52 protein-coding genes, 1 tRNA gene and 7 pseudogenes (1 of these 60 only partly in view) are annotated in these 56001 nt (G+C 60.4%); 34 read left to right on the forward strand and 26 right to left on the reverse strand.

What is annotated here, in order from left to right:
• Positions 1-524, reverse strand: a 524-nt coding sequence (locus BLT75_RS24595) for a hypothetical protein (RefSeq protein WP_218128898.1), incomplete at its 3' end; no start/stop codon positions are given.
• 171 nt (positions 525-695) lie between these two features.
• Between BLT75_RS24595 and BLT75_RS12210 the strand changes: the two are divergent.
• Positions 696-965, forward strand: a pseudogene (locus tag BLT75_RS12210) (IS6 family transposase); the annotation flags it as partial.
• A 56-nt stretch (positions 966-1021) separates the two neighbouring features.
• Positions 1022-1876 (forward strand): annotated as a pseudogene (locus BLT75_RS12215) (IS3 family transposase); the annotation flags it as partial.
• Between the two features lie 117 nt (positions 1877-1993).
• Here the strand turns inward: BLT75_RS12215 and terL are convergent.
• The 3 genes from terL to BLT75_RS12230 are packed head-to-tail and all read right to left on the reverse strand — an operon-like array spanning position 1994 to position 5131.
• Positions 1994-3409 carry a phage terminase large subunit gene (terL, locus tag BLT75_RS12220; RefSeq protein WP_093032231.1) on the reverse strand — a complete coding sequence of 472 codons (1416 nt, stop codon included), beginning with the start codon at positions 3407-3409 and terminating at the stop codon, positions 1994-1996.
• The gene (locus BLT75_RS12225; protein ID WP_093031781.1) at positions 3399-3821 is read right to left on the reverse strand and encodes a DUF5681 domain-containing protein; all 423 of its coding nucleotides are present in this window, start codon (positions 3819-3821) and stop codon (positions 3399-3401) included. Before BLT75_RS12225 ends, terL begins: the two co-directional genes overlap by 11 nt.
• Positions 3818-5131 carry a site-specific DNA-methyltransferase gene (locus tag BLT75_RS12230; protein WP_245706506.1) on the reverse strand — a complete coding sequence of 438 codons (1314 nt, stop codon included), beginning with the start codon at positions 5129-5131 and terminating at the stop codon, positions 3818-3820. The genes BLT75_RS12225 and BLT75_RS12230 overlap by 4 nt, the downstream gene beginning before the upstream one ends.
• A gap of 577 nt (positions 5132-5708) precedes the next feature.
• Here BLT75_RS12230 and BLT75_RS12235 point away from each other — a divergent pair.
• The 3 genes from BLT75_RS12235 to BLT75_RS12245 are packed head-to-tail and all read left to right on the forward strand — an operon-like array spanning position 5709 to position 8025.
• On the forward strand, positions 5709-5936 hold the full coding sequence (locus tag BLT75_RS12235; protein WP_093031787.1) for a DUF3489 domain-containing protein: 228 nt from the start codon (positions 5709-5711) through the stop codon (positions 5934-5936).
• Positions 5936-6352: a DUF2924 domain-containing protein gene (locus tag BLT75_RS12240; protein ID WP_093031790.1), complete on the forward strand. Its 417-nt coding sequence runs from the start codon at positions 5936-5938 to the stop codon at positions 6350-6352. Before BLT75_RS12235 ends, BLT75_RS12240 begins: the two co-directional genes overlap by 1 nt.
• Positions 6349-8025 (forward strand): recombinase family protein, encoded by a 1677-nt coding sequence (locus BLT75_RS12245; protein WP_093031793.1) that lies wholly within the window; start codon positions 6349-6351, stop codon positions 8023-8025. The genes BLT75_RS12240 and BLT75_RS12245 overlap by 4 nt, the downstream gene beginning before the upstream one ends.
• 374 nt (positions 8026-8399) lie before the next feature.
• Here the strand turns inward: BLT75_RS12245 and BLT75_RS12250 are convergent.
• A tRNA-Ser gene (locus tag BLT75_RS12250) sits at positions 8400-8489 on the reverse strand.
• 243 nt (positions 8490-8732) lie between these two features.
• On the opposite strand from BLT75_RS12250, the gene BLT75_RS12255 reads away from it, so the two are divergent.
• The 8 genes from BLT75_RS12255 to BLT75_RS12290 all read left to right on the forward strand — a co-directional run bounded on the left by BLT75_RS12255 (position 8733) and on the right by BLT75_RS12290 (position 15868).
• Entirely contained in the window at positions 8733-9566 is an 834-nt protein-coding gene (locus BLT75_RS12255) for an SPOR domain-containing protein (RefSeq protein ID WP_425441137.1), read from the forward strand.
• A gap of 18 nt (positions 9567-9584) precedes the next feature.
• A complete protein-coding gene (locus BLT75_RS12260) occupies positions 9585-10751 on the forward strand; it encodes a D-alanyl-D-alanine carboxypeptidase family protein (RefSeq protein ID WP_093031796.1) in 1167 nt (388 codons plus the stop codon).
• Positions 10748-11383: a dTMP kinase gene (gene tmk, locus BLT75_RS12265; RefSeq protein WP_093031799.1), complete on the forward strand. Its 636-nt coding sequence runs from the start codon at positions 10748-10750 to the stop codon at positions 11381-11383. Before BLT75_RS12260 ends, tmk begins: the two co-directional genes overlap by 4 nt.
• Positions 11380-12501, forward strand: a complete 1122-nt coding sequence (locus BLT75_RS12270; RefSeq protein WP_093031802.1) for a DNA polymerase III subunit delta' — start codon at positions 11380-11382, stop codon at positions 12499-12501. Before tmk ends, BLT75_RS12270 begins: the two co-directional genes overlap by 4 nt.
• Positions 12498-13313, forward strand: a complete 816-nt coding sequence (locus BLT75_RS12275) for a TatD family hydrolase (RefSeq protein ID WP_093031806.1) — start codon at positions 12498-12500, stop codon at positions 13311-13313. The genes BLT75_RS12270 and BLT75_RS12275 overlap by 4 nt, the downstream gene beginning before the upstream one ends.
• Positions 13310-14110, forward strand: coding sequence for an MBL fold metallo-hydrolase (locus BLT75_RS12280; protein WP_093031809.1), 801 nt, complete (start codon positions 13310-13312; stop codon positions 14108-14110). The genes BLT75_RS12275 and BLT75_RS12280 overlap by 4 nt, the downstream gene beginning before the upstream one ends.
• Before the next feature lie 71 nt (positions 14111-14181).
• Positions 14182-15117 (forward strand): AEC family transporter, encoded by a 936-nt coding sequence (locus BLT75_RS12285; protein ID WP_093031812.1) that lies wholly within the window; start codon positions 14182-14184, stop codon positions 15115-15117.
• Between the two features lie 40 nt (positions 15118-15157).
• Positions 15158-15868: a sirohydrochlorin chelatase gene (locus BLT75_RS12290; protein WP_093031815.1), complete on the forward strand. Its 711-nt coding sequence runs from the start codon at positions 15158-15160 to the stop codon at positions 15866-15868.
• Between the two features lie 20 nt (positions 15869-15888).
• On the opposite strand, the gene BLT75_RS12295 is transcribed toward BLT75_RS12290, so the two are convergent.
• From BLT75_RS12295 to BLT75_RS12325, 7 genes are all read right to left on the reverse strand, one after another.
• A complete protein-coding gene (locus BLT75_RS12295; protein ID WP_093031818.1) occupies positions 15889-17169 on the reverse strand; it encodes a peptidoglycan-binding domain-containing protein in 1281 nt (426 codons plus the stop codon).
• A gap of 272 nt (positions 17170-17441) precedes the next feature.
• Positions 17442-18539 (reverse strand): GGDEF domain-containing protein, encoded by a 1098-nt coding sequence (locus BLT75_RS12300; protein WP_093031821.1) that lies wholly within the window; start codon positions 18537-18539, stop codon positions 17442-17444.
• Complete coding sequence (locus BLT75_RS12305; RefSeq protein ID WP_093031824.1) at positions 18536-19123, reverse strand: heme NO-binding domain-containing protein; 588 nt, start codon at positions 19121-19123, stop codon at positions 18536-18538. The genes BLT75_RS12300 and BLT75_RS12305 overlap by 4 nt, the downstream gene beginning before the upstream one ends.
• Before the next feature lie 88 nt (positions 19124-19211).
• On the reverse strand, positions 19212-20990 hold the full coding sequence (locus BLT75_RS12310) for a DUF4153 domain-containing protein (protein WP_093031827.1): 1779 nt from the start codon (positions 20988-20990) through the stop codon (positions 19212-19214).
• A gap of 90 nt (positions 20991-21080) precedes the next feature.
• Positions 21081-22640: a trimethylamine methyltransferase family protein gene (locus BLT75_RS12315; protein WP_093031830.1), complete on the reverse strand. Its 1560-nt coding sequence runs from the start codon at positions 22638-22640 to the stop codon at positions 21081-21083.
• A 118-nt stretch (positions 22641-22758) separates the two neighbouring features.
• Positions 22759-23448, reverse strand: a complete 690-nt coding sequence (locus BLT75_RS12320) for an HAD family hydrolase (protein ID WP_093031833.1) — start codon at positions 23446-23448, stop codon at positions 22759-22761.
• A 23-nt stretch (positions 23449-23471) separates the two neighbouring features.
• Positions 23472-23756: a DUF3572 domain-containing protein gene (locus BLT75_RS12325; protein WP_093031836.1), complete on the reverse strand. Its 285-nt coding sequence runs from the start codon at positions 23754-23756 to the stop codon at positions 23472-23474.
• A 92-nt stretch (positions 23757-23848) separates the two neighbouring features.
• Here BLT75_RS12325 and BLT75_RS12330 point away from each other — a divergent pair, with 92 nt between their 5' ends.
• Positions 23849-25240: a diguanylate cyclase gene (locus BLT75_RS12330; protein WP_093031839.1), complete on the forward strand. Its 1392-nt coding sequence runs from the start codon at positions 23849-23851 to the stop codon at positions 25238-25240.
• A gap of 10 nt (positions 25241-25250) precedes the next feature.
• Here the strand turns inward: BLT75_RS12330 and BLT75_RS12335 are convergent, their stop codons facing one another.
• Both BLT75_RS12335 and BLT75_RS12340 read right to left on the reverse strand, forming a co-directional pair.
• Entirely contained in the window at positions 25251-25685 is a 435-nt protein-coding gene (locus tag BLT75_RS12335; RefSeq protein ID WP_093031842.1) for a periplasmic heavy metal sensor, read from the reverse strand.
• A 33-nt stretch (positions 25686-25718) separates the two neighbouring features.
• Entirely contained in the window at positions 25719-25916 is a 198-nt protein-coding gene (locus BLT75_RS12340; protein ID WP_093031845.1) for a hypothetical protein, read from the reverse strand.
• Positions 25917-26018: 102 nt separating this feature from the next.
• On the opposite strand from BLT75_RS12340, the gene BLT75_RS12345 reads away from it, so the two are divergent.
• Entirely contained in the window at positions 26019-27605 is a 1587-nt protein-coding gene (locus tag BLT75_RS12345) for a GMC family oxidoreductase (RefSeq protein ID WP_093031848.1), read from the forward strand.
• A gap of 44 nt (positions 27606-27649) precedes the next feature.
• Here the strand turns inward: BLT75_RS12345 and BLT75_RS12350 are convergent, their stop codons facing one another.
• Positions 27650-29038 (reverse strand): amidase family protein, encoded by a 1389-nt coding sequence (locus BLT75_RS12350; RefSeq protein ID WP_093031851.1) that lies wholly within the window; start codon positions 29036-29038, stop codon positions 27650-27652.
• Between the two features lie 232 nt (positions 29039-29270).
• Here BLT75_RS12350 and BLT75_RS12355 point away from each other — a divergent pair, with 232 nt between their 5' ends.
• Both BLT75_RS12355 and BLT75_RS12360 read left to right on the forward strand, forming a co-directional pair.
• Complete coding sequence (locus BLT75_RS12355) at positions 29271-30917, forward strand: tetratricopeptide repeat protein (protein WP_093031854.1); 1647 nt, start codon at positions 29271-29273, stop codon at positions 30915-30917.
• A 284-nt stretch (positions 30918-31201) separates the two neighbouring features.
• Positions 31202-31741, forward strand: coding sequence for a hypothetical protein (locus BLT75_RS12360; RefSeq protein WP_093031857.1), 540 nt, complete (start codon positions 31202-31204; stop codon positions 31739-31741).
• Between the two features lie 409 nt (positions 31742-32150).
• On the opposite strand, the gene BLT75_RS12365 is transcribed toward BLT75_RS12360, so the two are convergent.
• The 3 genes and pseudogenes from BLT75_RS12365 to BLT75_RS25280 form a co-directional block, all read right to left on the reverse strand.
• Entirely contained in the window at positions 32151-32552 is a 402-nt protein-coding gene (locus BLT75_RS12365) for a nuclear transport factor 2 family protein (protein ID WP_093031860.1), read from the reverse strand.
• 174 nt (positions 32553-32726) lie between these two features.
• Positions 32727-32885, reverse strand: coding sequence for a hypothetical protein (locus tag BLT75_RS25275; RefSeq protein ID WP_218128909.1), 159 nt, complete (start codon positions 32883-32885; stop codon positions 32727-32729).
• Positions 32871-33080 (reverse strand): annotated as a pseudogene (locus tag BLT75_RS25280) (DDE-type integrase/transposase/recombinase); the annotation flags it as partial. The pseudogene BLT75_RS25280 and the gene BLT75_RS25275, both read right to left, overlap by 15 nt.
• A 206-nt stretch (positions 33081-33286) precedes the next feature.
• Here BLT75_RS25280 and BLT75_RS12375 point away from each other — a divergent pair.
• Positions 33287-35041 carry an adenylate/guanylate cyclase domain-containing protein gene (locus tag BLT75_RS12375; protein ID WP_093031862.1) on the forward strand — a complete coding sequence of 585 codons (1755 nt, stop codon included), beginning with the start codon at positions 33287-33289 and terminating at the stop codon, positions 35039-35041.
• Positions 35042-35168: 127 nt separating this feature from the next.
• Here BLT75_RS12375 and BLT75_RS24370 read toward each other — a convergent pair whose 3' ends face one another.
• Complete coding sequence (locus BLT75_RS24370) at positions 35169-35396, reverse strand: hypothetical protein (RefSeq protein WP_093031865.1); 228 nt, start codon at positions 35394-35396, stop codon at positions 35169-35171.
• Here BLT75_RS24370 and BLT75_RS12385 point away from each other — a divergent pair.
• The 3 genes and pseudogenes from BLT75_RS12385 to BLT75_RS12400 form a co-directional block, all read left to right on the forward strand.
• A pseudogene (locus BLT75_RS12385) lies at positions 35323-35744 on the forward strand (IS6 family transposase); the annotation flags it as partial. The gene BLT75_RS24370 and the pseudogene BLT75_RS12385 overlap by 74 nt on opposite strands.
• A 372-nt stretch (positions 35745-36116) precedes the next feature.
• Positions 36117-37826, forward strand: a complete 1710-nt coding sequence (locus BLT75_RS12395) for a tetratricopeptide repeat protein (protein WP_093031871.1) — start codon at positions 36117-36119, stop codon at positions 37824-37826.
• A gap of 183 nt (positions 37827-38009) precedes the next feature.
• Positions 38010-38572 (forward strand): annotated as a pseudogene (locus BLT75_RS12400) (IS6 family transposase).
• Positions 38573-38666: 94 nt separating this feature from the next.
• On the opposite strand, the gene BLT75_RS12405 reads toward BLT75_RS12400, so the two are convergent.
• The 5 genes from BLT75_RS12405 to BLT75_RS12425 all read right to left on the reverse strand — a co-directional run bounded on the left by BLT75_RS12405 (position 38667) and on the right by BLT75_RS12425 (position 43290).
• A complete protein-coding gene (locus tag BLT75_RS12405) occupies positions 38667-39641 on the reverse strand; it encodes a Bug family tripartite tricarboxylate transporter substrate binding protein (RefSeq protein ID WP_093031874.1) in 975 nt (324 codons plus the stop codon).
• Complete coding sequence (locus tag BLT75_RS12410; protein ID WP_093031877.1) at positions 39638-41167, reverse strand: tripartite tricarboxylate transporter permease; 1530 nt, start codon at positions 41165-41167, stop codon at positions 39638-39640. The genes BLT75_RS12405 and BLT75_RS12410 overlap by 4 nt, the downstream gene beginning before the upstream one ends.
• Positions 41168-41169: 2 nt before the next feature.
• Positions 41170-41667, reverse strand: a complete 498-nt coding sequence (locus tag BLT75_RS12415) for a tripartite tricarboxylate transporter TctB family protein (RefSeq protein ID WP_176827986.1) — start codon at positions 41665-41667, stop codon at positions 41170-41172.
• A complete protein-coding gene (gene uraD, locus BLT75_RS12420) occupies positions 41657-42223 on the reverse strand; it encodes a 2-oxo-4-hydroxy-4-carboxy-5-ureidoimidazoline decarboxylase (RefSeq protein ID WP_093031881.1) in 567 nt (188 codons plus the stop codon). The genes BLT75_RS12415 and uraD overlap by 11 nt, the downstream gene beginning before the upstream one ends.
• Positions 42224-42354: 131 nt before the next feature.
• A complete protein-coding gene (locus tag BLT75_RS12425; RefSeq protein ID WP_093031883.1) occupies positions 42355-43290 on the reverse strand; it encodes a LysR family transcriptional regulator in 936 nt (311 codons plus the stop codon).
• A gap of 247 nt (positions 43291-43537) precedes the next feature.
• Here BLT75_RS12425 and BLT75_RS12430 point away from each other — a divergent pair, with 247 nt between their 5' ends.
• Positions 43538-43861, forward strand: coding sequence for a hydroxyisourate hydrolase (locus tag BLT75_RS12430; protein WP_245706515.1), 324 nt, complete (start codon positions 43538-43540; stop codon positions 43859-43861).
• On the opposite strand, the gene BLT75_RS24375 is transcribed toward BLT75_RS12430, so the two are convergent.
• Positions 43804-44019 (reverse strand): hypothetical protein, encoded by a 216-nt coding sequence (locus tag BLT75_RS24375; RefSeq protein WP_176827984.1) that lies wholly within the window; start codon positions 44017-44019, stop codon positions 43804-43806. The genes BLT75_RS12430 and BLT75_RS24375 overlap by 58 nt on opposite strands.
• Here BLT75_RS24375 and BLT75_RS12435 point away from each other — a divergent pair.
• From BLT75_RS12435 to BLT75_RS12480, 12 genes and pseudogenes are all read left to right on the forward strand, one after another.
• Positions 43991-44571, forward strand: a pseudogene (locus BLT75_RS12435) (IS6 family transposase). The gene BLT75_RS24375 and the pseudogene BLT75_RS12435 sit on opposite strands and share 29 nt — an antisense overlap.
• Before the next feature lie 201 nt (positions 44572-44772).
• Complete coding sequence (locus BLT75_RS12440; RefSeq protein ID WP_093031887.1) at positions 44773-45495, forward strand: Crp/Fnr family transcriptional regulator; 723 nt, start codon at positions 44773-44775, stop codon at positions 45493-45495.
• 69 nt (positions 45496-45564) lie between these two features.
• Positions 45565-46086: a thiamine pyrophosphate-binding protein gene (locus BLT75_RS12445; protein ID WP_176827988.1), complete on the forward strand. Its 522-nt coding sequence runs from the start codon at positions 45565-45567 to the stop codon at positions 46084-46086.
• A complete protein-coding gene (locus BLT75_RS12450) occupies positions 46079-46696 on the forward strand; it encodes a thiamine pyrophosphate-dependent enzyme (protein WP_218128899.1) in 618 nt (205 codons plus the stop codon). The genes BLT75_RS12445 and BLT75_RS12450 overlap by 8 nt, the downstream gene beginning before the upstream one ends.
• On the forward strand, positions 46693-48309 hold the full coding sequence (locus BLT75_RS12455) for a GMC family oxidoreductase (protein WP_093031892.1): 1617 nt from the start codon (positions 46693-46695) through the stop codon (positions 48307-48309). The genes BLT75_RS12450 and BLT75_RS12455 overlap by 4 nt, the downstream gene beginning before the upstream one ends.
• A 95-nt stretch (positions 48310-48404) precedes the next feature.
• Positions 48405-48896 carry an AMP-binding protein gene (locus BLT75_RS24605; protein ID WP_218128900.1) on the forward strand — a complete coding sequence of 164 codons (492 nt, stop codon included), beginning with the start codon at positions 48405-48407 and terminating at the stop codon, positions 48894-48896.
• Positions 48865-49476 (forward strand): annotated as a pseudogene (locus tag BLT75_RS25285) (AMP-binding protein); the annotation flags it as partial. The gene BLT75_RS24605 and the pseudogene BLT75_RS25285, both read left to right, overlap by 32 nt.
• Positions 49477-49604: 128 nt before the next feature.
• The gene (locus tag BLT75_RS24615) at positions 49605-49940 is read left to right on the forward strand and encodes an AMP-binding enzyme (protein ID WP_245706507.1); all 336 of its coding nucleotides are present in this window, start codon (positions 49605-49607) and stop codon (positions 49938-49940) included.
• A 139-nt stretch (positions 49941-50079) separates the two neighbouring features.
• The gene (locus BLT75_RS12465) at positions 50080-51030 is read left to right on the forward strand and encodes a TRAP transporter substrate-binding protein (protein ID WP_093031894.1); all 951 of its coding nucleotides are present in this window, start codon (positions 50080-50082) and stop codon (positions 51028-51030) included.
• Positions 51031-51106: 76 nt separating this feature from the next.
• A complete protein-coding gene (locus BLT75_RS12470) occupies positions 51107-51610 on the forward strand; it encodes a TRAP transporter small permease (protein ID WP_093031896.1) in 504 nt (167 codons plus the stop codon).
• On the forward strand, positions 51607-52704 hold the full coding sequence (locus tag BLT75_RS12475) for a TRAP transporter large permease (RefSeq protein WP_093031898.1): 1098 nt from the start codon (positions 51607-51609) through the stop codon (positions 52702-52704). The genes BLT75_RS12470 and BLT75_RS12475 overlap by 4 nt, the downstream gene beginning before the upstream one ends.
• Before the next feature lie 74 nt (positions 52705-52778).
• The gene (locus BLT75_RS12480; RefSeq protein ID WP_093031900.1) at positions 52779-55244 is read left to right on the forward strand and encodes an ATP-binding protein; all 2466 of its coding nucleotides are present in this window, start codon (positions 52779-52781) and stop codon (positions 55242-55244) included.
• A gap of 19 nt (positions 55245-55263) precedes the next feature.
• Here the strand turns inward: BLT75_RS12480 and BLT75_RS12485 are convergent.
• Positions 55264-56001, reverse strand: a protein-coding gene (locus BLT75_RS12485) for an IS5 family transposase (protein ID WP_093031902.1) whose coding sequence is annotated in 2 segments (ribosomal slippage) — positions 55264-55697 and positions 55697-56001 — 759 coding nt in all; it runs 20 nt beyond the window's last position. Because the reading frame shifts where the segments join, the coding sequence is not laid out codon by codon here.

Genomic DNA, 56001 nt, shown 5'->3' on the forward strand with positions numbered 1-56001 from the left:
GTGACGCCAACGGGCAGTTCCGGGGTGACACCGGTCGGCGGGATCGTCCCGATCGGAGGAACAATGCCAACGGGCGGACGGATTAATCCCGGAGGAAGCGGTGGAAGCACGATCCCGTTTGGCTTTGAATTCTGAGTGTCGACTAGGCAATCAGACCCACCATTTCTCTGAAACAGCCTATGTGTCGCACCAGAACTGCTGGTTGCGAAGGGAGAGATCGACAGTCTTGCGCCGGGGGTTGCACGCAACCAGTCGTCAACGATATCTCCATTGCTGGGGCCTTGCAATTGGTACCGCCCAGAGTTTGTTTGAGACAGCCAGACGCTTCTTGTCAGATCGTTGGTCCGTCCAACAAACGTCAGTTGACCTTCGTTATTGCATGACTGCGACAGAGCGGGATCAGGCAGGAGAATTGTCGAAAGAACGACGAAAGCAGCAGCGGGGAAAGCCTGGCCGCGAAGACGCGAAACACGCACCTTGTCCGGGTCGATCAAGAAAGGACTGATAAGGCGCATTTCTGTCATTGATTGCTATGATGTTCTTCATGTTAACCGACATTCCCCAATGTAGAAAGCCGACCGTTTCATGTTGCAGCCACTTTGTGCACTGATCAAGCTGTCAATCCCGGCGCAAAAAGGGGTCTTGTCAGAGGAACTTTGCTTGAGTCGGGCAGGGGCCTTTCGTAGCCTCCGAGCATGATCAAACGCTCGCCTTTCAGGTATTTCAAAACCAGCCCCGAGATCATCCGCCTGGCGGTGATGCTCTATGCTCGGTTTCCGCTATCGCTGAGAAACGTAGAAGACCTGCTGCACGAACGCGGCATTGATGTCAGCCATGAGACCATCCGGTTCTGGTGGAACCGCTTCGGGCCGCTGTTTGCCTCCGAGATCCGCCGGCGACGTGTTCAGCAGCTGCATGCGTTTTCGCGATGGCAATGGCATGTCGACGAGGTCTTTGTGAAAATCTGGTCTTCCGCCGCTGAAGTGGTCCTCCGCTATGTTTAGGAAAACGGAGGAAACACATGGCCAACAAGCGACCGAAGCCCGCGGAAATTGTCACGAAGTTACGGCAAGTTGAGGTTCTGACAGGGCAAGGCATGCCGCGTCTGGATGCGATCCGGCAGATTGGCGTGACTGAACAGACCTACTACCGCTGGAAGAAGAAGTACGGTGGAATGGGCGCTGACCAATTGAAGGAACTGAAGAGGCTTCAGAAAGAGAACGAGCGGCTTCGCAAAGCTGTTTCTGATCTGACGTTGGACAAGCTGATCTTGGCGGAAGCCGCGAAGGGAAACTTCTGAGCCCCGCTCGTCGCCGTGTTTGCATTGATCGCGTTCGTGCGGAGCTGAATGTCTCGGAACGCCGCGCCTGCCGGGTACTGAGACAGCACCGATCCACACAGCGCAGGGCGCCAGTTGGCCGATGGGATGAAGAACGATTGGTGGCCGACATGATCAAACTGACCCGGCAATATGGCCGCTACGGCTATCGTCGGATTGCAGCGCTGCTGAGAGATGCGGATTGGCATGTGAACGACAAGCGGGTCAAAAGGCTGTGGCGACGAGAGGGGCTGAAAGTGCCAATGAAACAACCAAAGAAGGGGCGGCTCTGGCAGAACCCTATCGGGACATTGCTCCGCAATGCCCTGCCGGGCAGTGGACGGATCGTGCATTCGGCTGCGGCCGAAGCATCGCAACCATGTCTGGTCTTACGACTTCGTGCATTGCCGGACTGATGATGGAAAGGCGTTCCGCGCGCTCAACATCATCGACGAATACAGCCGGGAATGCCTGGCCATCCGTGTGGATCGCAAGCTGAACTCAGGCAACGTGATCGATGCCTTGAGTGACTTGTTCATCCTGCGCGGCGTGCCGTCATTCAGCCCCCACGCAGGGGCCTTGTCGAATTATGAGCCTGAAGTCGCAATCGAACTCTGCGCGCGGCCCCAAGGAGGTCAGGACATCCGTGATCAGCCTTAGACCCCGCGCTTTGCCTTACTTGGGGATCGACCACATAGCCGTCATCCTCGGCGTGCTGAGCCAGTCAAGAAACTGCGACAGGCTGTCGACCTGATCGTCGTGTTTGCTATTCGGGAAGAGAGTGATCTCGCGCTGGAATTCGGTGAGCCAGGGGGCATTCTCGGGAATGGCGATGCGTCCGCCCTCGATCATTGGGGAGACCCCGAGGAGTCGCGTGGCCTTGTCGCCTTGAGGTGTCCGCCCGATGATATTCAGCCGGGAATTACGCTTTAGATCCTGGATCAGCTGAATGCCGGAACCCGCGGCCTCGATCAACACGGTCCCCGCCCCGTGAAGACGTGCCTCTCGCTCGATCCGATGTCGTAGCTCCGGGAATTCCAGCCGTACCCGATGCACATCGAGCAGCCAGGCATCCCCGTTTCGAACGAACCAGGTGGTACATACCGAGTAGTCATTGAGCTCGGCCGCCTTGGAAGCGGTATCCCAACTCTGAACAATCCGGTCCCGCGGCCCCCGAGGCGGCGCTTGAACATACTGTTTGAACCAGGCCCACTTGACGATACCGCCTCCGAGAGGCGCGGGGCGTTGCTGGTATTGCGCCGCAAATACATAAGATCCCAGTTCCGCGCGGCGACGGTCCAGCAGGTCCTGCGGCAGGCGATCTGGATAGAGCAAGTTGCCGGGTCGGAGCGAGATCAATCCTCGCTTCCCCAGATCGATCTGCATCGCCTCCTCGGCAATTGCCGGGAGGTCAAGATGATTCCAGCCCCCCTGCGCGAGCAACATGCCCGCCAGGTCGTCCTCGTGAACCCGCTGCTGGATCAAAACGATCGGCCCGGATCGGGGATCGTTGAGCCGGCTCAGAAGGGTTGAGCGATACCAGTCCAGAACGGCCTTTCGCTTGACCTCGGAGGTTGCTTCCTCCGGCTTGTGCGGATCGTCCAGCAGGATGATGTCGCCGCCCCGGCCCGTGAGCGTACCGCCGACCGACGTCGAGAACCGTCCGCCCCCTTTCGTCGTCCCGAAGTCACCGCGCGCGCCCCTGCCCCGTGCGATCCTGGTGTCCGGAAAGCAGGCCCCGTACCAACTGGACTCGATCACCTTGAGACAATCAAACGCCAGCTTTTCGGATAGCCCTTCGCTATAGGAGACAGCCAGGATACGCAGCTTCGGGTTTATGCCAAGCATCCAGGCTGGGAAAGCTACCGAAGCCGATATTGACTTCAACGATCTCGGCGGCATCGTGATGATCAGACGGGTGACTTCGCCCCTCGCGACCTGCTCGAGCTTATGGGCGATCGCATCGATATGCCAATTGTGCAGATAGCGACTCCCCGGATCGACCTCGGCAAAGACCCGCTCGATGAAGCTCGACAGGTCAGTTCTCAGTCGCGCGTTCAGCACATTTATCAGATCTGTCTCATGCAACATCGGGCGCATCCCCATCCTTTTCCGGTTGCCCCTCTGCATAGGCTTGTGCCAGCACTTCCTCTTCGAAACGCCGGAGGATCGCTGCTTCTCTTTCGCTCAGGTTCCGTCCAGCGGACTGCGCGTCCTTCTCTTCCGATCGTTTCTGCGCAAGGGCCAGGAATTGTTCCAAAGCGCGATTATTTCCGTTGAGCGCTTTTTCTCGCAGCCTTTGCAATGCGGCTGCCCGGCTGGTGATTTCCCTTGTCTTGCCGTTTTCCGTGACCGTTACCCTCTTGCTCAGGACCTCGTCCAGGTCCGTGTTGAAATTCCGGCTCCCCTTTTGCCGGCCCCCGGGATTGCCCGATTGACCCTTCTTGAACCGGCTGTGTTTGGGAGGCTTTCCATATCCGATCTCATAATCGTCGTCACTCATTGACCCGCCTCCTTGATCGCTGCCGTTTCCAGCGATGCCAGGCTTTGCCCATCCAGAGCCCGGACCGGCTCTTGGCCGGTTGCATCCCGCCAGCGCCGCAGGACGACGTCAACGTAGAGCGGGTCAATCTCCATGCCGTAGGCGACCCTTCTGGCCGTCTCTGCTGCGATCAGCGTCGCGCCGGCTCCCAGAAACGGATCCAGCACGATCTCGCCCGGCTTTGTGACATCGAGGATCGCATCTTCTATCATCGCCACGGGCTTTGCCGTCGGGTGCGCCCGAAGCTCTTCCATGCGCCCCGGCCGGAACGTGTTCACCCCCGCGTAGGTCCAGACATTTGACCGGTTGCGACCGAACTTGCCGAGCTGAACATTGTTGCGATGGCCACGTTCGCTCTTGCCGAATACGCAGATCAACTCATGCTGGGAGCGATAGAGGCCTCCCATTCCTGCGTTCGTCTTGCACCAGACGCACAAGTTGATCCATTTGGCATACACCTCGGCGCATGCCGCGTGCAGGTCCGGCAGGTGCTTCCAGTCGATACACCAGTAGGAGATTGCATTGTCCTGGCTGTACCTGGCGCTGAGGGTCGCGGCTTTCCGCAGGAACGAAACGAACTCCTCGGAATTCATCTCGCCGGAGGCCTCGACAAACTCCCGGTGCTGAACCTGGCCATTGCCGCAAACGTGACCCTTGATCCGAACGTTATAGGGCGGGTCCGCAAAGACCATATGCGCCAGGTCGTCCCCCATGAGGGCGGCATAGTCTTCCGCGTTGCGGGCGTTTCCACAGAGCACGCGATGTTTGCCGAGTAGCCAGAGATCCCCGGACCGGGCCACTTGCGGAAGGTCCGGATCAGGGAGCGGCGCGGTTTCCGGCTCAGGAGCCTCCTGCCCTCCCGTCGATCCAATCAAGATGTCGATCTCGGCTACCTCGAACCCGGTCACTTCGACATCGAAATCAAGCTCCATGCTGCTGAGGTCCGCCAGTTCCGAAGCCAGGATCTCCATATTCCAGCCGGCGTTTTCGGCAATCCGGTTGTCGGCTATCCGCAATGCTCTTTTCTGCATGTCGCTGAGATGCGTGATCCGGATTGCCGGAACCTCCTTCAGGCCGAGAACTTGCGCGGCGGACAGGCGTCCGTGCCCTGCAATCAGAAAATTGGCCTCGTCGATCAGAACAGGATTGCTGAAGCCAAACTGCTCGATGCTCGCGGCTATCTGCCGGATATGTTTCCGGTCATGCGTTCGCGCGTTTCGGGGTGACGGAACGAGATCGCCGGTGGCGATCACTTCGTATGTGGCGGTCATTGCCCACTCCATGTCTGGACGTTCCGCGGCTCACCCGCTGTGGGTCAGTCGAAAGGGGCACGCAGCCTGACAGTCGCGGAACGAAAGTGTTGAAGATTGAACCGGCAGTCCATTCCAAGACATGCCGCTGCCCTTTCCAGAGCGCACCGCCACAAGCACATCCGTCTCGTGGACTTTCGCCAGAACCAGGCTCGGTTTCCTCCGAACGATCCGGGACACTGGCAGCCATCGGATCGAAGTCCCTTTTGAAAAGCTACAACAAGTCGATGGTAATCTCAAGGCGGGGCACACAATGTGAGCCGATTTTTTTGCCAAGACACCAAAATTTATGTCTTATTTTTAGCAATTTATCTCTAATAGCGGTACTTAGAAGCCAACCCCGCTACGGACAATTAAGACAACTATCGCTATATGCGGAAATTTTGATTTTTGAAACATACCTCTTTGGAATCGCCAGCCTGAAAGGACTGGACTGGCACCGCGAACCACGCATCACTGGACGCAAGCCCGACGCATTCGGGCTCTCCTCGGTACCGGGGCTGGCCTGTCGCCGTCCCCTGAGCTTGAGGAACCAGACATGTCCAAATCCAGACAGACCAAGATCGACAAGGTAACCGCGATGTTGCGGCGGCCGGCCGGAGCCACGCTGGAGGCGTTGTGCAAGGCCACCGGGTGGCAGCCCCATTCGGCAAGGGCAGCTCTCAGCACGTTGCGCAAGAAGGGGGCAGAGATTGAGCGGCGCCCTTCGGAGACCAGGGGAGGCCCTTCGTCCTACCATCTTGTTGCTGGTCAGGAGGCGCGCTGATGTCAAAGCAAGTCGAGATCGCCGACCTCGAGGCAATGGGCCGCTCCCAGCTACTTGATCTTTGGCAGGAGATATTTGAAGTGTCGGCCCCAAAGTTGCTGAGCCAGCCCTTCCTGCGCCGCTTTCTGGCCTTTGAACTGCAGTCCCGCCGTCAAGGCGGGCTGTCTCGGCGGGTGCGCAGTGTCCTCGAGAGGGGCCGCCCCCGAAAGTCGAGCCCGGCAAGTCCGGCGATGAAACCAGGCGGGCGCCTGCTCCGGGAATGGAACGGTGTGACCCATGTGGTCGATGTCTCCGACGCCGGCTTTGTTTGGAAAGGGCAGACCTGGCGGTCGCTCTCGGCCATTGCCCGGGAGATCACCGGTGCACACTGGTCAGGCCCCCGCTTCTTTGGCCTCAGTGGAAAGGCCGCAAAATGACCGGGCGCCCGAAAATCCGCTGTGCCATCTACACCCGCAAATCCTCCGAGGACGGGCTTGAGCAGGAGTTCAACTCGCTTGATGCGCAACACGAGGCTTGCGCGGCTTATGTCGCCAGCCAGCGGCATGAAGGCTGGAAACTGCTTCCCGAGCGCTATGACGATGGCGGCCTCTCGGGCGGAACCCTGGAACGCCTTGCCGTTCAGCGGTTGCTGGACGAGGTCGATGCCGGGCGCATCGACATGGTCGTGGTCTACAAGATCGACAGGTTGACCCGGTCGCTCGCCGACTTCTCCAAGCTGGTTGACCGACTGGAAAAGGCAAACTGCTCATTCGTCTCGGTGACTCAGGCCTTCAACACCTCGTCCTCGATGGGGCGACTGACCCTGAACGTGCTTCTGTCCTTTGCCCAGTTTGAACGCGAAGTCACCGCTGAGCGGATCCGCGACAAGATCGCGGCCTCCAAGAAAAAGGGGTTCTGGATGGGCGGGAACCTGCCGCTGGGCTATGACAGGCATCCCGATCGAAACACCAGGACCCTGGTCATCAATCAGGACGAGGCTGCAACCGTTCAGCGCCTCTTCACTCTTTACGCCGAACATGGCTGCCTTCGACGGGTGGCGGACATCGCTACCGCAGAGGGATTGCGGTCAAAACGCCTAGAGCGCGCGAACGGGACCGTGTCGGGCAACCAGCCACTGTCCCGCGGACAGATCTATTACCTGCTGCGCAACCCGGTCTACCTTGGTCAGATCCGCCACAAGGACAAGATCTGGCCGGGCCAGCATGCGGCGATCATTGAGGATGATCTCTGGAACCGGGTTCAGAGCCGGATGCGGGCCGCGTCAACCCGGGGACGCGGCTCAAGCCGCGAACCCGGCGCAGTCAATGATCCCGGAGCATGGCTGACTGGAAAGTTGCGCGACGAAACCGGTGACAGGCTGACACCAACCCACACGACCCGGGTTGGGCGGAGGTTGCGCTATTACGTATCGAACCGGCTGATCTCGGGCGGCAAGGATCCCACCGGCTGGCGGTTGCCCGCCCCTCTGCTGGAAAAGACCGCGCTAAATGTCATGACAAGGCACCTGACCGACGCGGCCCGCACACATCGGGTGCTGCTGGAGCCCGATGCAAGCACAACCGAAGCGACGAACCTGTTGGTCCTGGACCTCGTTGCGCTTTTGGCAATCAAAGGCGGCAGCCTCGGCGCCGCCCTCCTCTTCTCAGGTGTCCTGTCGCGCGGTCGCATCGAGCTCGACCTCGATGGCGCAACCCTGGCCCGGCTGCTCGGCGTTCCCGCTGACCTATTGCTGCCCGATCTGCTGCAGGTGAGAGCCCCGTTCGATCTTCGCCACCGCGGGGTCGAGACGAAGATCACCGTCGGCGATGTGCACCCGGACCCCGACCCCCATCTCAATGCGATGCTGATCCGCGCCCATGGTTGGGCCAGGCAGTTGAAATCCGGCACCCAGCTGTCCGACATCGCGCGTCGCGAGAAGGTCCCCGGTTCCTTTATCCGCAATCGCACGCAACTCGCCTTCCTGTCGCCCAAAATCCAGGCCGCCATCCTCGAGGGCAGTCAGCCGCCCGAGCTGACCCTCAAACGCCTGGTCAGCGTCACGCATCCACTCGATTGGGCCGAACAGGAACGCTTGTTTGGGTTTTCCTGAAACCAAATATCGGCTTCCCTGTTGTCGGATACCAATTCCCTGATCCCCGTTTGAACATTCCCTGCTCGCGTCAGAGATTTCCCTGTTCCTCCGCTCAGGGAAATCAAACCGGAATCCTCTGAGAATCCGAGCAGATTCTTTCGCAGCAGAGGCAAACCGCCCGCCAAAATGACAAATTTCCCTGTAGATTCCCTGCAAACAGGGAAATCTCGGCCAAAGCGCACCCGCTCAAAACACGAACTGAGACTTCAGGGAAAATCCACGCCATGATATGGTGAAAGCACCGTCTCAGTTGAGGAGCAGGTCGAGTAACCCGCGGGAATTGCCGGAGAATCTTGGCTAATAAAGCACTGGGAAACTGAGACGGGGGTGGCTGGCGGGGAGACAGGGATTCGAACCCTGGGATGGCTCTCACCATCAACGGTTTTCAAGACCGCCGCATTCGACCGCTCTGCCACCTCCCCGTTGGCTGACGAATAGGCGCTTGGCCCCGGCTAGACAAGGGGCATGCGCGTGAAATCTTGCCGAGGCGCGCGCGGCGGGCTTTCAATGGAACCGTCTGCGCGTTATTATCCGCGCAACGTGGGCGTCATACCCACACCAGTGCAATGACCGGAAAACCGGCACCGGGGCAGAATCGCTCCGGAACAGGCAAGGAAACGACCGAAATGTACCTTGAAATGCGGAAAACCGGTGCTCGCATGCGCATGGCTGCATTAGGCTTGAGTATCCTGTTTCTGGCGGCATGCGAGGAAGGGGCGGGCTTGCCCTTTCTCGAGCCGCAAGACAAGGATGTCGCCGCATCCGAAACCCGCAGCACCAAGCTTGTCGAACGCGATGTCGAGGCGCCGGAGGTATTCCAGGTGACAGAAGCAGGCCTTTGGGACGGTCGGCCTTCTCTGGGCGGCGTCTGGGTCGCGCATCCGGACGTGAAGGAACCCGAACGCGTCATTATCCGCAATGCAAGCAACGACAAGTTCGTGATTGGCGCCCTGTTCCGCCGGGAACGCGACATCCCCGGCCCGCGCATACAGGCATCCTCTGACGCCGCCGCCGCCCTGGGCATGCTCGCCGGGGCACCCGTGGAGTTGAACGTGACAGCATTGCGCCGCGAAGAAGTCCAGGAGGAACCCGTTCCCGAAGCGACGGACACCGAAACCGAATCCCTGGAGAAAATGCCCGAAGTCACCGAGACCGCGCTTGACCCGGTCGAGGGTGCTGCGGCCGCAATCGAAGCCGCGGCGCCAACGCCGCAGCCCGTCGCGGCACCTGTCGCTGCTACCACACCGAAACCCTCGACCTCGTCGCCTGGCAAGGCCTATGTCCAGATCGGCATCTTCAGCGTCGGGGAAAATGCAAATCGTGCCGCCGACCAGATACGCGCGGCAGGTATGGTGCCGACCGTTCGCGAAGAGAATACCAACGGCAAGCCATTCTGGCGTGTCGTTGTCGGTCCGGCGCAATCGAAATCCGAACTCACGACGCTGTTGGACCAGGTCAAGTCCACTGGGTTCTCGGATGCCTATGCAGTGAAGAAGTAAGACGGAGGTTCACACCCGATGTTGATGGCGTGCCGTTCCGCCGCGCTGGCCCTGGGGCTGGCGCTCACCGCCCTTCCAGCCTTCGCGTTCGATACTTCGGCACGCGCGGCCTATGTGCTCGATCAGAGCACGGGGACCGTGTTGCTGGACAAGAATGGTAACGAACCGCTGCCCCCGGCTTCGATGTCCAAGCTGATGACGCTCTATGTCGCCTTCGAGGCGCTGCGTGACGGTCGCCTGACCCTGGACGAACGCCTGCCGGTGTCGGAACACGCGATGAGCTATGGCGGCTCGACCATGTTTCTCAACACCACCGACCGGGTCCGGGTCGAAGACCTGCTGCGCGGCATCATCGTGCTAAGTGGCAATGACGCATGCGCCGTCATCGCCGAAGCGCTGAGTCCCGACGGCACAGAAGCAGGGTTTGCACGGTTCATGACCAAACGCGCCGAACTGCTTGGGATGACCCAATCGACATTCGCCAACTCCAACGGGTGGCCGGCGGCGGGTCAACTGATGTCGGTGCATGACCTGGCAATCCTGGCCAGCCGCCTGATCGCGGACTTTCCAGAGTATTATCCGCTGTTCTCCGAGACCGAGTTCGCATTTGACGGCCGTGCGCCTTCAAACATCCGCAACCGCAACCCGCTGTTGCGGCTCGATATCGGAGCGGACGGGTTGAAGACAGGACATACCGCCGAAGCCGGCTATGGTCTGGTCGGTTCGGCAAAGCAGGGTGACCGCAGGGTGATCTTTGTCATTACCGGCCTGGAAAGCGACACTCGCCGCGCAGAGGAGGCCGAAGCGATCGTGAACTGGTCCTTTCGCCACTTTGCCACCAAAACCGTCGCCTATGCCGATCGCCCGGTCACCCAGGCCGAAGTCTGGATGGGAGCAAAACAATCGGTAGGACTGGTTCCTGCCGAGGATCTGGAATTGTTGTTGCCGGTGCTTTCGGAAAAGCGCATCGAGGCCGAGGTGGTTTACGATGGCCCTGTCAATGCTCCGATCGCCAAGGGGCAGAAGATTGCCGATCTGGTGATCAAGCCCGGTGAACTGCCCGAGATCCGACGTCCGCTCGTGGCAGCCGAGAACGTGGATACCGGCGGTTTCGTCGTGCGCATGAAAACCGCCGCGACATTGCTTCTGCAACGGTTCGGCGCCGGCGCGACGGAGGCGATGTGACCGCTCAGGGGCTGTTCCTGACGTTCGAGGGCATCGACGGGTCCGGCAAGTCAACCCAAGCCCGCCTTTTAGCCGAAACGCTACGCCGCCTTGGGCATGACGTTGTCCTGACCCGCGAACCGGGCGGGTCACCCGGGGCCGAGGAGATCCGGCGTCTCGTGCTCGAAGGCGACCCCGACCGCTGGTCGGCGGAGACCGAGATTCTCTTGTTTACGGCCGCCCGCCGCGATCACCTGGAGCGCACGATCCTGCCCGCACTCGCGGCCGGTAAGATCGTCGTCTGCGACCGGTTCGCTGATAGCACCCGGATGTACCAGGGCCTGTCGCGGGGCGATCTGCGCCGCTTGGTCGATCAGTTGCACGCGCTGATGATCGGGCGTGAACCGGACCTGACCGTGCTGATCGACATGGACCCGGAAACGGGACTGTCGCGTGCCAAAGGCCGGCACGGCAACGAAGAGCGGTTCGAGGACTTCGGGCCGGACCTGCAACGCCGCATGCGCACGGGCTTTCTTGCGCTGGCCCAAGAATTCCCGGACCGTTTCCGAGTCATCGACGGAAATCGCGACATGGACATGGTGGCAGCCGATGTGACAGAGATTGTCACGCGGGAACTGCAAAGGTTCTCATGAGCGACGAATTTCAACCTCCGGACCAGGCGCCCGGTGCGCCGCATCCGCGCGAGACCCCTCGCCTGTACGGACAGGAGGAGGCGGAGCGCGCCTTTCTCGATGCCTATTCTTCGGACCGGCTGCACCATGGCTGGCTGCTGACCGGCCCGCAAGGCGTGGGCAAGGCGACCCTGGCCTGGCGGATCGCGCGGTTCCTTCTGGCCACGCCGCCGCAATCCGATGGCGGGCTTTTCGGTGCACCGCCGCCGCCAAAAACGCTCGATATCGACCCCAACCACCCGGTCTCGCGCCATATCCTCGCCGGAGCCGAGCCGGGATTGGCCCCGATCACCCGATCCGTGAACGAGCAGGGCAAGCTCAGATCCGAGATCGTGGTCGAGGATATCCGCAAGCTTGGCCGCTTTTTCGGGCTGAGCGCCGCCGACGGGGGGCGGCGCGTGGTCATCGTGGACAGTGCCGACGAAATGAACACAAACGCCGCAAACGCGCTGTTGAAGATGCTCGAAGAGCCCCCCGCCCGCACAACACTGTTGCTGGTCTCGCATCAGCCGTCGCGCCTGTTGCCCACGATCCGCTCGCGCTGCCGCATGCTGCGCCTGTCCCCCCTCGAACCCGATGCACTGCAAGCGGCGCTGGATCAGGCCGGTGCAGAAGTCCCGAGCGCTCCCGAAAGCCTGACCACCCTTGCCGGTGGTTCGGTTGGCACGGCCTTGCGCTTGCTGGCGCTGGACGGACTCGCGCTCTATGCCGAACTGGTCGCCATTCTGGCCAGCATGCCCAGGCTGGACCGGCCCCGCGCGCTGGCTCTGGCCGAGGCCGCTGCCGGACGCGACTCCGCCCAGCGCTTTGATCTGCTGCTCTATCTGACCGATATCGCGCTGTTGCGCCTCTCGAGGACGGGCGCCACCGGGCAACCCCCGTTGCCCGAGGCCGCACCCGGCGAGGCACAGGTTCTGGCTCGCCTTGCCCCCGATCCCGGCAGCGCGCGCCGTTGGGCAGAAACGGCCACGATCGTCTCGGCCCGCGCCCGCCATGGGCAGGCAGTGAACCTTGACCCCGCAGCACTTGTCCTAGATACGGTGTTCAAGATGCAGGACACCGCCAGTTGGGGCCGATGAGCGCGACCGAAACCATACCCGAGATCACTGACAGCCACTGCCACCTCGACTTTCCCGATTTCGAAGGCCAGTTGGACGAAATCGTGGCCCGCGCCGCTCGTGCCGGTGTGACACGGATGGTGACGATCTGCACCCGGCTGAAAAACGAACCGGCTGTGCGCGCTATCGCCGAGGCACATGACCCGGTTTTCTATGCTGCGGGCACCCACCCGATGAGCGCCGCCCAGGAACCGATGGCCACGGTCGAAGAACTGGTGGCGCTGTCCCGGCACCCGAAATTCGTGGGCATCGGCGAAACCGGGCTCGATTATCACTATACCGCCGACAGCGCCGAAGTGCAGCGGCAGTCCTTGCGCGTTCACATCCAGGCCGCGCAGGCCACCGGCTTGCCGCTGATCATCCATGCGCGCGACGCCGACGAGGACATGGCCCGCATTCTGACCGAGGAGTACCGGAATTCGGCCTATTCCTGCGTCATGCATTGTTTCTCATCCTCCGCCGAACTGGGACGGGCGGCATTGGATCTCGGCTTCTACCTGTCGATGTCCGGTATTGCCGCATTTCCCAAGAGCCAGGATCTGCGCGATATCTTCGCCGCCGCGCCGGTGGACCGCATCCTGGTGGAAACGGATGCGCCCTATCTGGCTCCGCCGCCGCATCGCGGCAAACGCAACGAACCCGCCTATGCCGCCCATACCGCCCGCAAGGGAGCCGAGGTGTTTGGCATGGATTACGCCGCTTTCGCCGCGCAGACGCAGGCCAATTTCGACCGGCTGTTCTCCAAGGCTGCCCGGTTCAGGGCGGCCGCATGACCAGCGAGCTTCGGTTTACCATTCTGGGTTGCGGTTCGTCCGGCGGCGTCCCGCGTCTGGGCGGACATTGGGGCGAATGTGACCCGGACAATCCCAAGAACCGGCGCCAGCGCTGTTCGATGCTTGTCGAACGCGAAGGCCCGGAAGGAACCACGACGGTGCTTATCGACACCAGTCCGGACATGCGCAACCAGTTGCTCGACAGCGGAACCGGGCGGCTCGATGCGGTGGTCTATACACATTCTCATGCAGATCATGTGCATGGTATCGACGATTTGCGAATGATCGTCTTCAACATGCGCGCGCGCATCCCGGTCTGGGCAGACGGCGACACCCAGAATGCGCTGCTGTCGCGGTTTGGCTATGCGTTCGTACAACCGGAAGGCTCGCCCTATCCGCCGATCTTGGACATGAAGACCATCTCGGGTCCTTTCGAGATCGACGGACCCGGCGGCCCCATTCCGTTCCGCCCGTTCCGGGTCGGCCACGGATCGATCGACAGCCTTGGTTTCCGTATCCTCGACCTGGCCTATTTGCCGGACGTGGCCGAGATCTACGATGCCGCCTGGTCCGAATTGCAGGGGCTGGACTGCTGGGTGCTGGACGCATTGCGACGCACGCCGCACCCGACCCATGCACATCTGGAAAAATCCCTGGAGTGGATCGCTCGTGCCGCACCGCGACGCGCGGTGCTGACCAACATGCATATCGACCTCGACCATGCCACGCTGGAGGCCGAGACCCCAGATCACATCACCCCTGCCCATGACGGCATGGTGATCCGTTACCGGATCTGACCGCTGCGCTGCGTCGGCCCCGATAACCCCACGCATGGCCCGGTTCAGGGCGAAACGGATAAGATGCGCGCATGTTCCAGGCCCTGATCGACGTCATTCTGCCGGTGTTCCTGGTCATCGGCGCAGGCTATGGAGCGACTGCGGGCGGCTATTTCAAACCCGAGCACATAGAAGGCTTGATGCGCTTTACCCAGGGTTTCGCCATTCCCTGCCTGCTGTTCCGGGCCATCGCGCATCTGGATCTTGGCGCAAGCTTCGACCCCGCCCTTCTGGGCAGTTTCTACGCCGGGGCGACATTGTGCTTTGCCGCAGGACTGTTCGGGGCGCGCTTCCTTTTCGGCCGCGATTGGGAGGACAGCGTCGCAATTGGTTTCTGTTGTCTCTTCTCCAACTCGGTCCTGCTGGGGCTCGCGATCACCGAACGGGCCTATGGACCCGAGAACCTGACCGGCAACTATGCCATCATCGCGATCCACTCGCCCTTTTGCTACGGGCTGGGCATCACCGTGATGGAGATAATCCGCAACCGCGGACGGGGTGGGCGGCGGATGGTCACTTCCGTTCTGGCGGCGATGTTTCGCAATGTTCTGATCCTTGGCATCGCCCTGGGGTTCGCCGTGAACATCAGCGGTTTCGGGCTGCCGGGGATCCTGGACGACGGGCTCGCGCTGATCACGCGCGCCGCCCTGCCGGGTGCGTTGTTCGCTCTGGGCGGTGTTCTGGTGCAGTACCGGCCCGAAGGCGACCTGCGCGTCATCGCCTATGTCTGCGCCATATCGCTTCTGGCGCATCCCGCGCTGGTCTGGCTCTTTGGCTCGGTCATGGCCGTGGAACAGGGCCTGTTTCGCTCCGGTGTGCTGAATGCAGCCATGGCGCCCGGGTTCAACGCATATATCTTTGCCAACATGTATGGCCGCGCAAAACGCGTTGCAGCCTCTTCCGTGCTGATCGCCACCGCTGCTTCCATCCTGACTGTCTGGATGTGGCTTGCACTGCTGGGAAGCTGACATTCTTGACTTTGCGCTCGGGCGCGCCACAACTCGGGTCATGACCGAATTGAAACATGCGCTGATCGTCGCCCATGGGCAACCCTCGGAGCCGGAGCCGGCAGAGGCGGCCTTGGCCGCGCTCGCCGCACGCGTGAACGCCAATGCAAGCCATATCGCGATACGTTCGGCCACTCTGGCCAGTCCGGGACGGCTGGAGGAAATTCTGGACGACCTGCCGGACGGTACCCCGGTCTATCCGCTGTTCACCGCCAAAGGCTGGTTTGTCACCCGGGCGTTGCCGCGTCGGATCGGCGGCCGGGCCTGCCCGGTCATGGAGCCCTTGGGCATCGATCCCGAACTGCCGGATGCTGTCGCGGAATATCTCACGTCCGAACTTGCCGCCCGCCAATGGGAGGCAACAGCCACCGAACTGGTTCTGGCAGCTCACGGATCAGGACGCAGCCAGAACCCGGCGGAAGTCGCACATGGATTTGCCGACGAGTTGCAATCGCGGATCGGTTTCGCCCGGCTGACGGTCGGCTTCGTGGAACAGCCGCCCTCGATTGCCGAAGCGGCCCAGGGATGTGGTGAACAATCCCTGTGCCTGCCCTTCTTCGCCTGTGCCGGTGGACATGTACAGGATGATGTGCCGCAGGCGCTGGCCGAAGCCCGGTTCCCGGGTGACACCTTGCCGGTTCTCGGCGATCTGCCCGCCGTCACCAGACTGATTGCCCGTCGGATATCAGAGTTTTCGGACGCGGCGACCTGACCCGCCGCCGCGTATCTGGCTCAGTTTCCGCTTGTCGATGCAGAAAAGACCGGAAGCCCGGGCACGGCCGGCGCGGATGAAGCCTGGGTCAAAACCGCAATCCGTTCTGGCGTCTGCCCGAGAACGCCGGAACCGCTTTGCGCCGCGTTGAGCGCGAGACGCATCCATTCGCCGGCACGCGCCATCCCGATCGGAGCGCCAAACCCCTGGCGCAACTGGTGGCTGACCATCTCGCCATACCCCAATTGTCCGGCCGAGGCGAGCAGCGTGGCAGAAGCCAGCGCCATTTCCGCGTCGTCCGTGCGATACCCGACACCCAGGCAAACCTTGCCGCCGGAAATCAGGCTTGGCATCGGCTGGCCGGAGTTTTGCAGGAATTCCGATGTCGACGCCACGACCTCGGACGGCGCCTTGGTCTCGATACCAACCATCTGAGGCGCCATTGCCTGTGTCAGGCCGGCACATTGTTGTTCGATCTGGACGGCGGTCAAGTTCGGGATCGTCACTTCGATCTGGCTTGCCTCGATCATCGCCTGGCTGCGCGCCTGACAGAACTGTTCGTTAAGCGCAAAGACCGGTTCACGTATCTGCCCGGGACGGCTGGGGCCACCGTTGGAGGTGGTCAGCAGGTTGACCTCGTTGCAATGGGCGTTCACCGATTTCGGCCCATTTTCGGCAAAACCGAAGTTCGGGAGCGCGGCCCCGGTATCGGCACGGGCCGTCACGGTGCCTTGGCCCGAAACCTGCGGCTGCGCGGCAAGTGCCATCTGGGTTTGCGGCTGTACGGATTGTACGGACTGAGGCGTCTGGATACCGAGTTGTTCGTTGCGGTAAGTCCGCAAAAGCCCGGCCTGCCCCTGGCTGGCAAGGATCTGATTGTAGGGTGCGACATGCCCGCTCGCCAGAGCGCGCTGATGCGAAGTGAGCAGGAACCCGAGTTCGTGCTGATCGAGATAGCCGTCCGAAACAAAGCCCATATCTGCCTGGTACTGGGCAATCGCCCCCCGGCTGCGGCGCCCGAGTGCGCCGTCGACCACGCCGGCATTGTAGCCGAAATAATTCAGGGCGGATTGCACCTCGCGGTTCTCCTGTCGCTGCGCAGATGATGAACCCGAACTTCTCGCGGTCGAGCGTGCGGCCTGTTGCTGCCGCTGCTTGTTCTTGTGCACTTCGTTGACGATCAACCCGCCAAGCAGCGCACCGCCGATAAGGGCTGCTGCTTCGTCGGCCATCGCTCTTTGAACTGGAACCACCACGAGACTGGCTGCAACGACCGTTGCACAGATGCGTGTCTGTTTCATGCCAATGACCTTTCTTAATTGCCCTCGCACTCTGCAAGACCACGAAGGACTGGCTTCAAAACAAGAAAATATTTGGGGTAATGGCACCAAACTGCAGGAAACTTGTCAAGTCAGGATACCGTGACCTTCAAAGCGGTTCCGCCACGGGAGCAAGAAACCGCTACCGGCCAGGCATGTCCGCCGCACAGAAGCCGGGAAGCCTAAAAGCGCGACAACGGCTGCGCGATACAACTGTGGCACGCAGCCTGGCCGCCACCACGTTGATCAAGACGTCAAGGGGCCTTCTTGCCTCCAATATCCGGCCCGTTGGCGGATAGGCGGACAGAGCCTGCTGGCTGTGTCCCCGCTCCGCCCCCCCCGCGGCGCATTTGGGCATCGTCCTGCGGCAGGCAGAGATCCCGACTGTAGAAGCGGTGCGTCGCACGACCGTCTCTTTTTGCAGCATAGAGCGCAAGGTCGGCGGCATGCAGCAGCTTCGAGGCCTCCGGCGCGGCAAATTGAGATGAAAGAACCGTACCGATGCTGGCCGATACCCGGCATGCTTCTCCATTGTAGTCGATCGGTTCCTCAAGCCGGTCGATAAGACGCCGGGCAATGCTGTCCAGTCTCTCTCGATCCTGCAAAAAATTGAAAACCAGCACGAATTCATCGCCGCCGATCCGGGCGATGGTATCGTGGCCTCGCGTTTCCTCGACCATGATCCGCGCCACCTGCTGAAGCACGTGGTCTCCTGCGGCATGGCCCAGCGTATCATTGACCGATTTGAAATAATCAAGGTCAAGATGCATCAGCGCAAATGGCGTTGCCCCGGTCAGAAGCCTCTTGAGCACATGGTCCATTGCGCGGCGGTTCTTCAGGCCGGTAAGCGTGTCGGTGAATGCCTGCTCCTCGGCCGCAATCTTCGCGCCCTGCAACTGAAGGTTCAATTTCCGCGAAGCTTCCATTGCCGCCGACTTGGTCTCGACCAGATAGAGCAGTTCGATTGCGAGGTCCGTACCTGCAAAATCGGCCGCGGTCAGGGCATAGTCACGTACGGCATCCAGGATCGAGATACCGAATGAAAGGTTCACCACGGCACCTTGATTGCCGGGCAGCGGAACGATCAGGCCCTTAAGGGCGGTTCGCGGCGCGTCACGGAATCGCAGGTGAAGTTTGGCGCCCGAACAGGCCATCAGTTCGGGCACACCTACAATCGACCGGGGTCGAAGCAATTCGAAAGTTTCGAGAAAAGCCGTTCCTTCAAAGGAGGTTTGCGGCCTGAGCTTCTGCAAGGTCGGCCCAACGCGGCTAATGCGCCCATCCGAGTCAAGCAGTGCAAACATCGGGCACAGCCGATCTAGCAAGGTCACGAGGTCGCCAGGTCCGGTCATCCTGCCCGCGCCCCAAGATCGAACTTGCGTCCCTCGGCAAAGGCCGTTTCGATCAAGGTGATCTCGATCACTTCGCAATCCTGCCCGGTCCCGACATGTTCGAGAATGACCAATGCGCCATAGTCGTCGGCCATGGCGCGCAGAATTCCCATCATCACGTCGGCATAGCCTGGCAGACCGTCATGGCACGCAAGGGAAAACCTGCCATCCTGTTCTTCGCGCAACTCAAGCGGCGGCAGGTCGAGATCGGATACCGCCAATCGCGCCCGGTCGGGCAGATCATCGAGCGAATGCAGGAATTCGACATAGGTCACACCGCCGAAACGCAACAGGCGTCGCAGCGCCTCGGTGTTCGGATTGGAAACCAGGTAGGTGCCAAGATCCTCCAGTAATTCCGCTTGTGGCCGTCCCAGTTCACGGCACAGCTCATCCAGAACGCGGCGCGAGACTCGGTTGTCATAGACCAGCATGGCCTCGTATTCGACAAAGCCCAGATTCGCTGCCTCGGTAACCCGAATCCAGCGGCTCTTGCCATATGTGCTGCATACAAAGGATTGTATGGCCTTGTTGATAAGCCCATGCATGGACGGCCCTCGTTACATGAAGCGAGAGTGTCGCATCCGAGTTGCTAACAAAACTTCAATTTTCTCGGCTTGATGTCTTGAATTGCGTCTAGTCTCGCGGCGAGATCACCTGTCCCGCAACACTCAGTGCCTTTCGCCCCGACGGTATGATCTCAAAACGACCCGCCTGCGCCGCCGCCAGGACCTCGACGGGGAATGCCTCTTCTTCGCTGGCAGTTTCAGCCGCAGCATGGCGCAGGCTGATGTCGCCACTCGGCCCCCGCAACAGATGCGTGATCCTGACCAGCCCGTCATCCGCCAGGAAAAGCACCAAAGCCTGTTCAGTTTCGTCAACGGCCGGACTGAAGGCCCCGCGGAGGAACAGACAGCCCGGGGTGCCTCCCGGCAAGGTTCGGGCGCACCCTGTCTGCCACGCTTTCAGGTGATGGACTGGAATTCCGGTCAGGTCATCTGCGCTCAGCCGGCGACTGCCCTCTGCAACCGGCATCTTGGCCAGCAGTTCCGGTATCAGCGTCTCAGGAGTGGGCAACAACTCCGGGTCGGAGAACTGATACCTGCTGTCGATACGCCGTGCCCGCGCGATCGTGTCGATCATGATCAAATCCTCGCGCCGTTCGGCGATCGCTTGCAGACGGTCAAGCCCTTGTTGACCGGCGTGGCCCCATTCATGTGCCATCTCCCATATTGGCAATTCTCCGGTTTCGGCCAGATGTGCTTCGTAACGGCCGACCTGGCTTGCGGAAGCGACGCGAAACCCATCGAAAACCGGCGACAACCACAAGGCCAACGCCAAGGCCAGTGTCAGCGCCATCGCGATGTTGAGCCTTCGCACTCGGTCTCGCCATGCGCCGCCGACAAGGGCGCATACGGCATATCCCGTTGCATAGGCCATCAGAAGGCAGGCACCCAATGCCGCCAGCAGACGATCAGGTGTCCAGCCATAACCGAGAACCCGCACCGCAAGCGCCCAGGCCGACAAACCGACGAGCAACGGGATCAGAACAGCCAAACCGCGGGTCGCGATCGTCAGGCCGGGGGTCTGCACCCCGTGGGCGTCATCGCGGTCCAGAGCCGTGGAAACCAGCGTAATGGCAACCGAGGCAGACACGAGCAATATGCCCGCCGAGGACAGGTCACCGAACAGCCCGGTCAACCCCCGGAACGGCAACACCGCCAGAAACAGGACAATCACCACAAGGAAAACAGGCACCAGCATCCGCAACAGGCGCAGCGCCGGAAAGGGTGAAACGCGGTCGCGCACTTCGTAAATGACTGCAAGCCCCAATCCCAGCACCGCACCGCTGAGCCCGAACACCAGCCAGTCGGTGCGAAACACAAGATCGACCAGGCCGATATCGACCAGGTTCAGCAAGGCGTCCGACAGGAACAGGACCATCCAGACCAGCGCAAGGAACAACCAGGCAAGAAGAAAGCGCGCCGTTATCTCCCAGGCGGTTTCGAACAGACAAGCATAGTCCAGCCACTGGTCGCGGTCCCGCAGCCAGACAGCCACGAACGGGGTCAGTACAAAGACAAAGACCGCCAGGACCGACACCAACTCCGGGTGATCCAGGGCCTTGAGCGCAGGCTCGAACCGCGAACCCGCCGATAATGCGAGCAACGTCGCCGGAAGCGAGAGAATGAAACCACCCCACATGGACCGGGCCAGCCCCAGTGGAGCCGCCAGGGTCAGTGCAACGCCCGATTGCACAAGCACGAAAGTCAAAAGGCAGATCCGGAGCAGGTCCGGAATCGCGGGTTCCGACCACGTCTCGCCCAGAGCCCAAAGGGCCAGCGCCGCGACCGCGCCGGCAATACTTTGGCTTACCCGGTCTAGCACTCTCACAGAGGCTCCGCTTCCCGCCATGACGATCTCCCGGGTTTCTCGATCCCGAACGAGATTAGCCGCCCTGCACGCTGGATGCCACGGGTTCCGTGGTGATGCGCTTCCCTTGGATCAGAAATCGGTCGGCGCACCGCCCTCGGCCTTGCGCCGTTCCACGAAGGCCGCCAGTTCCTCGCGAATTCCCTCATCCATGGGCGGGGCCTCGAAGCTGGCGACAATCTCCTTGAACATGTGATGCGCGCGTTCAGGGGTCCAGATGCCGCCAGCGGCTTCCCATCCCTCGTAATTCTTCCAGTCGCTCAGGAACGGTTGGTAGAACGCGGTGGAGTAGCGGTCCTGGGTATGCTTGATGCCAAAGAAATGCCCGTCGTTGCCCACCGAGCGAATTGCGTCCAGCGCGATGTCGTCGGCGGTTGTCGCATAGGTTGCCGGCTCCATATACCTCTGGATCTGCTGAAGAATTTCGCAATCCATGATGAATTTCTCGGGGCTGGCGATCAGCCCGCCCTCCAGCCAGCCGGCCGCGTGATAGACCATGTTGGTGCCTGACTGCACGGCCGCCCAAAGCGAATTCGACGTCTCCCACATCGCCTGACCGTCCGGCACGTTTGCGGCGCAAACGCCCGAGGAGCGCAACGGCAATCCGTAGAACCGCGCCATCTGTCCGGTCATCTGGGTCGAACGCATGTATTCCGGCGTGCCAAACGCCGGCGCGCCCGACTTCATGTCCACGTTGGAGGTGAAGGTGCCGATGACACAAGGGATGCCCGGCCGCACATACTGGAACAGCGCAATGGCGCACAATGCCTCGGCCAGCGATTGGGCGACGGCGCCCGCCATGGTCACCGGCGCCATTGCCCCGGCCAGCGTGAAGGGGGTGACCACGATCGCCTGACCCCGCCGCGCCAGGCGGAGGCACCCGTCGATCATCGGCTGGTCGTGCTTCAGGGGCGACGTCGAGTTGATGTTGGTGTACATCCGCGGTGTCGCCTCGAACTCCTCGTCGCTGAGCCCCCCGGCGATCCGGACCATTTCCATCACGTCTTCGACACGTTCCTTGCCCAGGCTGTAGGCATGCATCACCTTGTCCGAGATCGTGAGCTTGTCGTAGAGCACGTCGAGATGGCGGACCGAGGCATGGATGTCCACCGGCTCGACCGGGTAGCCGCCGGCGAAATGGATGCAATTGAAATACTGGGTGAGCTTCAGCAGGTTCTGGCACTGTTCACGGGTGCCGGGCACCTTCCGTCCGATTTCCATGTCCCAGTAGTTCGGCGGCGAGGACACGTTGCCGAAAAGCAGTACATTGCCACCAATTTTGAGGGTACGATCCGGATTGCGGGGTGTGATCGTGAATTCGCGCGGCGCCTTGGCCACCATTTCCATGACCCAGTCGCGGCCCATGCGCACCACGTCGCCATCGACCTTGCAGCCCGCTTGCCGGAACAGGGCCAGCGCCTCTTCGTTGTAAAAGGCGATACCGATCTCTTCGAGAATGCGCATTGCGCCTTCGTGGATCGCTTCGACTCCCTCCTGGTCAAGCGGTTCGGTGGGTTTGTCGACATTGATGGGCAACCGCCATGGCATTTGCTCGATGACGGCCTTTCCCCTGCGTGCGGCGGCTCCGGCGCGGCCGCCGCCACGACGTTTGCGGGTGTCAGTGTCAGCCATGGAACTCTCCTGTTCTCTATGCAGCAAAGTTCTCATGTCTCAGGCGTTTGGCCGCCTCATCTACGACATTAAATGTCGTATTTCCCTCATCCCACGCGGTATCGGGTAAATTTTGCGTTCAGGCGGCAAGCCAATGCCGCAGATGGCCGATGTCAGGCAGCACCACATCGGCGAACGGTGCCAGTTCTTCATGCGCCGCAAGCCCGGTCAGGACCGCAACCGTCGTCATTCCCGCGGCCCGGCCGGCCATCATGTCATGGGTACTGTCGCCCACCATTGCCACACGATCCGGGGCGACCCCGACACGGGAGGCAAAGGCCAGCAACTGGCCTGGACCGGGCTTCGCACCATGACCGCTATCGAAACCCGCAATGAAATCGAACTTGTCATGAACGCCGACCGATCCCAGATGCGCCCGCGCTGGCGCTTCTCCATCGTTGGTGGCGACGCCGAGTTTCAGACCGCGGGCGCGCATGTCGTCGAGGAATTCCGCCAGAGGCACCGCCTGCACCTGTGGTGCCCTGGCGCTCTCCTCGTTTATCATGGCGACGAGTTCGACAAGGTTCAGGCCTGCCAGTTCGGGCAAAAGGACTTCGGCGATCTCGCCGGGGGTTCCGGCTATCACGATGCTGTCACGCGCATAGCGGGCGGTCTCGTAATCGAACCCGATCATCGCCCCCAGACGGGCGGCCCGGATGGCATCGCCATTCCCGACGCGCGCAAGGAACGACCGACCGAAAGTCCCCCAGGTCGCGGTGAAATCGAACAGGGTTCCGTCCTTGTCGAACAACAGCGCGTCAATCGGCATGGGTCTTGCTCCGGTTTCAGGCGTCAGGTCCAGTGCACATCGCCACCGCCCAGAGCGGCCCGCGCCTGCATGGGATAATCATACGGGAGGCTTTCTGCATCGCAAAACGCGACAACCCAGGCGTCGTCCATTGTCAGGAAATCCAGGACCGATGCCAGAAAGGCCGGATCAGATGCACGACTGCGCAAGTCCCCGAGATCCGCCCCGGTGGAGCCCATGAACACCGGCAACAATTCCTCGTTGCCCACAAGCCAGCCCAGGGCCTTGAGCGCCAATGTTTCGGCATAATCGGCGGAAATCAGCTTCATTGTCTGCAGAAGAGGGACTCGGAAAGGCTTTGTTAACCTGTCTCATAAACACTTTGTCGATAATTGGAAGCAATAGTCGAAGGACTGGCGCGATGCAGGGAACGATACTTTTCCTCGATGGCGTTTCCACCAACCGGATCATGTTGAAGGTGCAACTGGCCGCAGCCTGGTATCATGTGATCCAGAGCGACCGTATCGAAGGCGTTGTCGCCCTGGTCGGCCGGGTCAGGCCCGATCTTATCCTCTGTGCGATGACTCTGCCCGACGGCAGCGCAACCGACGTGAAACGAGTGCTGGCCAAAGTTCCGGGCAGCGCCGACATCCCCATGATTGCGATTGCGGCGCATGCGGGTCAGCCTGCCCGGCTCAAGGCGCTGGCTGCCGGGATCGACGATGTGATGACCCAGCCCTATGACGACATGTTGCTGCTGGCGCGGATCCGCAGCCTGATCCGTGCGCGGTCCCGCGCGGACGAATTGCGCCAGCAAGGCAACCTGCAAGGCGCAGGCCTGGAAGAGGTGATGTCCGACTATCTTCTGCCGCCGCGACGGAGCACGGTCGCCCTGATCGCCCAGACGCCCGGCACCGGTGCGATCTGGCGTGCCAGGCTGAAGGGGCAGGTCCCGCATGACATCAGCCTTTTCCGTATCGAAGATGTGCAGACCCTGCTCAGCGTCAGTGCTCCGGACGTTATCCTGATCGAGTTGAGCGACGGAGCGACTTGCCTGCGTCTGCTTGCAGATCTGCGGGCGCGCAGCAACACCCGAAATGCCGCAATCATCGCCATTCCCAGTCAAAACAAGGCCCATCTCGCCTCGGACGCTCTCGACAGGGGCGCGGACGACGTCATGTCCGAGGGCTTCGAAGCAAACGAACTCGCTTTGCGACTGGAAGCCCTGTTGCGGCGCAAGTCGCGCACGGACATGTACCTGGCCAATCTGCGCGCACGGTTGGACGCCTCCTTGACCGACCCCATGACAGGGCTGTTCAACCGCCGTCACGCCATGCCCGAGTTGCACCGGATCGTTCGCGATACATTCGAAAACGACCAGGAGTTTTCCCTGCTGCTGCTGGATATCGATCATTTCAAGTCGATCAACGATCGGTTCGGCCATCCTGCCGGCGATGCGGTTCTGATCGAAACCGCGGAGCGGTTGAAAAGGCAACTACGCCCGACCGACCTGCTCGCGAGAATCGGCGGCGAGGAATTCATGGTCGTTCGACCAGGCGTGTCCGGGCAGGACGCGATGCGGATGGCCGGACGGTTGTGCGCCTGTATGAACAGTTCGCCATTTGCATTGCCGGCCGGAGGCCAACCCGTTCAGGTCACCGTCAGTATCGGACTTGCAGTCCTTTCGGCGGCTGGCCAGCCAGCGGTCGATCCCGTCCAGATTGCCTCGCAGATCTTCGCGCAGGCCGACCGGGCGCTCTACATGGCCAAAGAGGCCGGTCGAAACCGGATCTCCACGGCATGTGCAGCCTGACGTTCAACGCTCAATCGTGCGATGAACGGCGCCCCCTCTCCGCGGCGAACCGTTGCACCCGGTCTGCATATGCGTTCCGCGCAGCGTCATCCATGGTGGCGAGGCGCGAGAGATAGGCCCGCCGCATGGCTTCTTGCCTGTCCACACGCGCCTTTTCATGCCGCAGCAGCAGGGCTTCGAAAGCCGCAGGATCGAATGGCCGTGCTCTCAGTGCTTCCGTTACCGCAGCAAGTTCCGCAACGCGCCGCGGATCAGCCCTTTCGCGTCGTTCGCGCAAGGTATGACGCAGGGCGCCACGATCCGTTTCTGGCAAGGCCCGGTAGAGGGCCATGGCCAGCGATGGCGGCCTGTGGTCGCTCAAGCCACCATGCCGCCAGAAAACGCCCGCCGCCAACCCGACCGCCAGAAGGTTCAGGGTCAGAGACAGGGCCAGAACAATGCGCATCAGCCGCCCCGAATTATGTGGCTTCCCCGCCCTTCACCCTTCCTCGTGCATCACGCCGGCCAGACCGTAGTAGCCCAGCACATCCGCTTCACGCGCCGTCTGGAACACCAGCAAAGCTGGATCGGGCAGGAAATCTGGCGGCGACACTCCGGTCCACACCCCGGTGGCACAGGCCACGGCCATCCCCGCAAACCGGGCCAGCTGCCGATCATGGCAATAAACCGATGCCATGGTCCCGGACCTTTCACCGCCGGCCGACAGGGCTCAGCGCTGCGCCTCGTCTGCAAATTGTCAGCATCTGTGCTATTATTGCCTTAAAAATTGGAGGGTCAGATGCGGGAAGGAGAAGCATTCGACTACATCGTCGTGGGCGCGGGCACGGCAGGCTGCGTTCTGGCGGCGCGGCTTTCAGAGGACGCTGCTTGCCGCGTCTTGCTTCTGGAAGCTGGAGGCGAGGTCAACGATCCACTGATAGCCGCGCCAGGCGCCGCGAAGGAGTTCTGGGACAGCGAGATCGACTGGGCATTCAGGTCTGAACCCCAGCGGCATTTGAACCGACGGCGTATACTCCTGAACCGGGGCAAGTGCATTGGCGGGTCCGGTACGCTCAATTGGTGCGCCTATGTGCGTGGCAATCGGGGCGATTACGATCATTGGGCGCAGCTTGGGTGCAGCGGTTGGGGATATGACGACGTGTTGCCCTATTTCAGAAAATCCGAATGCAATGCGGAGCACGACGATGACTGGCATGGAACGGACGGGCCGTTGCACGTCGCTGCCTTCAACGGACGCCACCCTCTGCACGAGTTGTACTTCGAGGCGCTGGATGATCTGGGGGTAAGTCCGAACGCCGACTTCAACGGAGCGGTTCAGGAGGGCTACGGCTATCATCAGGGCACGCTTCGCGGCGGTCGGCGGTTCAGCACGGCGGATGGGTTCCTTGCGTCGGCACTGTCCCGGCCCAACCTCACCGTTGAAAGCTGGGCGCATGTCACCGGGCTTGTCATCGAAGGCGGACAGGCAACCGGAGTGGACTACGTCAAAGGTCGGGAGGCGCGCCATGTCCGCGCCACGTCAGAAGTATTGTTGGCCGCGGGCGCGATCGGTTCGCCCCATATCCTGCTTTTGTCCGGGGTCGGCCCCGCCGACGAGATCGCCGCGCATGGCCTGTCGCCGATCCACGATCTGCCCGGCGTGGGGCGGTCTCTTCGCGACCATCTCGCGCGGCCTGCGCTGGACATTGCCGTCAAAGACCCCGAAGCTTTGGGCCTGGGTGCGGCCTTGCCAGACAGGAAAACGGCCGAGGCCTTGTTCGCGATGTATGCGAGCGGCCCATTGGCGACCATGCAAATCGAGGCCGGCGCCTTCGTTCGGTTGCGCGAGTCCGACGCATTTCCGAACGCACAGCTTTTCTGCGGTGTCAGCAATGCCGAACGCTTTCGAGGTCTGACGCCCGGCTTGTCCGTCTGGGGATATGTCTGCCGCCCGGAAAGCACCGGTACCGTCAGGCTAGCCACTGGCAGCCCGTTCGACCGCCCGCGCATAGATCCCAACTATTTCGACGTCATCGACGACGTGAACCGAAGCGTCGAGATCGTGGAATTCTGCCAGGAGATCGCCCATCACCGCGCCTTTTCAGGCGTCCGGGCCGAAGTTCGGGGTGCCTTCGAGACACGGGACTCCATCATCGCCGAAGCGCGTGAGGTCGCCAGCACCTGCTGGCATTACACCAGCACATGCCGCATGGGGATCGATGCCGATGCTGTCGTTGGACCGGACCTGAGGGTAAGGGGTATCGACAACTTGCGTGTATGTGACGCTTCGATCATGCCGACAATGGTCAGCGGCAACACGAACGCGGCCACGATCATGATCGCTGAAAAGGCGGCCGATCTGGTTCTTGGCCACGACATGCCGTGAACCGCAGCTTGCGCAGCAAGGCGGCTGACCGCCCTGAACCGGGTTCACTCAAATGACTGGCTCCAGGCCCGCGCGATGGCCAGCAGGGGTCTGTCGCCGGATGGCACACCGTCGAATTCGAGCCCCAAAGGCAGACCCGTCGACGTCCTGGCAAAAGGCACCGAGAGGCCCGGTGCCCCCAGAAACGTCGCAGGCAGCGCGTTTCGGAACGTGTGCCAGATGGAAACGGGCTGCCCGTTCAAGGTCGTCGTGACGTTGTCGCCCAGCTTGGTTGGCCCTGTCGGCGTTGTCGGGAAAACGATTGCCGACAGATCGTGATCGCTCAGGTAGGCAAGGTATTTGGCTCGATGCCGCGGCAAGACCTCGGTCAGGGTCGCCTGATATGCATCGAACAGGCCGGAGGCGTCGGCATCCGCCAGCGCATCGGCAAACTCGTCGCGGACATAGTCACCTGCAATCCCTACCAGGACATCGTCGAGGCTGATAGCCTGTCCGCAAGCGTCGAGATAATCAGACAGGCTGCGCGGCAATTCCCAGGCGCGAACGGGGCCTGCGGCTTCGTCAACCAAGGCGCCAAAGTCGGGCGGCGGCGCCTCAGCAAGGACCACGCCACATGCCGCCAGCCTTTGGAGTTCCCTGTCGAAGGCCGTGGCAAGCTCGGCCTCGAGGTCACTCAGGAAATAGTCGCCGGGGATACCCAGTCTCAGGCCCGCCAGATCGACCTCGGGAACGTGCCAGTCGCCGGTCAGAACACTGTCCATCAGGGCAAGGTCGCTTGCCGTACGGGCAAAGTATCCGGGCGCATCGCGTGTCGGAAACAACGGCATGATGCCGCCGCAGCTGTACCTCCCGTGCGAAGGCCTGAACCCGAAGACCCCGCAATGGGCCGCCGGAATGCGAATGGACCCGGCCGTATCGGTGCCAAGCGCGGCCGGGACCACCTGCGCTGCGACCGCCGCGGCGGACCCGCTGCTGCTGCCGCCTGCCGAGTAGGCCGGATCATGCGGGTTTGGAACAGCGCCGATATGCTCGTTGCTGCTTGTAATACCGAAGGCCAGTTCATGCAGGTTGGTCTTTCCCATCAGCAAGGCCCCGGCATCGAAAACCTTTTGGGCAAAAGGCGCGGTCGTCCGCACGCGGTTGTTGCGCAAAGCGGGTGTCCCGCATGTGGTCGCCAGGCCCGCAACATCGACACAATCCTTGATCGCGATCGGGACACCGTGCAGCGGGCCATCCGGCCGTCCGGTCGCAAGCCTGTCGTCGGCCGCGCGTGCGTCGTGCTGCAGCTTGTCCGGGTCGAATTGCGTGAACAGGTTCAGATCGAGACGGCGTTCCGCTTGGTCGATCAGCGCCGAAACGTACTCTTCGGACGAAAATTCCCGGTCCCGTATCTTTTTGGCGGCTTCGCAAAGGTTCTGGTTGCATAGGTCCATGGGCCATCCACCCTGCGGATGTGATCGAACTTCACCCTACACGAAAGGAGCGGATCTGTCGAAATCTTCCAATGGAACTCCGTAGGAGGTCTCGGGATTGCGTCCCCGAACCACCGGCGACGCTGGAAAGCGCCACGATTCATGCTCGAAGCGCACTGCTGGCAATGCGCATCGGTCCTTTGGAAAAACCCAACATTGCCGTACCCTCGAAAAATCGGATGGGGGACGCGTCATGGGCTATTATGATCTGGGAACGTACACGTGGAAAATCAGCACAACGTCGCAAGACGCACAGCGCTGGTTCGATCGCGGGCTGGCTTGGACCTATGCCTACAACCACGAGGAGGCGATCGTCTGCTTTCAAAAATCTGTCACTGCCGACCCGGACTGCGCCATGGCACATTGGGGCATCGCATACTGCATTGGACCAAATTACAACAAACCCTGGGAGGCCTTCGAAGAGGCCGAAAAGCCAAGCTGCCTCGAGCTGGCCAGGTCATCCATTGACGCGGCGATGGTGCTGCGTGACCGCCTGACGCCGGTCGAGCGCGCCTTGCTCGATGCCATCCCGGCACGTTACCCGGCCTCGTCAGAGATCGAGGATTTCAGCCCGTGGAATGACGCCTTTGCCGATGCGATGCGAAAGGTGCATGCCGAATTTCCCGATGAACTCGACGTTTGCGCGATCCTTGCCGAAGCGATCATGAACCGGACCCCCTGGCAGCTTTGGGACCTGTCCACCGGCAAACCCGCAGACGGGGCTGACACGTTGGACGCCATCTCTGTCCTCGAAACCGCCTTCGCCACATTGCCCGGCGCATGGGAACACGCCGGCCTGTTGCACATGTATATCCACCTGATGGAAATGTCGCCGCATCCCGAACGGGCGCTGCGCCATGGCGACGTACTCAGCACCTTGGTGCCCGATGCCGGGCACCTGCTGCACATGCCCACCCATATCGACGTGCTGTGCGGCGATTACATGAACGTGGTGTCGCGCAACGAGGCGGCCATCGTCGCAGACCGCAAATTCCTGTCGCGTGAAGGGTCCGACAATTTCTACTCGGTCTATCGCTGCCACAACTACCACTTCAAGATTTACGGCGCGATGTTCCTTGGCCAGCCGAGCGTGGCCCTGCAAGCGGCTGACGAGTTGATCGCCACCTTGCCAGCGGACACGCTGCGCCCGATGGCCGACTGGTTCGAAGGCTTCATCCCGATGAAGCAGCATGTGCTGATCCGGTTCGGACGCTGGCAGGGCATTCTCGATCAGGATTTGCCAACGGACGCAGAGCTGTACAGCGTCACCACCGCGATGATGCGCTATGCGCGGGCGGTGGCCTTGGCCAACCTGCAAAGGATCGCGGAGGCCGAAGCCGAGATGGCGCTGTTTTACGAGGCCCTGTCTCGGGTTCCCGACAGCCGGATGCTTTTCAACAACACCTGCCGCGACATCCTCAAGGTCGCCGAGCAGATGATGCTGGGCGAGCTGGCCTATCACAAGGGCGCGCACGAAGCGGCTTTCGACCATCTGCGCAAATCGGTCGAGATCGACGATTCCCTCCCCTACGACGAACCGTGGGGCTGGATGCAGCCCACCCGCCACGCGCTTGGGGCCCTGCTGCTTGAACAAGGCCAGCTGGACGAGGCCGAGGCGGTTTACCGCGCTGATCTTGGTCTGGACAGCACGCTCAGCCGGGCTTGTCAGCATCCAGGCAATGTCTGGAGCCTGCACGGCCTGCACGAATGCCTCGTCCGGCGCGGTGAAAAGATCGAAGCGGCCCATATCAAGCTGCAGCTCGACAAAGCCATTGCCCGCGCCGAGGTGACGATCGAGGCCTCCTGCTATTGCCGACAGAAAGTTCTGGCCGCGGAGTAGAAGGCCAAGAGAATTTCCCGACTTAGGTGTTTGATCCCACGGTTTGATGGTGCGATCCATTCACTGGAATGGAAGGAAGCCTTATGGGACAGATACGTCACGGCAGCGAATTCACACTTTGAGCCCGAAGCGAACAGGGTCGGATGAAGCGCGCTGGCCTTGCAGCAGCGCGGACCTTTGTTTTGCCAGAAGCAGCACAGAGGCGTATGATGAACGGACTACCGCCGTCGGGCGGTTGGCGTCCGGATGGCGATAGCGTGCCCCCAGAAGAGGAAAGCGCTGCCATGGAAAACCTGAAAATTGCTGTTAGTGCCGGAGTAGGCATCCTGCTGGCTACCTCGGCCATGAGCCAGACTGCCGATGTCACTGTCGACAGTCTGATGGAGCGACTCGATGGCGTTGCGCCGGCGGCCGTGCTCGAGAACTCCACGTTGCTGAACATCACCGAGGAGGGTGAAATCGAGGTGCTCCGGGAAGGCACCAACGGATGGACATGCATGTACCCCGGAACCGATCCGATGTGCGCAGACAAAGCGTCAATGAGTTTCCTGCAGGCCTGGATGGCCAAAGAGACTCCTCCGGACACCCTCGGCTTCGTCTACATGCTGCTGGGCGACGAGGGGGCGAGCAACACGGATCCCTATGCGGAAGGAGAGACAGCCGACAACCAGTGGGTGGTCGCGGGCCCGCACGTGATGATCGTTGGCTCGGCTGCCGGGCCGCTGCTCGATACCTATCCGAGCGAGGTTCCGGAAGGCGAAGGTCAGCCGTGGGTCATGTGGCCGGGAACGCCCTATGCCCATCTGATGATCCCGATGGAGTAAGACCCGCAGGCCCTCCGCGTGTTCGAGGCTGGATGCCCGCCAGCGGATCGTGCTGCGGCACTTGGTGCGCCCGGTGAGCCGCATTAGGAACTTGTGGCTGCCGGACCCACTGCCTGACCCGTGGCAGGGCCCTTGGTGCACAGCATGGCCTTGCCCGACGGTCACGCATGGCTGGCGCGCTTCGGTCAAAGAGCAGCTTCGTCCCACTGCCCGGTCATAGACTTTCCCGGAATGTTGCGCGGCGCATTAACGGCCGGTCTCGTGAAGCCGCGTTGCGGCGTTGACCACGGGCGCAGAGGTCCAGATTGCGCCGTTAGCGTCAGCGAGGTGGGCGCACCGACCGCAACGCCGCCGCAGGGCCGCTTGGAGCCCGAAGCGACGTGGCGAGCATCACTTCGGGCCGCCAAGGCTAGGCGTATGTCAGGTCTTGGACCGGCGTGGCCTGAAAAGCTTCCCTCAGCCATCGACCGTTGCCCCGACGCCAAACTTGCGTGAACGCGATGGATAGATCGCGGCTGTCCTCGGCGTTCAAAATCCCCCCTCCAGAAATGTCGTTGAATCCTGTAACAACGGCCATGTCATCAAAGAGGCGGATCTCGACGTCGCAAAAGGTAATCTGCGTCCTGCGACCCGTTCTCTTTGCCGCGTAGGAAAGCCAGCCATCGCGACTCAGATGCGCTCCCGTTGCGTCGTTGTGGGTATAAGTTGAGGAAAGGAGTTCGGTCAGCACCTCGATGTCTCCTCGCGCCCATGCTTCTGCGAACCTTTGAAGCGCAGCATGGAGCGGGTCGGCATGCGCGTCGTTTGCCATGTGATACTCCAGAAGAGAATGATTGCATCGTGAGCATAACGAGGTGGCACTTCCCCTGTTTGCCGCGGCACGACTTCAATGTCGATTTACGGCAGCGGCCGTTTGGTCCCGAACTGCCGACGTTCACCTGCGCGGTATTCTGTGCAATGCACGCATGGCCGGGTCGGTGAAGCTTCAGTGCCGCATATGGGTCAGCGCCGGATGGCGGCTTAGGACCATAAGCGACGTCAGGAGCCGATCGGCGCAGGATTTCGTGCCGCGCTGCCGCAGGTCCGTTTCGAGCCGAAAGCGGACATTCATCCGATCGACGGGTGCCGTCCTGAAGCGCAGCATTGCCCGTTCTCGTCGTCGAAATGGCAGGTGCGAGTTCTCGGCCCTGTTGTTCAACCAGCGACCCGTTTCCTGGCGATGGCTCGCACCGAGGTCTTTCAATGCAGAACCGTAGGGCCTGAGCCGATCGGTCACGGTCATTCCAGGGCAGCCATGCTTACGCGTTGCTTTCCTTGGAAATTTCAGCGCAGCCTCTCTTCCAGAGCAAAGTTCAAGACGAACCGCGCCGCCGCTCGCTGCCAAGGGGCGCGGTCTTTGCGCGGCATAAGGGACAGCCATGCCGCCCTTGCGTAGACTGGTTCGTATTGGTCTGGCAGCACCCGCCGATCAGCATCATTGACCTCTGAGTGGCCCCATCGCAATCCCCATGGATTTGCCTGCGGCCCGCGGCTAAGATCGCGCCCATGAGCAGCGGTTCCGAACGACGTCTTGCCGCAATCGTGGCGGCCGATGTGGTGGGCTTTTCCCGCATGATGGTGCAGGATGAGGCCAGCACCATTGGCGCCATGCGCGCTGTCGAACGCGACATTCTGGAACCTGTTGTTGCTGCGCGGGGCGGGCGCATCGTCAAGACGATGGGCGACGGTTTCCTGATAGAGTTTGCGTCAGCCGTGGCTGCCGTTGAGGCTGCCGCTATCGTGCAGGGGAGGTTGGCCAGCGCAGCCAGTGACGGCCCGCGGGTCGAGATGCGGATCGGCATCCATGTCGGCGATATCGTCTTCGACGCCGATGACATTTTCGGCGAGGGTGTGAATATCGCAGCTCGGATCGAGCCACTGGCGCGGCCCGGCGGGGTGAGTATCTCCGACGACACCTATCGGCAGGTGCGCGGCCGGGGCGCGCTGCAATGGCAGGATGGCGGCACGCACGAGGTCAAGAACATCGCACAGCCGATCCGGATCTGGCATTTGCAGGCGCCCGGCGCCGAGCACGCCCCGGAGCAGGTCGCGGACATTCCGCTGCCGCTGCCAGATAAACCCTCGATTGCCGTGCTGCCGTTCGACAACATGTCGGGCGATCCCGAGCAGGAACATTTCGCCGACGGGATGACTGAGGACCTGATCACAGACCTGTCGAAGATTTCGGGCCTGTTCGTCGTTGCCCGTAACTCCACCTTCGTGTTCAAGCGCAAGTCAGTGGACATTCCCTCGGTGGCGCGCAAGCTGGGCGTGCGGCATGTTCTAGAAGGGTCGATTAGGAAGCGCGGCGACAAGGTGCGCATCAACGTGCAGCTTATCGACGGGCAAACCGGCGGGCATCTCTGGGCGGAACGGTTCGACGGCCCGCTGGCGGAGGTGTTCGAATTGCAGGACGATGTCTGCGCGATGGTCGTCGAGGCGCTGAAGGTGCGGCTTTCGGGGGACGAGGCTTTCCGGGTGGCAGAAATCCATACCCGGAATATCGAAGCATACGAGGTCTTTGTTCAGGCCAAGGCCACGCCCTATCCACCTATTCCCGAACGGATCAACGCCGCTCGGCAGTTGTTCGAAAAGGTTGTCGAACTGGATCCGGACTTTGCCGGAGGCCATGCGGGAATCGCCTGGATGATCGGGTTCGCCGCATTGACAGGGCATGGCGATGCGCGGGCGATGGGCGAACGCGCCGAGGAACTGGCCCGCCGGGCCATCGAGGTGGACGAAAATTTTGGCCTGAGCCACATGGTGCTGGGCCTCGCACGGCTGGTGCAACGCGACTATGAAGGCGCGCTGGCCGCGACGGATCGCGCGCTGGCGCTTTTGCCCAACGATGCCGATGCGCATCTATTCTCTGGGATAGCGAATGCGTTCACGGGGCACGTGGATGCCGGGCTGGTATCGGTTGCGCAGGCGTTCCGGCTGAACGCGCATTTCATCAATGCGCCATATCTCAACATCTCCGCGTTTTTCCAGTTCATCAAAGGTGACTACGCCGGTGCCGTGGCGACACACGAAAGGAACATCGCCCGGGGCGGTCCAGTGGGCCCGCCAGCGCTGGCCTGGTCGGCCTCAGCTTATCAGTTACTCGACGATGCCGGTGGTCAAAAGCGCATGCTGGACATGCTTGCCGAGCGATGGCCGGCGTTCCGACTTGAGGGCTGGAACCTGATCGGGCTGATGAAGAATCCGGCCGAGCGCGATCGACTTCTGGGCCTCATGATCGAGGCAGGCGTGCCAGTCTGAGCCGCCTCGGTCGCGCGGTGCGCGCAGCCTGTTTCCGACATTGATGATCCGGCCGCGGTTGCCGATCTCGATCGAGCCATGGCGCTGGCGGAACATCTCGGGCGGCGCTGGACGCGAGCTGGCCATGCTAAGATTTCGCCGCGTGGGAAGTTTGCAGAAATTCGGATGCGTCCACGCCTCTGTCTCGAACCATTTCAACCATGACCGCAGCCTCGCAAGCAGACGGTGCTGTCAAAGCAAACTGGCCTGAGGCGGGCAGGGCGGTTTTGTAGCCTCCGGCCATGCCCAAACGATCGCCATTTCGCTGTTTCAAGACCAGCCCCGAGATCATCCGCTGGGCGGTGACGCTGTACATCAGGGTTCCACTTTCGCTGCGGAACGTGGAAGATCTTCTGCATGAAAACGGCGGATTGAAGGGATGAAATCCAGCCGCTGGCGGTGGCATCTGGACGAGATGTTTGTGAAGATCAATGGCGAAAGACACTACCTGTGGCGCGCTGTGGACCACGAAGGAGAAGTCCTGGAGAGCTACGTCACAAAGACGCGGGACAAGAAATCCGCGCTGAAATTTCCAAGGAAAGCAACGCGTAAGCATGGCTGCCCTGAAATGATCGTGACCGATCGGCTCAGGTCCTACGGTGCTGCATTGAAAGACCTCGGTGCCAGCCATCGCCAGGAAACGGGGCGCTGGTTGAACAATCGGACCCCGCGGCCTTCGGCGGCGCCGTCTTCAGGCGCGGCGACAACACATAAGAGATCGCCGTCAGCACAGGGCTGGCGACAATCTGGACGACAAAGTTCCAGACCATGGGGCGGACTCTCACAGTTTCGCGGATGAAACGAGGGTGGTGTGTTGGCGTGGCGCGACAGATTGGTCTTCGGGCAAAGCCAACGTATCTTGGAGGAGCCGACGTAGGCGAGGAAGTCGGTTCTCACAGACTACCAGACAAAGCTGCATTTGGAATGGGCTCGCCTTTGGCAGGTTTTTCATGCAAAATAACCCTGCGGATACGCAGTTATTCTGTTTTCAGACTTGGCGTCGAGTGCGTCTCTTCATGCAGAGGATATCCGACACATGCATCGAAAACTTGCCACCATATTGGTGGGCGACATTGTTGGCTCAACCTTGCAAATGGAGCGCGACGAAGAAGGTTCGGTGCGTCGGTTTCAAAATTGTCTGGGAGCAGTGGCGCGAACCGTGAACGAGCATGATGGACGCGTCTTCAGCCGCGCGGGAGACGCAGTGCTCGCCGAGTTTTCCAGTCCTGTGAATGCGCTTCGGGCGGCAATGGAGGCCCGCGGAGCTCTGGCGAGGGTCGACGCCAGTTCGCCGAAAGACATGCGGTTCGGCCTTCACATTGCCGACGTAATGGACGTCGAAGGTGACTTGCGGGGAGACGGCGTGAACATCGCCGCCCGCATACAATCTGAGGCGGATCCAGGTGCAATCGATACCAGCAGATTGCTGGTTGATCAGGTTCGTCGCAACTCGCCTTGTATTTTCGATGATCTGGGCGAAAGAACCTTCAAGGGGATCAGCGAACCAATCCGGATCTTTCGCGTACGCGACGAAATTGCCAGCCAGCGATGGCAGCCCGGCAGGGAAAGCACCGCTAAGACACCCGACAAGCGCCCCCACTCGATCGCCGTTGCTCCTTTGGTCGCCGCCGGGTCCGCTGACGAAACCCAGAAGGCACTGGCCGGAGGAATGACCGACGACCTGATTCTCGAGTTGAGCCGGGTCGCACGTCTCTTTGTCGTCTCCTCGAGTGCCAGTGCCGCGGTTGCCGGGATGGAGCCCAAGGCAATCGGAGACAGGCTGGGCGTTCGCTATGTTCTAAGCGGTTCAATGCGCTTGTTGGGCGACCGGATTCGCCTCAACCTTTCTCTGACGGAAACCGATGCTGGTCAGGTCGTCTGGTCCGATCGAATCCAGCGGCCCTTCGACGAGTTTCTCGATCTTATGGACGCGATCACCGCTCAGGTGAGCGCCACTGTGACGGGGCGGATGCTGGTCGCCGACACGGAGGTCGCGCGCCGCAAGCCGACTGGGTCGCTGACGGCATATGAATATTACCTGCGAGGCCTGGATTCATATCGCCGCGGTGGTGTGACCGACGACAACATCCGCGAGTCGATGGAATGGTTCGACAAGGCCGTCGAAGCCGACCCCAACTTTGCGCGCGCTCGCGCCATGTGGGTGTGTTCGGCCTCGTGGCTTGAAGATTATGATTGGGACGACGGCCGCAAGCGCTTACGATCGGCGTTGGAAATAGACCCCGATGACCCCGAGGCGAACCGCGTGTTGGGTTCGATCCTGATTTGGGAGCGCCGGTTCGACGAGGCGCGTGCATTTCACGAAAGAGCCATGCGCAACGCGCCGAACGACGCCTACATCCTGGGCAAATCTGCACGATACTACGTCTGCGTCGGAGAAATCGAGAAGGCCCTGGAGCTTCTGGACAAGGCGGAAGCCCTCGACCCGTTCGTCCCGGTTTGGCTGACGGAACAGCGGGCCGCAGCGTACTACCTGCTGGGCCGCTACGCCGATGCGATCGCTCTTATTAAAGGTCTGCCCTACCAGACCCGCGACTGTCGGATGTACCGCGCCGCCTGCCATGTCGCTTTGGGAGATACCGAAACGGCACGGGAGATTGTCCAAATCGCCACCGGAATGACGCCCGACCTTACCCAATCCTATATGCGCAAAAGAGAGGTGTTCCAGGATAGCAGGGTTCAGGACGAGTTGATTGAGCGGCTGGCCGAGGCAGGACTTCCGGAGTGACGAAGTATCTGCAGGCCTGCCCCAATCGCGCCGAGTGGTTCTGTCAAAGGAAACCAGCTTGAGGGTGCCGTCAAGGCAAACTGGCTTGAGGCGGGCAGGGCGGTTTTGTAGCGTCCGGCCATGCCCAAACGATCGCCATTTCGCTGTTTCAAGACCAGCCCATAGATCATCCGCCTGGCGGTGATGCTGTACATCAGGGTTCCACTTTTGCTGCGGAACGTGGAAGATCTTCTGCATGAAAACGGCGGATTGAAGGGATGAAATGCAGCCGCTGGCAGTGGCATCTGGACGAGATGTTCGTGAAGATCAACGGCGAAAGACACCACCTTTGGCGCGCTGTGGACCACGAAGGAGAAGTCCTGGAGAGCTTGGTCACGAAGAAGCGGGACAAGAAGGCCGCACTGAAATTTTTAAGGAAAACAATGCGTAAGCATGACTACCCCGAAATGATCGTGACCGATCGGCTTAGGTCCTACGGTGCCGCATTGAAAGACCTCGGTGCCAACCATCGCCAGGAAACGGGTCGCTGGCTGAACAACCGGGCCGCGACCTCGCATCTGCCATTCCGAGGACGAGAACGGGTGAAATTGCGCTTCAGGCGGATGCGAAGTTTGCAGAAATTCGCCGTCATCCATGCCTCGGTCTGCAACCATTTCAACTCGGAGCGCAGCCTCACGTCTCGAACGATTTTCAAGCTGAACCGCGCCGCCGCTCTTTCCGAGTGGCGCGGTCTCTGCACGGCGTAAAGGACAGCTATCCTGCCCTTGCATAGACTGTTTCGGATTCGTCTGGCAGCACCTGGGCCGCCGCTTTGCGCAGCGGCGGCCCGGATTACAAGCGTTACTCTTTGATCCCGGCTGTCTCGATCAAGGGCGCCCAGACCTCGATCGAATTGGCGACGAAGTTCGTGTAGTCTTCGCTCGACATGGCGGTGTGCGTAATCCCGAGTTCCTTCAGGCGCTGTTGCACATCTGTGCTTGCGAACACTGCCAGGACGGTTTCATGGATCTTTTCTGCGGTCATGGGGTCGATCCCGGCAGGACCCGACAAACCAACCCAGTTTTCGATCACGATATCGTAGCCCTGCTCCCTGAAGGTGGGAACATCCGGAACCTCTTTGTTGCGTTCGGGTGAAGCAATGGCGATCGCAACCGCTTCCTTGTCTTCGATCATCTCGCTGTTCTGAACAACCATGTCGTAGAAGCTGTCCAGAACACCCGCTCGAAAGTCTTGAATGGCTGGCGAACTGCCTTGATAGGGCACGTGAATGGACTCTACACCCAGCGCCTGATCGACTGCCACGCCGAGGATGTGCGAAATCGATCCGACACCGCTTGAACCGTAGGTCATTGGCCTTTCTTTCACGAACGCGATGTATTCATCCAGAGATGTAATCCCGGATGAGGGTTGCACGAACAACCCCGGAGCAGAAGCGCCAATATAGGCGAGGTGCGTGAACCCTTCGAGTGGTTCGTACGGTATGGATTTGAACCGGGTTGGAGCGATCGTGAACGGTGCATTGTTCGACAGGATCAGTGTGGTGCCGTCAGGTGCCTGTTGCGCAACATAATCCGCCGCAACAGTTCCTGCAGCACCGGGGCGGTTGTCGACCACGGCTTTTTGACCGAAATCAGTATCAAGATGTTGTGCCAGAAGGCGCGCAACGAGATCACTTGTTCCGCCTGGTGGGAAGGTAACAACGATCCGAACCGGCTCATCGCTCCAGGCACCAGGCTCTGCCAGGGCCGTGGTCCCTGAGAGCAGAATTACGGCCGCAGTACTCGCGCCCAGTATGGTCAGACGATTAATATTCATGATTGAGTTTCTCCCTGATTGGTTTTTATGACCGCCCGGCGGCGGCGGCGGTTCTGCTCCGTCTTGAACAGAGCAAATACGAGGATCGCGACTGTTATTGCGATCAAGGTGGCGCTGATGGGTCTTTGCAGAAAAACCATCGGGTCACCTCGAGAAAGAAGCATGGAACGACGTAGCTGTTCCTCCATGAGCGGACCAAGCACAAAACCCAGCAGCAGGGGGGCGGGCTCGAACCGGAACAGGCGCATCACGTAGCCAACTGCGCCGATAACAAGGGTCAACCAAACGTCAAAAACGTTGTTGTTCAGGCTGTAGACCCCCATGCATATCAGCACGATTATCGTCGGGTACATGTATTTGTAGGGTATCTTGAGCAACCTCACCCAAATGCCGATCAGCGGCACGTTTAGGATCAGCAGCATGATGTTGCCCACGAGGAAACTGGCGACCAGTCCCCAGAACATGTCGGGCTGTTCGGTCAGAAGCCGGGGTCCGGGCGTAATGCCGTAGATCATCAATGCGCCGATGACGATCGCCATGGGCGGACTGCCGGGAACGCCAAGGGTCAGCGTCGGAATGAACGCGGTTTGTGTTGCGGAATTGTTCGCAGCCTCGGGAACCGCCACACCCGGGACGACACCTGTACCGAATTCCTTCCGACGCCGGTTTACTCGCTTTTCCACGGCATAAGCCAGGGCAGCGGCAATAGTTTGGCCTGTTCCGGGAAGGGCACCGATAAAGGAGCCGATCGCCCCGCCGCGCAGGATCGGAGCGGGCAACGATTTCCATTCGTCTTTTGACGGATAGAAATCATTGTAGTCGACGGTCTGGGTGGCTTTGCCGCTTGTTGCCGTTCGGATCGAGGCGATGACCTCGGTGACACCGAATAGCCCCATCGCGACGATGACAATGTGAACCCCGTCTCTCAGTTCCGGAATGCCCATTGTAAAACGAAGGTCTCCGGTGGTCAGATCAATGCCGATTGTGCCAAGCATGAGCCCGGTGACAACCATCGCGATACCTTTCAAAGCGCCGCCGTTGCTGACCGCCGACGCCGCGATCAAGCCAAGCAGAAGCACCGAGAAATAGTCTGCCGGTCCAAAACTGAGGGCAAGTTTGGCCAGGGACGGGGACAGGACCGCAATTACGATCATGCCAATGATCCCGCCCCCGAAAGAAGCGGTTGCTGTCGAAAACAACGCGACACCTGCACGCCCCTTCTTCGCAAGCGCGTGCCCTTCGATCGCGGTAATCGATGCGGCGGGTGTGCCCGGCACATTCATCAATATCGAGGCCGTTGATCCGCCGTATTCCGCTCCGTAAAAAACGCCGGCAATCATGACCAGCGCCGGTGTCGGATCGAGGTAAAAGGTCAATGGGAGGATCATTGCGATTGCGGCCATCGAGCCGATACCGGGCAGGACGCCAATGAATGTCCCCAGGAAGACACCGATAAAGCAATACATCAGGTTCTGGGGTTCCAGAACCACCAGCAAGCCCTGATAGAAGAGCGTGACGACATCCATGATCAGCTTCCCGGAAATGGTTTCAGGGGCAGATTGAGCAGCTCGATGAAGACCGCCCAGCACCCAAGCGCGACGACAGCTCCGAGAACGACTTTTCCGAGCAGCGGGAGAGTCCGGTCGGGCATGCTGGCCACGATGACTGTCAAGAAGACCGCTGGAACCAGTCCAAGCCGATCTGCCGTTACCGCAAATACGGCAAGCGCCGCACAGATGGCGAAGAGTTCGACCCAATCAGGAGTCTCGGCAATGCCATCGCCGCGCCGTTCCTCAATACAAATAACAGTCGAAAGTATCGCCAGAATGGCTCCTGTAACGAAAGGGAAGGCGCCTGTGCCCAGCCTGGTCGGCACGCCGAGACCCAATTGCCATCCGCCGACCATGAACACCACACTGAGAGCCAAAAGGACCAATCCTCCGATTTCGCCGCCCCATCCGAGAGCGCTATGCGAATTTTCAGCCTGTCCTGGCTGATTGTCGGTCCGTTCGGGTTCAGCCGCCATGCAGACCACTCCTGTTCTTCCGGTCGCTGTCGAAACTACTTCCGGTATGACATTCCTCGAATGTTTTTCGCACGCGGGCCGCGCTGACCGCAGCGACTTGTTCGATTGCTGAGCGAATCTCGGCGTCGCGCTCAGCATTTAAACGGTCCCGGAATTCGTCCAGAACACTTTCCATGTTCGGGTGCCGGACAAGCGCGGTAATGAATGGGAACCCGAATTTCTTCTGATATTCTGAATTCATCGATGCAAGCGTCTCGCGGTATTCGCTTTGCAAGCATGTCAAATCCATGCGGCCCTGTTCGTTCTGCGACTCTGCAGTCATGGAAAGAGGATTTTCTGGGGCCAACTCAGGATGCTCGCGGAATAGCGCAATACTCTCCGCCTCATTCAGGTTGCTGAGTTCATCCTGGATGGCGCTGGAGAGAGCTTCCAGGTTGGCAAAAGGACGACGTGCAGCAACGCGCCTTGCAATGTCTGGCGCTCGTTCAATCAATGGAGAAACGTAGCCGAAAGCCGTCTGGTCATCAGCGCGATTCAGGTCGTCCAATGTTGCCATCTTGACAAACCTCCCGTGAGAATAGCGTAGGAAGCGGGGTCATTTCGGTCTATAGAATAATTTGTAACGAGCTATTCGAATTTTTAGAACAATACGCAACTTGCTTCTTTTCTGGCGTCAGATCGGATGGATCAAACTTTTTGACCGGCACTCACGGACAGGTTGTCGAGGCATTGCACTGCGATTTCCTGTATCTTTTCGCGTAGCTTTGATGGAGGCATTTGTGCATTTGAAATCAATGAGATGTTTTGCTTGAATACATCTTCATCGTTTATGGGGACAAAGGCCAATCGCCCGTCTTGCAACTCGGGTCCGGCATCGATTTCCGAAGTCACAGCAACGTACCGACCGGTCGCTACCAAAAGTTTCATCAGTTGGATTGAATTCACGACTACGGCTGTTCGAGCTTGCTCGAACAGCCAGCTGTGGCGTGCCTCCAGAAGCTTTCTGATCGACAAGGCTGAGCTTTGAAAAACAACCGGATAGGAAATAAATGTCGAGAAGCTGATCGATTCCTCCGCGGCCAGCGGGTGGTCCCAGGTAGCTATGCAGCCAAGCGGGAACTCCCGTCTCCAATGGAACTCAAGCGCTTCGTTTGGAGCCGCGTTGGCAACAGCAGCGAGATCGAAGTCACCGTTCAAAACCCCTTTTGTCGCATCTCCGGGGCTCATGATCTCAATGTCGATGGTCACCTTGGGGAAGGCGGACGCAGTCGCTTGTACCAAATTCAGAACAAATCCATTTACCATGCTGTCCATCGCCGCAAGTCGGAAATGACCCTGCTCTACACCTCTATTGGCTTGCACAGTTGACATCAAACGTGCGTTATCCAGGCGCCAACGCCTTGCAAGCTCGAGGATCAAGCTACCCGTTGGCGTCAAGATCAGGCCTTTGGGATCACGCTCGAAAAGGACTTCACCGAGGTCCTCTTCAATGAGCACGATCTGCCGATGGATGGCGGACGCAGAAATCCCAAGTTCACGCGACGCCGACTGGATGGATCCGTGTTGGGCAACGCACTCCATGTATTTCAGAACTCTGGGTACAAGATGCAGCGCCATCACCATGTCAACCTCATCGCCAATGGGACTGGAATAACCGTGTCGAGGCCGGTCACGTCCGAAAAAACGCTATTCTCTCGTTCTAAAATTTGCAATGGATTGAAATGTTGAATTCCCGATATTGGAATAAAGGCGAATGTTTTAGTGGCGGGTAGATACCTGTCAGACCAAAATCGAGGGGGATGTTGCTTTGGTAACGGAGACGAAAACTACCATTCGACAGGCTGGTGGCATTTCAATCCATGCGGTCGATGTGGCCGACGGGATACCTGCCGCCCGACTGAGAGTTCGCTTGTTTCATCTGGGGGCAACAAGAGATCTGATCGCGTCAGGGGTATGCGGGGCGGACGGCCTCTTGCAACACCCGGTATCTCGGGGTGATGGCGTCAGACCCGGTTGCTATGAAGTGGAATTCGACGTGAGCGCCTATTACAGAGAGCGTGGTCGTGATTTGCCTGATCCTGCTTTCCTGGAAACCGCCGTATTTCGATTTGGGATTGATCACGTGGAAGAGCACTTTCATTTGCCCTTCAAGTTTACACCCTGGGGGTTCTCTCTGTTCAGAGGGGGTGCTTGAACGAGCAACAAAACAGGTATTGTAGTTGGTGCTGTCAAAGCAAACTGGGCTGAGGCGGGCAGGGCGGTTTTGTAGCGTCCGGCCATGCCGAAACGATCGCCATTTCGCTGTTTCAAGACCAGCCCATAGATCATCCGCCTGGCGGTGATGCTGTACATCAGGGTTCCACTTTTGCTGCGGAACGTGGAAGATCTTCTGCATGAAAACGGCGGATTGAAGGGATGAAATCCAGCCGCTGACGGTGGCATCTGGACGAGATGTTTGTGAAGATCAATGGCGAAAGACACTATCTTTGGCGGGCTATAGACCACGGGGGTCAGGTCCTCGAAAGCTACGTCTCAAAGATGCGGGACAAGAAAGCCGCGCTGAAATTTCCAAGGAACGCAATGCGTAAGCATGGCTGTCCTGAAATGATCGTGACCGACCGGCTCAGGTCTTACGGTGCTGCATTGAATGACTTTGGTGCGAGCCATCGCCAGGACACCGGTCGCTGGTTGAACAATCGGGCCGCGACCTCGCACCTGCCATTCCGACGACGAGAACGGGCGATTCTGCGCTTCAGGCGGATGCGAAGTTTGCAGAAATTCGCCGTCATCCACGCCTCGGCCTGCAACCATTTCAACTCGGAGCGCAGCCTCATGTCTCGAACCATTTTCAAGCTGAACCGCGCCGCCGTTCTCTCCGAGTGGCGTGGTCTTTGCGCGGCATAAGGGACAGCCATACTGCCCTTGGAGAGACCAGTTCACATTGGTCTGGCAGCACCCTCAGGTCCCTTTGCGGATTCTGTAACACGGCAACGGCAGTAGACCGAAACCAATGAGTCTGGAGCCAAGATTTGGTGCTATCCACTGGCAATCGGGTTTTCCTAGTGTCACTTTAGACGGGAGTTTGACACACGGGTCGGGGTGGCGATGGCATGGACGGCAGAGAAGATCGCCGATCTTTTCAAGATCAAAGAAGGCAAGGGAGAGGGGGTTTCCTCTGAGACTGCGGAAGCCTTGCGAACGAACGGATATATCCGGCGCGCGACGAAGTCCGAATTCATCACGCGCCGCGGCGATCCCGAACCGCATTTCTGTCTGATCCTGCAAGGAAAGGTCCGCCTAACCGCCTTTACGGTCGATGGGGGCGAGATCTTGACGACCTTTCTGGGGCACGGAGAAACATGGGGTGTCCATCCCTGCATGGGCGGCTATTGCGAAACGATGGATGGGGTGGTCGAGTCGCGCACCGCCGAGACCCTGATGCTGAGGGGACAGGTGCTCAAGAAACTGGCCTGGGAACGCTGTGACCTGATGGAGGCCATGCTTGGGATCCTGTGCAGTCGCCTCAACATGGCGACGCAATTTCTTGAACAGCATGGGACATGGACGGCCCGCGAACGTCTGGCTTGGCGGATATTGTCGCTGGCCAACGCCAGTTCAGGCCAGCCGTTGACCCAGGACCGGCGGGAATTGGCGATTTCCCAGGAGAGCCTCGCAGGGCTGGTGCGCTTGTCGTGGCAACGCACGAACAAACTGTTAAAACTGTTCGAAGCAGAAGGCGCCATCTCGCTCAAATACGGCAAGATCACTCTGGAAAGCGCCGAGATGCTTAAGCAGGAACTGAGATCGACGCGTTCATTGTCAATTTGATGACAGATTGACGCCCGCCTTCTTGCCAGTTTGCCACAACGCGTAAACGTCAGGAGAAGGGACGCGTTCGTGGCGATCACAGATTATTCCGTGTCCGCGTCAGCGGTAGCAGAGAGTTTGGCCGACAAGAAGATTAATGCGGTCACGACGGTTCCGGGCCTAGTGCAACTGGCATTGCACGTCCGGCTGCAAGGGGATCCCTCGATCACCTATCTTCAATGCTCGGAAGAAAATCAGGCGCTGACCAGTGCGACGGGCATGTATGTCGGCGGGCTGGAGCCTGTGATTATGATGCGGAACCAGGGGGTGTTCAACTGCATCAACACTTTGCGGTCGATCGGAACCGACGCCCGAATCCCGCTGGTGATACTAGTCGGCGCTTTCGGGCGGGAGCACGACAACTTGGGCCAGCCGGTTTCAGACAGTCGACGGGTCATGGTCAACCGTACGCAACCGGTGGTCGAGGCGCTTGGTATCCCGATTCATCACATCGAAACGGCAGACGATCTGCCAAAGGTCGGACAGACCATTGATGCGGCGCGTGTCTGCAAATGTGCCGCTGTCGTCCATTTCGGCCACTACCTTGCCTGAAGTTGAGGAGGAGCCCGGTATTGCTACTTTTCAGGCCGCTGCGATCATCCACCGCCATCGCGGGGATGCGCTGATCACCAACACGATGACGGCCATATTCGCCATTACGACTGTGTCGCCGAGCCCTCTGAACCTCGCCTCGGTTCCACTGATGGGTGGGGCGTCGGGACTGGGGTTTGGTCTCGCGATGGCGCAACCCGACCGGCATATTCTTGTGCTGAACGGCGATGCCAGCCTTCTGATGGAATTGGGCACGCTGGCGCAAATTGCTGATGTCGCTCCGCCGCGCTTCGTGCATTTCGTGTTCAACAACGCTGTCCAGTTCAATGGTCTGGCCAGCCTGGATCGACCGGGGCGAAACCTCGATTTCTGCGCGCTGGCGCAGGCTGCCGGGTATGCTTCGGCGCAGAAGGCGGACACTTCCGAGGCGCTCGACGCTATCCTGCTGCGCCTGCTGGACGCGTCGGGATCGCATTTCGTCGAACTGGCGATCGAGGCGCCGCACAAATTCACAAAGGCCACGCCGCAACCCGAAATCCCCGACCTGCAATTCGCACGGATGGGAGCGGAGGCGCAGGCGATGATGGAAGCTTTGGAGACTACGCGATGAAAACGGATTTCGACTATGTTATTTTTGGCGCCGGGTCGGCCGGCTGCGTTCTGGCCAACCGCCTGTCCCAGAGCGGCAAGCACAGCGTCCTGCTGGTCGAGGCCGGCGGGGCGGACAAGAGCATGTGGATCGACATGCCACTGGGTATCGGCAAGATTTGGCAGGACGCCCGAATCTCCTGGCAATACTGGACCAACCCTGAATCAGCTCTGACCGGGCAAAAGGTGTTCTGGCCCCGCGGGGCGGTACTGGGCGGATCGTCGTCGATCAACGGCATGATCTTCGTGCGTGGCGAGCCCCGGCGCTATGACGAATGGGCCGAAGCCGGCAACAAGGGGTGGGGCTGGAAGGACCTCTATCCCCACTTCAAGCGGCTTGAGGATGCTCCTGCCGATACGCAGGACCCAACCCGCGGGCGCGGAGGGCCGATGGCTTGTTCCTACGGCGTCTATCGCGATCCGATCAGCCAACGCTTCATCGACGCAGCACAGGGAGTAGGGATTCCCTTCAACCCCGACTACAACGGTGAAAAGGCAGATGGCGTCGGCTGGTTGCAATTCACGATCAGGAACGGCAAGCGCCATTCGACGGCGAGGGGCTATCTCCACCCGGTCACGGATCGGCGCAACCTGACCGTCCTGACACATGCACCCTGCGAGAAGGTTCTGTTCAAGGGCAAGCGTGCAACCGGCGTGCGAATTCGTCACGACGGGATGACGCACGACATCAAGGCTCGCCGCGAGGTCATCTTGTCGGCTGGGCCGATCATCAGCCCCAAGATCCTCGAATTGTCCGGTGTCGGTCAGTCCGAATTGCTGAAGCGGCATGGGATCGAGGTGCTGCGCGACCTGCCCGGCGTGGGTGAAAATCTGACCGACCACCTGCACACGCGGTTCAACTACAAAGTCAACAAATCGGTCACGCTGAACGATATCCTCAACAGTAAACTGCGCAGCGTTCAGGCGGGGATCCGGTATTTCACCACCGGCAAGGGTCTGCTGGCGACTTCTACCGTGACGGCGCATGCCATGACGCGCTCGCACGACGCTGCGCCTTATGCGGATCTGAAGTTGCAGATTGCGATGTATTCCGCAAAGGACCGCTACTTGTCCAAGACCGGCAAACCGACCGACCCGTTCTCCGGGATCGGGCTGGGGCAGTTCCACATCTATCCCGAAAGCCGTGGAGCGGTGCATATCATCTCGGCCGATCCGACCGTCGACCCCGAAATGAACGCCAACTATTTCTCTGCGCAGGGCGATGCGGAAACGGCCCTGAAAGGCATGCGCAAGTTGCGCGAGATCGCGCGGCATCCGGCAATGGCGCAGCACATCGTCGAGGAAAGTGATCCGGGGTTCGACATCGAAAGCGATGACGAGATCATCGACTTCATGAAACGTACCGGGCAGACATCGTGGCATCCGGTTTCATCCTGTCGCATGGGGTCGGGGCCTCTGGACGTGGTCGACGACCGTTTGCGCGTGCACGGTCTGGAGGGGCTGCGGGTAATCGACTCGTCGATTTTCCCGACCATGCCGGCGACCAACACTAACATTCCTACCATCGCTACCGCCGAGAAAGGCGCTGTGATGGTGCTGGAAGACGCGAAATAGGGGGCGGCCTAGACCGCATCTGGCATAAAATCTATGGCACGATCCCGGCCGAGATCGAGACCTCGGGAACGATTGTCGATCTGCTGGACGAGGCGGTGGCGACATGGGGCGACAAGCCGGCCTTTCACTGTCTGCACACCGATCTGACCTTTGCCGAGGTCGACAGGCTGTCGCGTGATGTCGCCGCGTGGCTTCAGACCGAAACGGGGCTGATGAAGGGCGACCGTGTTGCTGTGATGATGCCCAACCTTCTGGTGCATCCGGTCATCAGTTTTGGCATCATCCATGCCGGCGGAGTTCAGGTGAATTTCAGCCCGCTGTATACGCTCCGCGAACTGGCCCATCAGCTCAACGACGCCGGTGTCGAGACCATCTTCATCTTCAACCAGGTGACGCCGACCTTGGCGGCGGTACTGGAACAAAACGGTGTCCGGACGATAGTCACCAGCGGGCTGTTCGACCTGTGCGATCTTCAGGCTTCGAACCCGCCGGTTCATCCGGACGTTGCCAGCCGGGCGCGCCCCCCTACCGCAGGTCCTTGTGGCCGGGCGGGCCATGGAGTTCCATCAGCCCGATATCACGCCTGACGACCTGATATTCCTGCAATACATCGGCGGCACAACCGGATTGTCCAAGGGCGCAATGCTGAGCTACGGCAATCTGGTGTCGAACATTGCAGGGTTTGAGGCTTGGGTAGGCGATGTGACACGTCCGGGTCAGGAACTGGTCGTCACGGCATTACCACTCTATCACATCTTTGCGCTGATGGTGAATTTCCTGTGCTATTTCAAGCTGGGCCCCCACAATGTGCTGATCCCCAATCCGCGCGATCTGCCATCGCTGGTTCAGGAGTGGAAGAAATGGCGCGTGACCGCGTTTACCGGGGTCAATACGCTCTATAATGGCCTGCTCAACACGCCCGGCTTCGACCAATGCGACTTTTCCGGGCTGACCGTGTCTTTCGGCGGCGGATCGGCGACGCAACGCTCGGTTTCGGACCGCTGGAAGCAACTGACGGGCCTACATATCTCGCAAGGTTACGGGCTGTCCGAGACCTCGCCTATCGTCTCGTCAAACCTGCTGAATGCACCGGATTTCACCGGCACTGTCGGCATCGCTTTTCCGTCAACCGATATCAGGATTCTTGGCGAAGATGGTCAGGGCATGGGCATAGGCGAACCTGGTGAAATCTGCGTCAAGGGTCCTCAGCTGATGAAGGGCTACTGGGGGGTGAGGCCGAGTGGGACGCGTATTTCACACCGGACGGCTATTTTCGCACCGGCGACATCACCGCGGTGGACAAAGACGGCTATATCCGCCTCGTCGATCGCAAGAAGGACATGGTTCTGGTCTCGGGGTTCAACGTCTTTCCCAATGAGATGGAGGATGTTCTGGCCGGCATGGACGCCCTGCTGGAGAGCGCCTGTGTCGGTGTGCCGGACGACAAGACGGGCGAGGCGGTCAAGGTGTTCTGCGTGAGGAAGGACCCTACCGTCGCCGAAGAAGACGTCATTGCCTTCTGCCGGCAGAAGCTGACCGCCTACAAGGTTCCACGGCATGTCGAGTTCGTTACGGAACTGCCGAAATCGACTGTCGGAAAGATCCTTCGGCGCGAGTTGCGCAGCACCTGATCGGACGCGACAGGTTGTCACAAGATTGTCAAATGTGAGACAGTTTATGGCCTGCTGACGCCCTAGACTCGAATGCAACGTTTTCTGGGAGGAGAAACGCAGGAAACGGAAGAATTGGGTTTCGGCCGTCGCGCTTGGGGTGACTTTCGCCGCATCGTCGACGTCTGTTGCCACGCTGAAGGTCGCGTCGATTTCGCCGGAGGGCTCGGTATGGAGCCAGCAGGCCATCGACTTCATGGACAAGGTCAGGGAGTCCGGCGCGGACATCGAGTTCGAATATTTTCTGAACGCTCAACTCGGCAACCAGCCCGACACGCTCAAGAGCATGCTGTCGGGCCGGGTCGATATCTGGATTGGCGTGATGCCCTTCCTGTCTGCGGTCACGCCCGAAGTCACGCTGTTCACGATGCCTTATGCGTTCGACAACATTGATGAGGTCAAATGCGTCGTGCCCAAGATGAAGGCCCCAGCGGCGGATCTGGCCGGTGACAAATACAAGCTTTTGGCCGTGGTGCCGGTCGGCGTTCAGGACGTGGCAGCCGCCGAACCCATTTACAAGCCCGAGGATCTGGCAGGGAAGAAGGTCCGCGTTGCCCCGTTGCCGTCGACGATGGCCTTCTTCGGCTCTGTCGGCGCTACAGCACAGCCTTTGCCCGGCGCAGAAACGGCTTCGGCGCTGCAAACGGGCCTGGTCGAGGCGGTGGATCTGAACCCAGCCTTCGTCGTGCTGACCGGATCTCACAAGATCGCCAAGTATCACACGCCGACCAACCACAACTACAACATCGGAGCCTATGCCATCTCGATGCGGACTTGGGCCAAACTGGACGACGCGCAAAAGGCAGCGTTGATCAAGGCTGGCGACGAGTTGGATTTCGCCAAGCAGGTGGATGAACTGGCCGCGTTCGATCGGCAGGTGCCTGCCAAGGGCGCCGCGGACGGTATGGAAACCGTGACTCTTAGCGCCGAAGACAACGAGACCTGGCGCCAGGCGGGGCTTGCCATCTGGGACAAGGTGCTTGCCGACACGCCGGGCGACATATCGACCTTCCGGGCGAAGTTTGACGCCGCCAAGAGCGAATGCAAGTAATCTGACAACAAAGGATCGACAAGCCGGCGGCTGTGGCATCACGTCGCCGGCTTGTCGTTCGGAGGTAAAGTTGGCCATGGAGACCGTCGCCCGTTCTGCGCTGGCCCTACTTTTGAGTTCCGAAAAAGCGTTGGCGTTTTGCACTTTTGTCGTGATGCTTGGCGCCCTGATCGCCGACATCGTCGGTCGCGAAGTGTTCGGGCAGGGGGTGTTCGGCTTTGTCCGGGTTGCGGTCTATGCGCTGATCCTGTGCGCGCTGGTGGGGTTTGGCATAGCGACCGCGACCGGAGGGCACCTGCGCCCTAAATTTCTTGACGGGGTGCTTGCCGGACCGGTCGAAACTGCTGGGGTCCGCGCCGGCCAGGTGGTTTCTGCACTGATCCTGCTCATGCTCGCCAAGGCGTCCTGGGATGTCGCGAACTTCTCCCGCGAAATCGGTGAGCGCGACGTGACCCTCGGCTGGCTGGTCTGGCCGATGCAGGTGTCGATGCCCATTGCCTTCACCCTCTCGGCGCTGCGCCACGCGGCCTATGCCGTTTGGCCGGACCTGTCTCCCATCGAGTCGGAGAGCATCGAATGAGCGGCATTCTACTCCTTTTCCTCTCGATCCTGTTTCTGGTCCTTCGGGTTAACCTGATCCTGATCCTGATCTTTATCGCGGGCTACTCCTACATTGTCTGGGGCGGTGGCGAACTCGAATATTTCGCCGCCGATCTCTGGTCGGCAATGGATCGCGAACTGGTCCTGGCCGTTCCGCTGTTCATCCTGGTCGGCTCTGTGATGAGCAGGGGGAGTATCGAGGCACGCCTGGTTGCCGTCATGATCGCTCTGACCCGCCCGGTTCCTGGCGGGCTGGCCGTGGCCGCGATCCTAAGTTGTGCCGTCTTTTCCGCGATCTCCGGCGCCAGCATCGTGACCATGCTGGCCATCGGCACGATCCTGTATCCGGCGATGCTGGAAAACGGCTATTCTAGGCACTTCTCCATCGGCGCGCTTGCAGCTGGCGGCACGCTGGGCATCGTGATCCCGCCGTCGATTCCGATGATCATCTACGGAATAATCACGGAAAGTCCGATTGCCGACCTGTTCAAGGCCGGGATCGGCCCTGGCATCCTGCTGACGGGGGTCTTTTCACTCTATGCCGTCGTCTACAACCGCAAGATGGCGGTCAGCCGCCTGTCCCTGGCGGAACTCTGGGGCGCGCTTTTGCACGGGATCCCTGCGCTACTGATGCCGATCATCCTGCTGGGCGGAATCTACTCGGGCTACTTCTCTCCGACCGAATCCGCCGCCGTCGCGCTGCTTTGTGCGTTGCTGATCGAGGCGGTGCTTCTTAGGGAATTGCGGTTCCGGGACTATTTCGAGATCACCGTCGACGCTTCGAAAATGGTCGGCTCGCTGTTCCCGCTGATCGCCATCGCAGCCAGTATCAACCTGTTGATCACCGAGCACCGGGTCCCTCACCACATCGTTGAATTCATGGCTCATCATATCGAGAGCCAGACCAGCTTTCTGATGCTGACCAACCTGCTGCTGCTGGTTATGGGCTGTTTTATGGACACGGTTTCGGCAATTACCGTCGCTGCGCCGCTGCTCTCGCCGGGTGGTGCGGTTTTTCCGCAGCATAAGGGACAGCCATACTGCCCTTGGAGAGACTGGTTCACATTTGTCTGACACCGCCGTTTTGATTTTTCACGTCGTAACGAATACGCTCTTGAGCCTGTCTGTTCGAAGTGTTCGAGGGGGCGATGACCGAGCAAATTTCCGAATTCCTCTCGGCGCTGGACTTGTCGCAGCATGTTCCTGCGTTTGTCGAGAACGATGTCGACATGGATTTGCTGCCATCCTTGAGCGATGCGGACTTGCGCGAACTTGGAGTCGACAAGCTTGGTCACCGTAAACGGATCCTGGCCGCGGCGGCGGCGCTGGGGAGCACGGAGGGACCGGCAGACGGAACGTCCGCGCGCGCGCAGAGGCGGCTTTTGACGCTCATGTTTGCCGATCTCGTCGGATCGACCGCACTCTCGACGCGCCTGAGCCTCGAGGGCTATCGCAAGACGATCCGGGACTTTCAGGATGCGGTCAGCGAGGAGGTGGAGAGCTACGGTGGGTTCGTGGCGAAGTTTCTCGGTGACGGTGTGCTCGCCTATTTCGGCTATCCGCAAAGCCACGAGGATGACGCGGAACGCGCCATCCAAGCCGGGTTGGCGCTGGTCAAGCAGATCGGCGAATTGACGGTGCCCGATGGTGCGGGTCGGCTGGAGGTGCGCGTCGGGATCGAGACAGGCCTCGTCGTTGTCGGTGAGATCGTCGGACGAGGGGCCGCGCAGGAACATTCCGCGTTGGGATCGACACCGAACCTCGCGGCACGGCTACAGACGGTCGCGGAGCCGGGCAGCGTCGTCGTTGGTCCGGCGTGCCGCAGGCTATCGGACGGGGCGGCGGATTTTGAAACACTGGGGCCGCACGTCTTCAAGGGATTTAATGATCCGGTACCGATCTGGCGCGTCGTGCGGTTTTCGGGATCGTATGACCGCCTCGAACGCCGGCAGGGTGATCTGGCGCCCCTGATCGGGCGAGAGCATGAGATCGGCGCTCTGGAAGCGGCGCTGTCCCGCGCCCGCCTTGGCGCTCTGGTGACGACCCATGTGATCGGGGAGCCCGGCATCGGCAAGTCCCGCCTGCTGCGTGAGTTCATCACGCGGCAGGGCGAGGCGTTTACGCTGCTGATCGGCCAATGCAGCCCGCATGCGAGAACGACGGCGTTCCATCTGTTCATAGACCTTTTGAGGCGCTTTCGCGATACAGTGGTCGCCGAGGGCGGGTCTCTGGAAGACCGGCTCGTAGAGGCGGGACTGGACCGAGACCGCCACATCCCCTATCTGCGCCGGTTGGTCGAGCTGAAGGCCTCGATACCGGGCGTGGATCCCGACCTGATCGGCTCGCGCACCCGCGAGGCGCTGTCCGAGTTCATCAAAATACATGGGCGCCTCAAGCCCACGGTCCTCTACCTGAACGACCTACACTGGATCGACGAACGCTCGAGCAACGTTCTGGATGGCTTGGTGCGTGACCCCCACAGACGCGGCGTGTTGATCGTCGCGGCGTTTCGCCCCGAGTTTTCTGCGCCTTGGATGGATGCGCCCGGCGTCGAGGAATTGGTTCTCGAACCCTTGTCGACATCTGAGGCGGTACAGCTCTTCCGTGATCATCTGGCCGATCAGGGTACGGTCGCTGACATGATGCCCTTTATCGAGCGTGCCGGCGGTAATCCCCTGTTCCTAGAGGAGATTGCCCGTCACTTCTCCCATGAGCCGTCGGAAGGGCCAGTCCCGGACAGTTCGGGCATTCCCGAAACCCTCGCCGGGCTGCTGATGCAACGCGTTGACAGGCTCTCGCCGGAGGCGCGGCAGTTGGTGGAGCGGGCGTCGGTAATCGGGCGTGAGTTCGACACGCGCCTGCTCGGCGACGGGGGCGGGCGACACATGGCCGAGTTGGAGCAGAGCGGCATCGTGCAGGCCCTGCCCGAGCAGCCGGACCATTTCAAGTTTCAACACGCTCTGGTTCAGCAGGTAATCTACGAGAGCCTCCTGTCCGAAGATCGCCGCAGACTGCACGACGACGTGGCGCGGCGTCTGGAAGACCTTCACGCCGGACAGGAAGTCGAAGTCGCGGAGTTTCTGGCGCAGCAATCCGAGGCCGCCGGGAACGCGATTGCGACGGCGAGATATGCACTCATGGCCGGGAACAAGGCGCTGGATCTCTTCGGGTTGCGCGATGCGCAGGAATGGTTTCAGAAATGCATTGACCTGACCGGCCCTGCCGGTGAGGTCGACGACATTCTGCTGCTGGCGCGTGCGGTCGTGAATCAGACCCAGATCCTGTGCTGGAACGGCGACTTTCCGGCGATGACGGAACTGGCGCAAAGCCATCTCGCGCGGGTCCAGACGCTTGGCGAGATCGAGGAGGTCTCACGGCTGCTGACCTGGATCGGCGAGGGTTACATGCACGCCACGCGCTACGCGGATGCGCGGCAGGCCTTTGATCGTGCCCAGGCTATTGGCGAGAAGTTGGGCGACGAGAGTAGCGTCGGCTACGCCAAGGGGTTGAGACTTTGGCTGGATTCGATCGTGGGTGAGGGAGAGGCCTTTGACGCGCTACCGTCGCGCAGCACGTCGGTCGAGGCGCTGGGCAGACATCTGGGGGACCGCTAGGCTCCAGACTCATTGAATTTCATAGCCAGAACAGAACGGTTGCGGCGAGCATGATTGCGGAGAAGAACGTTTCCGGGCAGCGGTCGTATCGGGTTGCCACGCGTCGCCAATCCTTGAGCCTGCCGAACATGATCTCGATGCGGTTGCGCCGTTTGTAGCGCCGCCTGTCGTATTTCACCGCTTTCTTTCGCGACTTTCGGCCGGGGATGCAGACTTTTATCCCCTTGTCTTTCAACGCTTCTCTGAACCAATCGGCATCATAGCCCCTGTCGGTCAGCAGCCAGCCCGCTTTTGGCAGGCTGCCCAGCAACGCCGCTGCGCCAGTGTAATCGCTGATCTGACCGGCGGACAAAAAGAACCCGATCGGGCGCCCCTTGGCATCGGCGACGGCGTGCAGCTTGGTGTTCATGCCGCCCTTGGTAGGCCCGATCTGGCGCCCACGCCCCCCTTTTTCACGCACAGGCTCGATGCCGTGCGGTGTGCCTTGAGATAGGTCGCGTCGATCATGATCGTCTTATGTTCGGCGCTTTCGGCGGCCAGGCCGACCATGATCCGAGCGAAGACGCCGTTGTCACTCCAGCGCTTCCATCGGTTGTAAAGGGTCTTCGCCGGGCCGTATTCCTTTGGCGCATCACACCATCGCAAGCCATTGCGATTGATGAAGATTATGCCGCTGAGGACGCGACGATCATCGACGCGGGGTTTTCCATGGCTCTTGGGAAAGAACGGCTTCAGACGCTCCATTTGGGCGTCCGTC

The sequence above is a fragment of the Ruegeria marina genome, assembly GCF_900101475.1.
In the GTDB taxonomy this organism is placed as follows: Bacteria; Pseudomonadota; Alphaproteobacteria; order Rhodobacterales; family Rhodobacteraceae; genus Ruegeria_B; species Ruegeria_B marina.

Excerpts from the sequence above, each read along its gene's own strand:
- BLT75_RS12305 (WP_093031824.1), bottom strand. The coding sequence starts at position 19,123 with ATGCATGGGCTTATCAACAAGGCCATACAATCCTTTGTATGCAGCACA.
- BLT75_RS12365 (WP_093031860.1), bottom strand. The coding sequence starts at position 32,552 with ATGGCAAACGACGCGCATGCCGACCCGCTCCATGCTGCGCTTCAAAGG.
- BLT75_RS12270 (WP_093031802.1), top strand. The coding sequence starts at position 11,380 with ATGAGCGACGAATTTCAACCTCCGGACCAGGCGCCCGGTGCGCCGCAT.
- BLT75_RS12295 (WP_093031818.1), bottom strand. The coding sequence starts at position 17,169 with ATGAAACAGACACGCATCTGTGCAACGGTCGTTGCAGCCAGTCTCGTG.
- BLT75_RS12325 (WP_093031836.1), bottom strand. The coding sequence starts at position 23,756 with ATGAAGCTGATTTCCGCCGATTATGCCGAAACATTGGCGCTCAAGGCC.
- BLT75_RS12335 (WP_093031842.1), bottom strand. The coding sequence starts at position 25,685 with ATGCGCATTGTTCTGGCCCTGTCTCTGACCCTGAACCTTCTGGCGGTC.
- BLT75_RS12480 (WP_093031900.1), top strand. The coding sequence starts at position 52,779 with ATGACCGAGCAAATTTCCGAATTCCTCTCGGCGCTGGACTTGTCGCAG.
- BLT75_RS12235 (WP_093031787.1), top strand. The coding sequence starts at position 5,709 with ATGTCCAAATCCAGACAGACCAAGATCGACAAGGTAACCGCGATGTTG.
- BLT75_RS24370 (WP_093031865.1), bottom strand. The coding sequence starts at position 35,396 with ATGTACAGCGTCACCGCCCAGCGGATGATCTCGGGGCTGGTCTTGAAA.
- BLT75_RS24375 (WP_176827984.1), bottom strand. The coding sequence starts at position 44,019 with ATGTACAGCATCACCGCCAGGCGGATGATCTATGGGCTGGTCTTGAAA.
- BLT75_RS12350 (WP_093031851.1), bottom strand. The coding sequence starts at position 29,038 with ATGGACCTATGCAACCAGAACCTTTGCGAAGCCGCCAAAAAGATACGG.
- BLT75_RS12230 (WP_245706506.1), bottom strand. The coding sequence starts at position 5,131 with ATGACCGCCACATACGAAGTGATCGCCACCGGCGATCTCGTTCCGTCA.
- BLT75_RS12410 (WP_093031877.1), bottom strand. The coding sequence starts at position 41,167 with ATGGATGTCGTCACGCTCTTCTATCAGGGCTTGCTGGTGGTTCTGGAA.
- BLT75_RS12470 (WP_093031896.1), top strand. The coding sequence starts at position 51,107 with ATGGAGACCGTCGCCCGTTCTGCGCTGGCCCTACTTTTGAGTTCCGAA.
- BLT75_RS12360 (WP_093031857.1), top strand. The coding sequence starts at position 31,202 with ATGGAAAACCTGAAAATTGCTGTTAGTGCCGGAGTAGGCATCCTGCTG.
- BLT75_RS12240 (WP_093031790.1), top strand. The coding sequence starts at position 5,936 with ATGTCAAAGCAAGTCGAGATCGCCGACCTCGAGGCAATGGGCCGCTCC.
- BLT75_RS12455 (WP_093031892.1), top strand. The coding sequence starts at position 46,693 with ATGAAAACGGATTTCGACTATGTTATTTTTGGCGCCGGGTCGGCCGGC.
- BLT75_RS12225 (WP_093031781.1), bottom strand. The coding sequence starts at position 3,821 with ATGAGTGACGACGATTATGAGATCGGATATGGAAAGCCTCCCAAACAC.
- BLT75_RS12405 (WP_093031874.1), bottom strand. The coding sequence starts at position 39,641 with ATGAATATTAATCGTCTGACCATACTGGGCGCGAGTACTGCGGCCGTA.
- BLT75_RS25275 (WP_218128909.1), bottom strand. The coding sequence starts at position 32,885 with ATGCTGCGCTTCAGGACGGCACCCGTCGATCGGATGAATGTCCGCTTT.
- terL (WP_093032231.1), bottom strand. The coding sequence starts at position 3,409 with ATGTTGCATGAGACAGATCTGATAAATGTGCTGAACGCGCGACTGAGA.
- BLT75_RS12330 (WP_093031839.1), top strand. The coding sequence starts at position 23,849 with ATGCAGGGAACGATACTTTTCCTCGATGGCGTTTCCACCAACCGGATC.
- uraD (WP_093031881.1), bottom strand. The coding sequence starts at position 42,223 with ATGGCAACATTGGACGACCTGAATCGCGCTGATGACCAGACGGCTTTC.
- BLT75_RS12300 (WP_093031821.1), bottom strand. The coding sequence starts at position 18,539 with ATGACCGGACCTGGCGACCTCGTGACCTTGCTAGATCGGCTGTGCCCG.
- BLT75_RS12285 (WP_093031812.1), top strand. The coding sequence starts at position 14,182 with ATGTTCCAGGCCCTGATCGACGTCATTCTGCCGGTGTTCCTGGTCATC.
- BLT75_RS12345 (WP_093031848.1), top strand. The coding sequence starts at position 26,019 with ATGCGGGAAGGAGAAGCATTCGACTACATCGTCGTGGGCGCGGGCACG.
- BLT75_RS12275 (WP_093031806.1), top strand. The coding sequence starts at position 12,498 with ATGAGCGCGACCGAAACCATACCCGAGATCACTGACAGCCACTGCCAC.
- BLT75_RS12255 (WP_425441137.1), top strand. The coding sequence starts at position 8,733 with ATGGCTGCATTAGGCTTGAGTATCCTGTTTCTGGCGGCATGCGAGGAA.
- BLT75_RS12425 (WP_093031883.1), bottom strand. The coding sequence starts at position 43,290 with ATGGTGATGGCGCTGCATCTTGTACCCAGAGTTCTGAAATACATGGAG.
- BLT75_RS12315 (WP_093031830.1), bottom strand. The coding sequence starts at position 22,640 with ATGGCTGACACTGACACCCGCAAACGTCGTGGCGGCGGCCGCGCCGGA.
- BLT75_RS12280 (WP_093031809.1), top strand. The coding sequence starts at position 13,310 with ATGACCAGCGAGCTTCGGTTTACCATTCTGGGTTGCGGTTCGTCCGGC.
- BLT75_RS12355 (WP_093031854.1), top strand. The coding sequence starts at position 29,271 with ATGGGCTATTATGATCTGGGAACGTACACGTGGAAAATCAGCACAACG.
- BLT75_RS12290 (WP_093031815.1), top strand. The coding sequence starts at position 15,158 with ATGACCGAATTGAAACATGCGCTGATCGTCGCCCATGGGCAACCCTCG.
- BLT75_RS12395 (WP_093031871.1), top strand. The coding sequence starts at position 36,117 with ATGCATCGAAAACTTGCCACCATATTGGTGGGCGACATTGTTGGCTCA.
- BLT75_RS12310 (WP_093031827.1), bottom strand. The coding sequence starts at position 20,990 with ATGGCGGGAAGCGGAGCCTCTGTGAGAGTGCTAGACCGGGTAAGCCAA.
- BLT75_RS12415 (WP_176827986.1), bottom strand. The coding sequence starts at position 41,667 with ATGGCGGCTGAACCCGAACGGACCGACAATCAGCCAGGACAGGCTGAA.
- BLT75_RS12475 (WP_093031898.1), top strand. The coding sequence starts at position 51,607 with ATGAGCGGCATTCTACTCCTTTTCCTCTCGATCCTGTTTCTGGTCCTT.
- BLT75_RS12340 (WP_093031845.1), bottom strand. The coding sequence starts at position 25,916 with ATGGCATCGGTTTATTGCCATGATCGGCAGCTGGCCCGGTTTGCGGGG.
- BLT75_RS12260 (WP_093031796.1), top strand. The coding sequence starts at position 9,585 with ATGTTGATGGCGTGCCGTTCCGCCGCGCTGGCCCTGGGGCTGGCGCTC.
- BLT75_RS12375 (WP_093031862.1), top strand. The coding sequence starts at position 33,287 with ATGAGCAGCGGTTCCGAACGACGTCTTGCCGCAATCGTGGCGGCCGAT.
- BLT75_RS12320 (WP_093031833.1), bottom strand. The coding sequence starts at position 23,448 with ATGCCGATTGACGCGCTGTTGTTCGACAAGGACGGAACCCTGTTCGAT.
- BLT75_RS12440 (WP_093031887.1), top strand. The coding sequence starts at position 44,773 with ATGGCATGGACGGCAGAGAAGATCGCCGATCTTTTCAAGATCAAAGAA.
- BLT75_RS12245 (WP_093031793.1), top strand. The coding sequence starts at position 6,349 with ATGACCGGGCGCCCGAAAATCCGCTGTGCCATCTACACCCGCAAATCC.